Raw genomic sequence first — 56,695 nt, forward strand, 5'->3', positions numbered from 1 at the left:
GAGCCCCGCTTCGTGGCCGCCCGGTCGTCTTCCTTCTCGCGGTGGAGGGGTGGGTGTCAAGGGTGAAGCGAAGCGGAATCGGCGCAGCCGACGCGCAGCGCAGCGGAGCGCCCTTTACGCCCGGCCCGGAACCGCCAACCTCGGGACAACCGGGCGGCCCCGGTGCCAATCAAAGCCACAGGTCCACAGAAATTGACCGGGATTTCTCGTGCCCAATTGCACTCCTCCGGAGGTCTTTCCGCTTCATAGAGTGGTGATCACAACGCAGCGAACGCCGCTGCCGAGCCGAAGAGGACACCGCCATGAGCAGCAAGAACACCGACTTCTCCGCCCTCCTCACCCGCGCATCGGACGCCGAGACCTCCGCCGATCCGAGCAGCGTGATGACCCTCCTTGCCGAGGCGGACGGGCCGGAGGGCGGGTTCACCGCGTATCGCTCAACGTTCGCCGAAGGTGCCGTCGGTGCTCCCGCGCACCTCCACACCAAGGCCACGGAGCTGTTCTTCGTGATCAGTGGCTCCCTCCAGGTTCTCGTGGGCGAGGAGATCACCGTCCTGAACGCCGGTGACTTCCTCGCCGTGCCGCCGCACACCCCGCACGCCTTCGCCGCCGCCCCGGGCTGCACCGCGGACGTCCTGTTCGTCTTCACGCCCGGCATGGCCCGCTTCGACTACCTGCGCCTGCTCGGCAGCGTCATGCGCGGCGAGACCGACCCGAAGAAGATCGCTGAGTCCTCCGAGCGCTACGACAACCACTACGTCGACAGCCCCGTCTGGCGAGACGCCCTCGCCGCCTCGTGAGCGCACCTCGCCTCGGAATGTGGACGTGGTTTGCGTACAGCAGTGAAACCGCTCCACAATCCTGACGTGGTCTACTACCTTGGACGAGGCAGTCCAGGTGAGTGGACTGGCCGAGGCTGGAGAAGTGGAAGGGTTGGCTGTGGACGCGTCGAGGAGTGGTCAGGAGGCGGCAACCGGCGGTCGGTGGGGTGCCCTCGGGCCCGTCGGTCTTGTGCTCGCGGGCGGCGTCTCCGTCCAGTTCGGCGGCGCCATCGCCGTGAGCGTGATGCCCAAGGCGGGAGCCCTCGGCATCGTGACCCTGCGGCTCGCCTTTGCCGCTCTGGTGCTGATGATCGTCTGCCGGCCCCGGCTGCGCGGGCACTCGCGTGCCGACTGGGGGACCGTCGTCGCCTTCGGTGTGGCCATGGCCGGGATGAATGGGCTCTTCTATCAGTCCGTTGCCCGGATTCCCATGGGGCCCGCCGTCACCCTTGAAGTGCTCGGACCGCTCGCCCTGTCCGTCTTCGCCTCCCGGCGCGCGGTGAATGTGGTTTGGGCCGGGCTCGCGTTGTGTGGGGTTTTCTTGTTGGGGGGCGGGGGTGGCTTCAGTTCGCTTGACCCCGTTGGTGTTGCGTACGCGCTTGGCGCCGGTGCCATGTGGGCCACGTACATCGTCTTCAGCGCGCGTACCGGGCGGCGCTTTCCGCAGGCCGACGGGCTCGCCCTCGCCATGGTCGTCGCCGCCGTGCTCTTCATGCCGCTTGGGTTTGTTGAGTCGGGGGACAAGCTCATTCAGCCGGAAGTGCTCGGGCTTGGTGCTGCCGTTGCCGTGATGTCTTCCGTGCTGCCCTACACCCTGGAACTGCTCGCCCTGCGGCGGCTTCCCGCCTCCACCTTCGCGATCATGATGAGTCTGGAACCGGCCATCGCCGCCGTCGCCGGATTCCTCGTCCTGAACCAGGCCCTCTCCGTGCACGAGGCCCTCGCGATCTCGCTGGTCATCGCCGCCAGCATGGGCGCCGTCCGCACCCAGGTCGGGCGCAGGTCGGCCCGTGGCGGGGGTGTCGTCGCCGGGGGTGTCCCGGAGACGGGACCTGTCCCCGAGCCCGCCCCCGAGCCCGCCATGAGCGCCGTCGCCGAACCCCTCCCGGAGTCGTCCGGAAAGTAATGCAAGCACGCTTGCTTGTTTCTCCTGGCGCTGCCATGCTCCGGGGCACTTCCCCAAGCTCTCAACTTCGTTCGAGCAGGGGAGACCCCATTCGTGCCCCGAGGGGAGCGCCCCGTGTCCGAAGCTGTGCCCGTACTCGACGATCTGCGCAGTGAGAGTGAGGAACTCGACCAGCTGGTAGAGGGGTTGGGGGATGAGCGGTGGGCGCTCGCCACGCCCGCCGCCGGCTGGACCGTCGCCCATCAGATCGCCCATCTCGCCTGGACCGACCGGGCCGCGCTCGTGGCAGTGACTGATCCTGATGCCTTCGGGAAGTTCGTCGAGGAAGCCCTTGCCGCTCCCGGCTCGTTCGTCGACGACGGGGCCGAGGAAGGGGCCGCTCTGCCGCCCGCCGAGCTGCTCGCGCGGTGGCGGGCGGGGCGTGCGGAGCTCCTGGCGGCCCTGCGCGCCGCCCCTCGCGGCACCCGCTTTCCCTGGTACGGGCCGCCCATGTCCGCCACCTCCATGGCGACCGCGCGGCTGATGGAGACCTGGGCCCATGGGCAGGATGTCGCCGACGCGCTCGGCGTCCGGCGGACCCCCACCGACCGGCTGCGGCATGTGGCCCATATCGGGGTGCGGGCCCGTGACTTCTCCTTCGGCGTGCATGGGCTGAGTGCGCCCGGTGAGGCCTTCCGGGTTGAACTCGTTCTTCCCTCCGGTGAGTTGTGGGTTCAGGGGCCTGAGGGTGCCGAGCAGCGCGTCACCGGGCCCGCTCTCGACTTCTGTCTGCTCGTCACCCAGCGCGCCCATCGGGACGATCTCTCCGTACGCGCCGAAGGCCCCGACGCCGAGCGGTGGCTCGATGTCGCGCAGGCCTTCGCGGGGCCCGCCGGACCGGGACGCCCGGCGACGGGAGCCACCCCGTGAGCCGCCGCGTCCTGCGCGTCGGAAACGCCTCAGGGTTCTACGGCGACCGCTTCGACGCCATGCGCGAGATGCTCACCGGCGGCCCGCTCGACGTCCTCACCGGCGACTATCTCGCCGAGCTGACCATGCTGATCCTCGGGCGCGACCGGCTCAAGGACCCGTCGCGGGGGTACGCGAAGACCTTCCTGCGGCAGCTGGAGGAGTGCCTGGGGCTCGCCAAGGAGCGGGGCGTCCGGATCGTCGCCAATGCCGGTGGGCTCAATCCGGCCGGACTCGCCGATGCCGTAAGGGAGTTGGCCGGTCGGATCGGGGTCGAGACGGACGTCGCGTACGTCGAAGGGGATGATCTCGGCGGCCGCTTCCCCGGCGCGCTCACCGCCAACGCCTACCTCGGTGGCGCCGGAATCGCCGAGTGTCTGAGGGCAGGGGCCGATGTCGTCGTCACGGGGCGCGTGACCGACGCCGCGCTCGTCACGGGGCCCGCCGCCGCGCACTTCGGATGGGCGCCGGACGACTACGACCGGCTCGCGGGAGCCGTCGTCGCCGGGCACATCCTCGAGTGCGGGACGCAGGCCACCGGCGGCAACTACGCCTTCTTCAACCAAAGGCCGGGGCAGCTGCGCCGGCCCGGATTCCCCCTCGCCGAGATCCACGAGGACGGGTCGAGCGTCATCACCAAGCACGACGGCACCGGAGGCCTCGTCGACGTCGGAACGGTCACCGCGCAGCTCCTGTACGAGACGTCCGGCGCCCGGTACGCCGGACCCGACGTCACCGCCCGGCTCGACACGGTCACCCTCACGCAGGAGGGGCCGGACCGCGTCCGCGTCGGCGGGGTGCGCGGCGAGGCGCCGCCCCCGGCCCTCAAGGTCGGCCTGAACCGGCTCGGCGGCTTCCGCAACGAAGTCGTCTTCGTCCTCACCGGGCTCGACATCGAGGAGAAGGCCGCCCTCGTGCGCGCGCAGATCGAGGACGCGCTCGGGGGCGCCAAAAACGCGCCCGCGGAGGTGCGTTGGGATCTGGTGCGCACCGACAGGGCCGACGCCCCCACCGAGGAGACCGCGAGCGCCCTGCTGCGGCTCGTCGTGCGGGACCCGCAGCAGGAGCCCGTCGGCCGCACCCTGAGCGGCGCCGCGATCGAACTGGCCCTCGGCAGCTACCCCGGATTCCACGTGACGGCACCCCCGGGCAAGGGCGCCCCCTACGGAGTCTTCGAAGCCGCGTACGTCGAGCGGGGCGAGGTCGGGCACGTGGCGGTGTTCCCGGACGGGGAGCGGTTCTCCGTGCCGCAGGGTGCCGAGACCCGCGTACTCGAAGAGCTCGACACACCACCGCTGCCCGAACGCCTGCCGCAAGGCCCCACCCGCCGCGCCCCCATCGGCCTCGTCGCCGGCGCCCGCAGCGGCGACAAGGGCGGTGACGCGAATGTCGGCGTCTGGGTGCGGACGGACGAGGCGTGGCGGTGGCTCGCCCACGAACTGACCGAGGAGCGCTTCCGTGAACTCCTCCCGGAGACCGCCGACTTGACCGTCGTACGCCATGTCCTGCCGAATCTGCGCGCGCTGAACTTCGTCGTCACCGGGATCCTCGGCGAGGGAGTCGCCTCGCAGGCCCGCTTCGATCCGCAGGCCAAGGGCCTGGGCGAGTGGCTGCGCGCCCGCCACGTCGACATACCGGAGGCCCTGCTGTGAGCCCGGAGGTACTGCTGTGACCGTCCTAGCGTCCGCGCTCGACCCCGCGAGCCCCGAGTACGCCGAACACCGCGAGGCCATGCTCGCCAAGCTCGACGAGCTCGGCAGTGAACAGGCCAAGGCCCTGGAGGGCGGTGGCGAGAAGTACGTCCAACGGCACCGCAAGCGCGGCAAGTTGTTGGCGAGGGAGCGGATCGAGCTGCTTCTCGACCCCGATACGCCGTTCCTTGAGCTGTCCCCACTGGCCGCCTGGGGGAGCGACTATCCCGTCGGCGCCTCGATGGTCACCGGCATCGGCGTCGTCGAGGGCGTGGAGTGCCTGATTACCGCCAACGACCCGACCGTACGCGGCGGGGCGAGCAATCCGTGGACGTTGAAGAAGGCCTTCCGGGCTCATGAGATCGGGCACGCCAATCGGCTGCCGTCGATCCATCTCGTCGAGTCGGGGGGTGCCGATCTGCCGTCCCAGAAGGAGATCTTCATCCCGGGGGGTGCGATGTTCAAGCACCTCACCCAGTCGTCCGCCGCCGGAATCCCCACCGTGGCCGTCGTGTTCGGCAACTCGACCGCGGGCGGCGCGTACGTACCGGGCATGAGCGATCACGTGATCATGGTCAAGGAGCGGGCCAAGGTCTTCCTTGGCGGGCCGCCGCTGGTGAAGATGGCCACCGGCGAGGAGAGCGACGACGAGTCGCTCGGCGGCGCCGAGATGCACGCCCGCACCTCCGGCCTCGCGGACTATCTCGCCGAGGACGAGCGGGACGCGCTGCGGCAGGCCCGGCGGGTCGTCAAGCGGCTCAACTGGCGCAAGGCGTACGCCGATCCGGTCGCCGTCGTGGAGCCGCCGAAGTACGACGAGGACGAGCTGCTCGGCATCGTGCCCGGCGATCTGAAGGTGCCCTTCGATCCGCGCGAGGTCATCGCCCGCATCGTCGACGGCTCCGACTTCGATGAGTTCAAGCCGTTGTACGGGGCCAGTCTCACGACCGGGTGGGCCCAGCTGCACGGCTATCCCATCGGCATCCTCGCCAACGCGCAGGGCGTTCTTTTCAGCGAGGAGTCCCAAAAGGCCGCCCAGTTCATCCAGTTGGCGAACCAGCGCGACATTCCGCTGCTCTTCCTGCACAACACCACCGGCTACATGGTCGGCAAGGAGTACGAGCAGGGCGGCATCATCAAGCACGGCGCCATGATGATCAACGCCGTCTCGAACTCGCGCGTCCCGCATCTGTCCGTCCTCATGGGGGCGAGTTACGGGGCCGGGCACTACGGCATGTGCGGGCGGGCCTACGACCCGCGCTTCCTCTTCGCCTGGCCCAGCGCCAAGTCCGCCGTCATGGGGCCGCAGCAGCTGGCAGGGGTCCTGTCGATCGTGGCCCGCGCCTCCGCGACCGCCAAGGGGCAGCCCTACGACGACGACGCGGACGCCGCGCTGCGCGCCATGGTGGAGCAGCAGATCGAGTCGGAGTCCCTGCCGATGTTCCTCTCGGGGCGGCTCTACGACGACGGGGTCATCGACCCCCGCGACACCCGCACCGTCCTCGGCCTCTGCCTTTCCGCGATCCACACCGCCCCCTACGAGGGTGCGCGTGGCGGCTTCGGCGTCTTCCGGATGTGAGGAACTCCCCGTGATTACTTCCCTGTTGGTCGCCAACCGCGGCGAGATCGCCTGCCGCGTCTTCCGTACCTGCCGCGACCTCGGCATCGCGACCGTCGCGGTGTACTCCGACGCCGACGCGGACGCCCTGCACGTCCGCGAGGCCGACTCCGCCGTACGCCTGCCGGGCTCGGTGCCCGCGGACACCTATCTGCGCGGCGAACTGATCGTGAAGGCCGCGCAGACGGCGGGCGCGGACGCCGTCCACCCCGGCTACGGCTTCCTCTCCGAGAACGCGGACTTCGCGCGCGCCGTGCTGGATGCGGGGCTCGTCTGGATCGGGCCGCCCCCCGAGTCCATCGAGGCCATGGCGTCCAAGACGCGGGCCAAGGAGCTGATGGGCATCGCGTCGCTCGACTCGGTCACCGAGGCCGACCTTCCGGTGCTGGTGAAGGCGGCGGCGGGCGGCGGTGGGCGCGGCATGCGCGTCGTACGTGAACTGGCCGCCCTGGAAGTTGAGTTGGTGGCCGCCCGCGCGGAGGCCGCGAGCGCCTTCGGGGACGGTGAGGTCTTCGTCGAGCCGTACGTCGAGGGCGGCCGGCACGTCGAGGTGCAGATCATGGCCGACGCGTACGACACCGTGTGGGCGCTCGGCACCCGCGACTGCACCCTGCAGCGCAGGCACCAGAAGGTCATCGAGGAGTCCCCGGCGCCCGGCCTCGGGGACGGTCTCGTCGAGACGCTGCACGAGCAGGCCGTGCGGGCGGCGCGCGTGACCGGGTATCGCGGGGCGGGCACGGTCGAGTTCCTCGTAGCGGGCGACAAGGCGCACTTCCTGGAGATGAACACCCGCCTTCAGGTCGAACATCCCGTGACCGAGGCGGTGTTCGGGATCGATCTCGTCGCGCTGCAGATCCGGGTCGCGGAGGGCGATGCGCTGGAGGGCGAGCCGCCGACCGCGCGCGGCCACGCCGTCGAGGCCCGTTTCTACGCCGAGGACCCGGCCGCCGCATGGGCCCCGCAGACCGGCACCCTGCACCGCATCGACGTGCCCGGCGTGCGCCTCGACACCGGGTACGCGGACGGCGACACGATCGGTGTGCATTACGACCCGATGCTGGCCAAGGCCATCGCGTACGCCCCCACGCGTGCCCAGGCCGTGCGCAAGCTGGCGGGCGCCCTGGAGCGGGCCACCGTCCACGGCCCGGTCACCAACCGGGAGTTGCTCGTCCGCTCCCTGCGGCACCCGGAGTTCACCGAGGCCCGCATGGACACCGGCTTCTACGACCGGTACGTCACCGAACTCGCCACCGCCGCACCCGACCCCCATGCCCCGCTGGCCGCCGCGCTCGCCGACGCGCACGGCCGCTCGCGGTTCGGCGGCTGGCGCAACCTCGCGTCGCAGCCCCAGATCAAACGCTTCCGCAGCGAGCCGGACGGCACCGAGCACGAGGTCAGTTACCGGCACACGCGGGGCGGGTTCACCGCCGACGGGGTGCGGGTCGTGTCCGTGGCCCGCGATCTCGTCGTACTCGAAGTGCACGGCGTACGACGGCAGTTCACGGTCACGTGGTACGGCGACGACCGGGTGTACGTCGGCGGGGTCGCCCTCACGCCGCTGCCGCTGCTCCCCGAACCCACCGCCCGGCAGGAGCCCGGCTCCCTGCTCGCCCCGATGCCCGGCACCGTCGTGCGCCTGGCGGAGGGACTCGCCGAGGGGGCGACGGTGGCCGCCGGGCAGCCCCTCATCTGGCTGGAGGCCATGAAGATGGAGCACCGCATCTCCGCCCCCGCCTCCGGCACGCTCACCGCCCTGCACGCCGAGCCCGGCCGCCAGGTCGAGGTCGGCGCGCTGCTCGCAGTCGTAGACGTAGACGCAGTCGTAGACGTCGAAGCCGCCGTTGCCGCCGTACAGGAGGAGCAATCCGTATGAGCACCGTCCTCGAAACCGAAGAGCACAAGGATCTGCGCGCCGCAGTCGCCGCCCTCGGCAAGCGCTACGGCCGCGCGTACATGAACGGCGTCGTCAAGGCGGAAGGCCACCCCGACGAACTGTGGGCCGACGCCGCCAAGCTCGGCTACCTGGGCGTGAACCTGCCCGAGGAGTACGGCGGAGGAGGCGGCGGCATAGCCGAACTCTCGATAGTCCTGGAGGAGTTGGGCGCGGCGGGCTGCCCGCTGCTCATGATGGTCGTCTCGCCCGCGATCTGCGGAACCGTCATCGCCCGCTTCGGCACCGACGAGCAGAAGCGGGCCTGGCTGCCGGGCCTGGCCGACGGCAGCCGCACCATGGCGTTCGGCATCACCGAGCCCGACGCGGGCTCCAACTCCCACCGCATCACGACGACCGCGCGCAAGGACGAAGCGACCGGCGACTGGCTGCTCACCGGCCGCAAGGTGTTCATCTCCGGTGTCGACATCGCCGACGCGACGCTCATCGTGGGCCGCACGGAAGACGCCAAGACGGGCAGTCTCAAGCCCTGCCTCTTCATCGTGCCGCGCGAGACGGAGGGCTTCCAGCGGCGGCAGATCGAGATGGAACTCCAGGCACCGGAGAAGCAGTTCGAGCTGGTCCTCGACGACGTACGCCTCCCGGCGGACGCGCTGGTGGGCGACGAGGACGCGGGGCTCCTTCAGCTCTTCGCGGGCCTCAACCCCGAGCGGATCATGACGGCGGCGTTCTCGATCGGCATGGCTCGCTTCGCGCTCGGCCGCGCCGTCGAGTACGCCAAGGAACGCAGCGTGTGGAAGAGCCCGATCGGCGCCCACCAGGCGATCGCGCATCCGCTCTCCCAGTGCCACATCGACATCGAGCTGGCCCGCCTGATGATGCAGAAGGCCGCCCGGCTCTACGACGAGGGCGACGACATGGGCGCGGGCGAGGCGGCCAACATGGCGAAGCTGGCGGCCGCCGACGCCTGTGTGAAGACCGTCGACCAGGCGGTGCACACGCTGGGCGGCAACGGCCTGACGAAGGAGTTCGGCCTCGCCTCGCTGATCGTGGCGTCACGGGTGGCGCGGATCGCCCCGGTGAGCCGGGAGATGATCCTCAACTACGTGTCGCACCAGACGCTGGGGCTTCCGAAGTCGTACTGATCCCGAGCCCTCCCTGAAGCCTCAACTCCCGGAGTTCTCATGAGTGTTGTGTACGCGCCCCCGGAGCGCGGCATCGTCACCCTCACCCTGGACGCGCCCGCCAACCGCAACGCGCTCTCCGCGGGCCTTGTGGCCGGGCTCGCGGAGGCCATCGGCGACTGCGGCAAGGACCCCGGCGTACGCGGGATCGTCCTCACCCACACCGGGTCGACGTTCTGCTCGGGCGCCGACCTGCGGGAGCCACCGGACCCGGCCGCCTTCGTGGCGCTCCTCCGGCAGATCGTGGAGCTGCCGAAGCCGGTGGTGGCGCGGGTGGACGGGCATGTACGGGCCGGTGGGCTCGGCCTGCTCGGGGTGTGCGACCTGGGGGTCGCGGGCCCGGGGGCGTCGTTCGCGCTCACGGAGGTACGGATCGGGGTCGCCCCGGCGGTGATCTCGATCCCCCTCCTGCCGCGCCTCGACCCGAGCGCCGCGTCGCGCTACTTCCTCACGGGGGAGCGGTTCGACGCGGCGGAGGCGGCGCGGATCGGTCTGCTGACGGCGGCGGGCGATGGCGTGGACGCCGAGCTCGCTCCGCTCCTGGACGGGTTGCGGGAAGCGGCGCCGCAGGCCCTGGCCGAGACGAAGAAGCTGCTCACGGCTAGGGTGCTCGACGCATTCGACCACCAATCGGACGCCCTCATCGCCCTGTCCGCGCGGCTCTTCGGCTCCGCCGAGGCACGGGAGGGGATGGCGGCGTTCCTGGAACGACGGGAGCGCCCATGGGTGTTGTGACCGCGGCGGACCGCTCGCCGAAGCAGGACCGCAGCCGGGCGACGCGGCAGCGTCTCCTGGAGGCCGCCGTGTCCTGTCTGGCCGAGCACGGCTGGGCGGGGTCGACGGTGTCCGTGGTCGCCGAACGGGCCGGGGTCTCGCGGGGCGCGGCGCAGCACCACTTCCCCACGCGGGAGGATCTGTTCACGGCGGCGGTGGAGTACGTGGCCGAGCAGCGCTCGACGGCTCTGCGGTCGGTGTCGGCGCAGGACAGGGCGGCCGTGGTCGCTGCCCTCGTGGACCTCTACACGGGGCCGCTGTTCCGGGCCGCGCTGCACCTGTGGGTGGCGGCGTCGAACGAGCCGCAGCTGGGGTCCCGGGTCACGGAGCTGGAGGCCCGGGTGGGCCGCGAGACGCACCGCATCGCGGTGGAGCTCCTTGGCGCGGACGAGTCGCGCCCCGGCGTCCGGGAGACGGTCCAGGGGCTCCTGGACATGGCGCGAGGCCTGGGCCTCGCGAACCTCCTGACGGACGACGGGGCGCGGAGGGAGCGGGTGGTGGGGGAGTGGGCGCGCCTGCTGGACGCTGCGCTGGGCTAGGGCGGGCTCAAGACCGCCGCTTCGCGGCGGATTCTTTCCCGCCCTCCCCCAAGCTCTTAATGAGCAGGGGGGACCCCCTTCCCGATTGCCCGGCAGCCTCAGCGCGCGATGTCCCCGTACCCCTCGATCTCCCGGGGATTCCGCGAACCAGGGCCCACGTACCGGGCCGACGGCCGGACCAGCCGCCCCGTCCGCTTCTGCTCAAGGATGTGCGCCGACCACCCGGCGGTCCGCGCGCACGTGAACATGGACGTGAACATGTGCGCCGGCACCTCGGCGAAGTCGAGGACGATCGCGGCCCAGAACTCGACGTTCGTGGCGAGGACCCGGTCCGGGCGGCGGGCGTGCAGCTCGTCGAGCGCCGCCTTCTCCAGCGCCTCCGCCACCTCGAAGCGAGGAGCGCCCAGCTCACGGGCCGTACGGCGAAGGACCCGCGCCCGCGGGTCCTCGGCCCGGTACACCCGGTGCCCGAAGCCCATCAGCCGCTCGCCCTTGTCCAGCGCCTGCTTCACGTACGCGACCGCGTCGCCCGTCCGCTCGATCTCCTCGATCATGCCGAGGACACGGGAGGGAGCCCCGCCGTGCAGGGGCCCGGACATCGCGCCCACGGCCCCCGAAAGCGCCGCCGCCACATCCGCGCCCGTCGACGCGATGACCCGCGCCGTGAACGTGGACGCGTTCATGCCGTGCTCGGCGGCCGACGTCCAGTACGCGTCGACGGCCTGGACGTGCTTGGGGTCGGGCTCGCCGCGCCACCGCTTCATGAAGCGCTCGACGACCGTGTCCGCCTTGTCGATCTCCCGCTGCGGCACCATCGGCAGGCCCTGCCCGCGGGCGGACTGGGCGACGTACGAGAGCGCCATGACGGCGGCCCGCGCCAGGTCGTCGCGGGCTTCCTGCTCGCTGATGTCCAGGAGCGGCTTCAGGCCCCACACGGGGGCGAGCATCGCGAGGGCCGACTGGACGTCCACGCGGATGTCGCCGGAGTGCACGGGGATGGGGAACGGCTCGGCGGGCGGCAGGCCGGGGTTGAAGGCGCCGTCGACGAGCAGGCCCCAGACGTTGCCGAACGAGACGTGACCGACCAGATCCTCGATGTCGACGCCGCGATAGCGAAGCGCGCCGCCCTCCTTGTCGGGTTCGGCGATCTCCGTCTCGAACGCGATGACTCCCTCAAGTCCGGGTACGAAGTCGGACATCAGGCGGCTCCTCGTGATGTGTACGACAGATGGTGGTGACAGACAGCTCGTGACCATGTGTCAGAAGGGGATGCTGCCGCTCCGGTTACGTGGTCCGTCGACTCGCGGTCCGGATCGGTCACCCCGGTGATGCCCCGTGCGGCTGGTGGTCACCCAACCGAGACGGCAGCGGAACGATATCCCTTGGTGCCACCCTTGGCGATGGATAGCGGCACTCAGTGCCACACGTCACCTCTACGTGGTGACCGTCGGCCCGTCGGGTGACCCTTCGTATACGGCAAGATGACCGCGTGACCGATCGAGCCGCCGCCTCCTCTGCCCCAGCCTCGCCGTCAGCCGCCGCACACGCTCCCCGGACGGCCGCGCCCGATCCCGCGGCCCTCCGTGCCCAGTACGGCGCCGACGGGCTCCTGGAGGCGGAGCTGCCCGGAACGCCGATGGAGCAGTTCGCGATCTGGTTCGCGCAGGCGCTCGCCGCGGCCGAGGCGGGCGTCCTTCACGAGCCGAACGCCATGGTCGTGTCGACGGCGGACGCCGACGGCCGCCCCAGCTCCCGCACGGTCCTCATGAAGGGCTACGACCGGCACGGCTTCGTCTTCTTCACCAACTACGACTCCCGCAAGGCCCGCGAGCTCGCCGCCAACCCGAACGTCGCGCTGCTCTTCCCGTGGCACCCGGTGGCCCGCCAGATCATCGTCACGGGCACGGCGGAGCGCGTCGGCCGCGAGGAGACGGTCGCGTACTTCCGCAGCCGCCCGCACGGCTCCCAGCTCGGCGCCTGGGCCAGCGCCCAGTCCTCGGTGATCGCGGGCCGCGAGGAACTCGACCGCGCGTACACCGATCTGGCGGCGCGCTACCCGGAGGGCGAACAGGTCCCCGCGCCCCCGCACTGGGGCGGCTTCCGCGTGGAGCCGCAGACGGTGGAGTTCTGGCAGGGCAGGGCGAACCGGCTGCACGACCGGCTGCGCTATGTGCGGACGGAGGCCGATCCGGGTTCCGCGGCGGGCTGGACGCTGGAGCGCCTCAGCCCGTGAGAGCGGCCGTCCAAGATCGCCCGCGCGAATCAGCCCGTCCGGCGTTTGAGGACCGGGGGCACGGGGGCGGAGCCCCCGAGCCAGCACCCCAGCTGCGGGGCGCGAACTACCCGGTAAGGACCCCGTCCAGAAACGGCTCGATCGCCTCGCGCCAGGCCTCCGGCTGGTCGTAGTGGACGAGGTGGCCGGCGTCCGCCACCTCCGCGTACGCGCCGCGCGGCAGCACGCGGACCATTTCCTGGGACTCGGCGCGGCCCAGCTCGCCGTCCAGGCCGCGGACGACGAGGGCGGGGCACTGGACCTGGGCGAGGTCCTCCCAGTGGGCGTCGTGCACCCACGTCTCGCGGGACTTCAGCATCTGGTCGCGGTCGAAGACGGGGCGCCAGCCGTCGGGGCCCTCGGTCATCACCTCGGCGAAGAACTCGCCGCGGGAGGGGTTGGGCCGCTCCACCCAGGGGTCGTCCTCGCCGAACCATTTCCGTACGTCGGCGAGGGTCGCGAAGGGCACGGGCCAGGCCTTGAACCAGTCCTCCCATTCGCGCTGCGACGCGGCACCCAGGGCGGACGCCCGCATGTCGCAGATGATCAGGGCCCGGACGAGATCGGGGCGCCGCGCGGCGAGCTGCCAGGCGGTGAGCGCTCCCATGGAGTGGCCGATGAGAACGGCGGGGGCGAGGCCGAGCTGGACGAGCGCGGCCTCGGCGTCGTCCACGTAGGCCTCGCGGGTGAAGGGGCCCTCGGGGGGCTTCTCGCTCTGCCCGTGCGCGCGCTGGTCGAGTGCGACCGCGCGGTGCCGCTCGGAGAGCCAGCGGGCGGTGCCCGCCCAGTGCGATGCGCGGCCCATCAGGCCGTGCAGTAACAGCACACCGCCCGGCGGCCCGTCGGCCTCCCTGGTTTTGGGAGGATCGGCGAACTCCCAGGCGGCCAGGCGCACGCCACCCGCGCCCGTCACGTCGATGCGCCGCACCATGATTCCTGGCACCCCCCTTGAATCCTCTCGGGCTGAACGCCTGGTTCTGTCACGCACCCCCGCACGCTATCGAACTCCCTTTCGAAAGCGGGCGGATCGCCGGCAACACCCCTCGTTTGAGTGACCGCACTCAAGGATTGGCCGCCGCAGCCGAGGGGAGATCTTCAACGGGAGGCGGGCCGCTCGGGGAAATCGGTCCGAAGGGGATGACCCTGGGAGCTCGGGGCTCCGGGTCAGAACAGGGGAGGACAGGCCCCGGCGCTCAAGGGCGCCGGGGCCCTCTGCTTCTCCGCGGCGTGCGGGCACGCCATCTCCGTGACGTGCGCGCACGACCCGCGTGCGGCCCCGCACGCCACCTCGCTCGTGCTCACCAGACGGGCACATCCTTCTGCCCCCTCCCACGCCCGTGACGGCCAGACCCGGTGCCGACACGGTCAAGAGCCCTCAGGTCATATGCCTCTCGCGACAGCCTCGCACGCAAAACGTCCGGCCGCTGCGATTCCGCACACTGAATCTTGGACCCCAGAGGATCCAGGAGTCTTCACAACTGCCCAATACTTACCGGTAGTTGACGCACGTTTCCCCCAACGGGAGACGGAATCCGCCGAAAGCCGACGTGGACGGCCGATGACGACGGCCGATGGCGAAGGCGGCCAAGGCCTCAGCGCTTGGCGACGAACACGTGCGACGCGACCTCCGCGGCCAGCTCGGCGGCCTCGCCGCTGCTGCCCACAAGGACCCCGCCCGCGGACTCCGTCACGCTCACCACGGAGCCGGGCTGGACGCCCGCACGCCGCAGTGTGTACATCAGCTGCGCGTCCGTCTGGATCGGCTCACCGATCCGGCGGACCACGACCGTCTTGCCCTCGGTGCCCGGGTCGAGGTCGACCAGCGAGACCATGCCCTCGTCGAGGAACGGATCGGCGCCGTCCTTCTCGCCCAGCTCCTCAAGGCCCGGGATCGGGTTCCCGTACGGAGACTCGGTGGGGTGGCGCAGGAGCTCCAGGACACGGCGCTCCACCGCCTCGCTCATCACATGCTCCCAGCGACACGCCTCCGCGTGGACCTGCTCCCACTCCAGGCCGATCACGTCGACAAGGAGGCACTCGGCGAGCCGGTGCTTGCGCATCACGCGGGTGGCGAGCCTGCGGCCCTCCTCGGTCAGCTCCAGGTGACGGTCGCTGGCGACGGCCACCAGGCCGTCACGCTCCATGCGCGCGACCGTCTGGCTCACCGTCGGCCCGCTCTGGTCTAGCCGCTCGGCGATCCGGGCGCGCATGGGGACCACACCTTCCTCCTCCAGCTCGAGGATGGTGCGCAAATACATCTCAGTGGTGTCAATCAGCCCCGACATGGGTGCCCCTCAGATCTCGCTCGTGCGGCCGGCCCTGCCCTCAATTCTGACGCATACCGCTGACAACCGGGCTGCGCCGGGGAAAACCCGGTACAGGCGGTCTTGACGGGGGTGCCCGGGCCGTATTGACAGGGCACTGGTCCAGACCGCAACGTGATCCGCGGCACGCAGGACGGACAGACGTACAGGGCATGCATACGTACAGCACATTCGTACCCGGAAAGGTTCCTCGGCGCATGGGCTCCAAGAGCGAGAGCAAGCTGGCCGGTCAGTACATCGACGCCGCCATCGGACTGCTCGGCCGGGTCCGCGACGAAGAGGGCGGGAACGTCGAGGCGGCGGGCACGCTGCTGGCCGACGCCGTCGAGGCGGGCGGCAGGCTCTTCGCCTTCGGCGCCGGGCACTCCTCGCTCGCCGCGCAGGACGTCGTCTACCGCGCGGGCGGCCTCGCCCTGATGAACCTCCTCGCCGTCCCCGGCGTCGTCGGCATCGACGTCATGCCCGCCACGCTCGGCTCCGCCCTGGAGCGCGTGGACGGCCTCGCGGGCGCCGTCCTCGACTCCTCGCCGGCCCGCCCCGGCGACGTACTCGTGATCATCTCGCTCTCCGGGCGGAACTCGCTGCCCGTGGAGATGGCGATGAACGCGCGTGCCCTTGGCCTGAAGGTCATCGGCGTGACGTCGGTGGCGTACGCGGCGGAGACGAAGTCGCGGCATGTTTCCGGGACCTTCCTCAAGGACCACTGTGACGTCGTGATCGACTCGAAGATTGCGCTCGGTGACGCGGAGCTGAGTCTCGACTCCGTCGATGCGCCTTTTGGGCCCGCCTCCAGCGTGGTCACCAACGCGATCATGCAGGCCATGATGGCCACTGCCGTTGAGGCTTTGGCCGCTCGTGGGGTTCAGCCTCCGTTGCTTCGGTCCGGGAATGTGGACGGTGGGCATGACTGGAACGGCAGGGTCTTTGAGGAGTACGGAGACCGGATTTTCTATCGGAGGTGAGCGGCTGCGGGTGCATCGTGGTTGCTCGCGCAGTTCCCCGCGCCCCTAAAAAGGGGCGCCTAGCGCCCCGGCGGGAATCGGACCTGCACCGTAAGGCCTCCGCCTGCCCCGTTCGCCTTTGCCGTTACCTCCGCCCCGTGTGCCCGTGCGATCGCTGCCACGATCGACAGGCCTAGTCCCGCGCCCTCCCCTCTCGCATGCGTACGTTCCCGCAGGCGCCGGAAAGGCTCGAAGAGGTGGGGGACGGTCTCGGGTGGGACCTCGGGGCCCGTGTTGGTCACCTCGATGCCCTCGGGGCCCGTGCGCAGGTCGACGCGGCCGCCCTTCACGTTGTGGGACACGGCGTTCGCCACCAGGTTGTGCACCAGGCGGTCCAGCAGCACCCCGTCGCCCTGCACGGTCAGCGGCTCGGCGTGCACCGACACGGTCACCTCGCGTTCCGCCGCCCGGCCCGCAAGGCCCTCCGCGACCGCGTCGGCCAGCACGTCAAGGGCGATCGGCTCCCGGCGTTCAAGGCCCTGCTCGGATGTGGCGAGCAGCAGAAGTCCCTCGATGAGGTGCTCGCTGTCGTCGGCCACCGAGATCAGTTTCGTACGGATCTTCGTGACCTGTTCCGCGTCCGGCGCACCGGCCAGGCCGATCTCCGCGGCGGCCCGCTGCACGGCGAGCGGGGTGCGCAGCTCGTGCGCGGCGTTGGCCGCGAACCGCTGCTGGGCGCCGACCAGCTGCTCTATCCGGCCGAGCATCTCGTCGAAGGTGTCGGCCAGCTGCTTCAGCTCGCCGGGCGGGGCGTCGAGCGCGATCCGTTCGTGCAGGTTCTCGCCGGACAGCCGGCGAGCGGTGCCGGTGATCACGGCCACGGGGCGAAGCACCCGGCCCGCCATCCACCAGGCGAGCAGGATGGACAGCGCGGCGTACACGAACAGGACGATCACCGAGACGGTCAGCAGTCGGCTGAGGGCGGCCTGCTCGGCGACATCGCTGATCTTTGTGACGGCGAGGCCCTGGGTGACCTCGGTGGGCAGGCGTTTGGTGGGGGCGGCGGACGCGGCGGGGCTCGGTGGCCGCCAGGGCGGGCCGATCGTGCGCGCGGGGACTGCGGTGGTGACGGCGGCGGTGATGGAGGAGTAGAGCCCCTGCCGGACCAGGAAGTAGACGAGCCCGGTGAGCAGGGCTCCGGCGAGGACGAGCATGCCGCCGTAGAGGGCGGTGAGCCGGGCGCGTTCGCTGCTCATGCGGAGCGGGGGCGGCGTACCGAAGCGTCCTGCGCCGAGCCCTTTCACGCCGACCAGCCCGCGATCCGGTAGCCGGCACCCGGCACCGTCTCCACCACCGGCGGATTGCCCAGCTTCGTGCGCAGTTTGGACAGCGTGACCCGGACCGCGTTCGTGCGGTAGCTGGTGTCCTCCTCCCAGACCTGTTCGATCAGGTCCTCGCCGCTGACCACCGCGCCCTCCGCCCGCAGCAGCGCCTCAAGGACCGCGAACTCCTTGCGGGAGAGGGCCAGGTGGCGCCCGTCGCGGCTTGCCTGGCGGCGGGCCGTGTCCAGGACCAGGCCCGCGCGTTCGATGACCGGCGGCAGCGCGGGGCGCGTGCGGCGGCCGAGCGCCAGGACGCGGGCCAGCAGCTCGTCGTACGCGAACGGCTTGGTCAGATAGTCGTCGGCGCCGAGCCCGAGGCCCGCGACCCGGTCCCGGACCGTGGCCGACGCCGTCAGCATCAGGACCCGGGTGAGCAGCCGCTGCCTGACCACCCTGCGGCACACCTCGTCACCGTGCAGGCCCGGCAGGTCCCGGTCCAGGACGACGACGTCGTACTCGCCGAGCTGGAGCTTGCGCAGGGCGGTCAGGCCGTCGGACGCGACATCGACCGCGAGCGCGTCGCGGCGCAGCCCGTCGGCGATCATCTCGGCCAGGAATTCCTCGTCCTCCACCAGCAGTACACGCATCCGCACTGTGTACCTGAAGTGCACCTTTCGCCGATGTAAGCGTCTGCGTTGAGAGAAACGAAACCCCGCCCCGGGCCAGCCTGTGCGCGTCGACGACACGACCAGTGAGGGGACAGCCATGAGGACTCGTACGCGATCGGTGGCCATCGCATCAGGGATCGCCGCACTCGCCCTGTTCACCGGGGCCTGCTCGCAGGATTCGGGCGACGGCGGCAAGGACTCCGGGAGCAACGCCGACGGCGGAAAGGGCAAGCAGGCCGACGCAGCCTTCAAGGAGCGCGAGTGCCTGCGCAAGCACGGCCTCAAGGTGCCCGAGCCCAAGCCCGGCGAGGACAGCCGCGGGATCACCATCGGCGGCGATCTGAGCAAGGAGAAGATGCAGGCCGCCATGAAGGAGTGCACCGGCAAGGGCGGCGGCGCGGGCGGCGGATCGGTCTCGCAGGCCGACAAGGACAAGATGCTCAAGTACGCCCGCTGCATGCGCGAGAACGGCTACAACATGCCGGACCCCAAGTTCGACGGCGGCGCCATGCAGGCCCAGCCCATGCCCAAGGGCGCCGAGGCCAAGAAGATGGAGAAGGCCGCCAAGGCGTGCAAGGACATCGTCGCGTGAGGCGCCGCACCGCCGTCGTCGCCACCGTCGTGGCCCTGCTCGCGATCACCGGCGGCGGGATCGCCGTCACCGCGCTCGCCGACGCGAAGAACGGCAAGGACGGCTCCGTACGCCAGGACGCCGGACTGCCACCCGCCACCGCCCCCGTCGAGCGCGGCGACCTCAGCAGCGGCACGCAGACCGACGGCACCCTCGGCTACGCCAAGGAACGCAAGGTCAACGCGGGCGCCACCGGCATCCTCACCTGGACCACGGGCACCGGCTCGACGATCCGGCGCGACGGCCGCCTGTACGAGGTCAACGGCGTCCCGGTGCGGCTCATGTACGGCACCGAGCCCATGTACCGCACGCTGAAGACCGGCGACGAGGGCGACGACGTACGACAGCTGGAAGAGAATCTGCGGGCGCTCGGCCACGGGGCGGGCCTCGCCGTCGACGACATGTACACGGAAGGCACCGCGGCCGCCGTCAAGCAGTGGCAGAAGGCGCACGACCGCAAGCAGACGGGGCGGGTCGGCCCGGACCAGATCGCCTTCTCGCCCGGAGCCGTCCGTGTGAAGTCCGCCGAGTCGGCCGTCGGCGACCAGGTCGCCCCGGGGAAGCCGGTGCTCGCCACGACCGGCTCCGAACGGGTCGTACGTTTCGACCTCGACGTCGCCGAGGGAAAGCTCGCCAAGGCGGGCACGAGGGTCACCGTGGACCTGCCGGACGGCTCGACGGTCAAGGGCCGGGTCGCGTCCGTCGGCAGGACCGCGAAGCCGGGCGACGACCCGGCCGACAAGACCCCGAAGATCCCGGTGACGGTCTCCTTCGACGACCCGGGGAAGGTCGACGGATTCGACCAGTCCCCGGTGACGGTGAACCTCACCGGCGAGACCCGCAAGGACGTGCTCTCCGTCCCCGTCAACGCGCTCCTCGCGCTGCCCGGCGGCGGCTACGGCGTCCAGGTCGTCGAGCACGGCCGCGCCCGCCAGGTGAAGGTCGAGCTCGGCATGTTCGGGCAGGGGCGCGTCGAGGTGAGCGGCGGCGGGCTGCGCGAGGGCGCGAAGGTCGGGGTGCCCAAGATATGAGCGCCGTCGTGGAGTTGGCCGGTGTCACCAAGGAGTATCCGGGCGGTGTCGCGGCCCTGCGCGGAGTGGACCTGACGGTGGAAGAGGGCGAACTCCTCGCCATCGTCGGCCCGTCCGGGTCCGGCAAGTCGACGCTGCTGCACATCGTCGGGACGCTCGACCGCCCGACGCAGGGCTCGGTGGCCATCGCCGGGCACGACGTGGCGGCCCTCACCGACCGCAGCCTCTCGGCGCTGCGCGCGCGGCACATCGGGTTCGTCTTCCAGGCGTTCCACCTGGTGCCGGGGGTCAGCGCGCGGGACAACGTGGCGGAGGGCCTGCTGTACTCCGGGCTCCCGCGCGCCGAACGCCGCCGCCGGGCGGCCGACGCGCTGGAGCGGGTCGGCCTCGCGGACCGCATGAGACACCGGCCGCACGAACTCTCCGGCGGCCAGAAGCAGCGCGTCGCCATCGCACGGGCCGTGGTCGGCGCACCGGACCTGCTGCTCGCGGACGAGCCGACCGGCGCGCTGGACTCGGCGTCCGGCGAGGCGGTCATGGAGCTCCTGCACGACCTCAACGCGGAGGGCGCGACGATCGCCGTCATCACCCACGACACGGAGATCGCCCGGCGGCTGCCGCGGCAGGTGCGGATCAGGGACGGGCGGGTCGTGGCGGATGCGCGGGCAGCGGAGGTGTCCGTCTGATGACTTCGCTTGATACGTCACGCAAGAAGCTGCGAGCCGCGCGGCTCGGCCCCGTCGATGTCCTGCACGTCGGCTCGGCGGGACTGCGCAGCCGCCCGGTCCGGGTCGTCCTGTCCGCGCTCGGCATCGCGATCGGCATAGCCACGATGATCGCGGTGGTAGGAATCTCATCATCGAGCAAGGCCCAACTCATGGAAGAACTCGACGAGTTGGGTACGAACATGCTGGTCGCGTCGCCGGGGGAGCCGCTGTTCTCGGGCGAGAAGGTGGTGCTGCCGCGCGACGCGGCGGGCCGGGTCTCGCGCGTCGAGGGAGTGGAGGACGTGGGCGCGACCGGCGACCTCGACCGCTCCGTACGACGCAGCGAGAAGATCCCCGAGGACGAGACCGGCGGCATCTCCGTCAAGGCGGCGACCGAGGGTCTGCTGGAGGTGCTGCGCGGCGAGATGGCGCACGGCACCTGGTTCAACGCGGCCAACAGCCGCTATCCGTCGCTGGTCCTCGGCCATGTCGCGGCGCAGCGCCTCGGCATCACGGAACCGGGCACCCAAGTGTGGCTCGACGACCGCTACTTCACCGTCATCGGCATCCTCGACCCGCTGCCGCTGGCCCCCGAGATCGAACGCTCGGCGCTCGTGGGATGGAACGCGGCGAAGTCCGAATTCGCCTTCGACGGCCGCCCCACCTCGGTGTACGAGCGCTCGACCGACGCGGCGGTCGGGGAGGTCCGCGGGCTGCTCGCGGCGTCGATCGACCCGGAGAACCCGCGGAACGTACAGGTCACGGACCCGTCATCGGCGCTGAAGGCGAAGGCGGCGACGGAGGGCGCGTTCTCCACGCTGCTGCTCGGGCTCGGCGGGATCGCCCTGCTGGTCGGGGGTGTCGGAGTCGCCAACACCATGATCATCTCAGTCCTGGAGCGGCGATACGAGATAGGCCTCCGCCGCTCGATGGGCGCGACGAAGGGGCAGATCCGGATCCAGTTCGTGACGGAGTCCCTGATGCTGTCGGGCCTGGGCGGTGTCGCGGGAATCGCCCTGGGCGCGGCGGCGACGGCAGCGTACGCGGCATCCGGCGGCCTGCCGTGGGTGATCCCCCTGTGGGCGGTGACGGGCGGCTTCGCGGCAACGCTGGCGATCGGCACGGTGGCGGGCCTGTACCCGGCGGTGCGGGCGGCGCGCCTTTCGCCGACGCTGGCGCTGCATGCGGGGTAAACGGGTGGGTGGGCGGGAGAGATCCGCCGCGAAGCGGCGGCCTTGAAAACCCGCCCACCCACAGAACCCCGGACGGCGCGGCTAACCGCCCAGCACTCCCGCCAGGTCAAGCGAAGCCGCAACCCTCGCCGAGACGCTCTCCGCGTACGCCGCGTCCGCCCGCTCGAACTGCGTACGGCTCGCACCCCGCAGAAACGTCACCACGCCCAACGTCCGCCCCCGGCTGCGCAGCACCGTGCACAGCGCGTGCACGGAGTCCTCCGGCCACTGCCTGGCCGCGGCCCACTCCCGGGCCCGCTCGGGAGCCGCCGCGCCCGCACTGGCGCGTACGGAACCCGCCCGCTCGACACACTGCGGCGCCGGATGCCCCTCCAGATACCGCACCGGAAGGCCCGCCTTCGCCACGGGAAGGCACGGCCCCGGCGCCCCCGCGGGCGTCGCAGCCGCCCGCACGAGCCGCACCGGCTCGTCCCCGGAGTCCCCCGCCACCAGATCGATCAGCGCGTGATCGGCGAACCCGGCGAGCGCGAAGTCCAGCTGGACGGTCGCCGCCTCCGTCGGATCCTCGCACTCGGCAGCAGCCCGCGCCGCCCGGTGCAACTGCTGCGAACGGAACCGCAGTTGAGCCGCCTCCTGCTCGGTCTGCTTGGCCTCCGTGACGTCCTGGAAAAGCCACCCCACACCCAGCGGAACCGGCTCCTCCGCCAACGGCGACGCCAACCGCAGAAAACCACTGCGCCAGCACCGCCGCTCCGGCTCACCGCTCTCCGAGGCCCGCACGGACACCCACATCTCGGCGGGAGCCGGCGGCGCCCCCTCGGCAAGCACATGCGAGAGCGCGCTCTCCAACTCCTCGACGCCCTGCCCCAGCAGATCACCGAGCGGCCGCCCGAGCACCGCCGTACGCCCCATGCCAAGGGCCCGCGCCGCATGCTCATTGACGACAGCGGGCCGCAGATCGGCATCAACGAGAACAACCCCCCACGAGGCGTTCTCGAACAAGGCCTCGCTCAGGGCGATGGACCGCTCCAGATCGATCTGCGCGTGCACCTCGCTGAAGGCGCAGTACACCCCCGCCGGCTTCCCGTCCCCGCCCCGCACGGCAGCCGACTGCGTCCGCACGAGCACCCGCCCGCCGTCCTTGGTCAGCAGCGCGAACTCGTGCACCTGCCGCCCAGGAGCCTCCATGGCGGAGAGCAGCCGCGCCTCGACCTCCTCGGCATCGGCCGTCCGCACCGCCCACCCCGCGAACCCCCGCCGCCCGACGGCCTCCGCCGCCGACCACCCGAGTATCCGCTCGGCCTCACGGTTCCAGTGGGTCACCACCCCGTCGGCATCGAACGCGCACAACGCGGCGTCCATCCCGTCGAGCAAAGCCGCAAGCAATTCCGCCCCACCCGGTTCGGGCTCCTCTGGCCCCAACTCATCGGTGGTCCCGCTACGCCGGGAAGCACTCACCTGGCACCCCCTGCAGGCCGTGTCCTCATGAGCTGCATGTTCTGCGAGTTCTGCGTATACCGCACGTCAGATCATTGAACTCGAACGTGACGCAGCCCACAGGCGGTTCCCGGAAGTTGGGCGAAATCGTTGCTCCATAAAAAGCGGTTGTGTGACGGACGGGGCGGTTCCTAGGGTGGCACGTACACACGAAGGGAGGTGGTTCGGCCGATGTATGGAAACCGGACGCGTGAGGTGACTGCGGGCTAGTGGCCCGTCGTCGCAACTCGAATTCGGCGCCGGACCAGCACGTGTGATGTGCGTGCAGCCGGCCCAATCCCAAGCAGTCACCCGACCCGCGAGCCGCCGGTACGTCCGGCCGGCTTTCCGCCGTTGCGTACGGCGGGAACCACGGCTCGCGGGTTGTCCGCGTTCCGGAGACGCTCAGGTCAGCCCTTGCTGACCGCGAGGAGGATCTCCGGGAGGCGGCGCGCCACCCTCGGGGCGGCGAGACGCAGGCCGCAGTAGGTGATCAGCGCGCCGTACGCGCCGCCGAGCGGCAGCAGTACCCAGGACCAGTCGGCACCGCCCGCCACATGCAGCCAGATGGTGAAGGCGAGGACCGGGGCGCACAGCAGGGCCGCCGCGACCATCCCGCCGAAGATCGAGATCCAGGCAAGTCCTGCCTGGCCGGGGGCCACGTTCTTGTAGCCCTCCTGCGGGATCGAGTACGGGAAGCGGGCCGATGACCAGGCGCCCGTCGCCAGCATCGCGCCGAGCAGCGCGAGCGAGAGGCCGAGGCCTTCCGGCAGCACGGGCCAGTCGCCGAGCACGGCGGCCGTGATGACGGTGACCAGCGTCGCGTACGGGAGGGTGATCACCAGTAGGGCGAGGGCCCTGCCGCGCAGTTCGACGTACGCGTCGTGTGCGGAGGAGATCGTCATCGCGACCATCCAGAACGCCGAGGTGTCCTGGCCGAACTGGTTGTACATGAGGACGCCGAGCATCCCCGCCGCGAAGCACGCGAAGTAGATCGAGCCGGTGCCCTGCAGGGCGTTGAAGAGCGGCACGATCAGGCCGATGGCCAGGGATGTCACCCAGGCGGCCTTCGTCTTCGGGTCGCGCCACACATAGCGCAGGCTGCGCTCCATGACGGTGCCGGTGCGCCCGGCGGGCAGCAGCCGTCCCAGGCCGTGCGTGGAGCGTTCCTTCGTGGGTTCCGCCGCGGCGAGCGTGGAGCCGTCGGGGGTCGTCATCAGGCGGGTGAGGCTGCGCTGCCAGAGGGCGAGGAGGCCGGCCAGCGCGGCGCAGCTCAGGGCGAGTTGGGCGACCCCGACGGCATACGACCCCTCACTCACCGAGTCGACCGCGCCGATCGCCGACGCGGGCGGGATCCAGCGCACCACGTCCCTGGCCGGATCGAGCTGTGAGAGCCCGGACGAACCGAGCCGCTGCGCCCCGAAGTTGACGACCTGCGCGCCGACCGCGATGACGAGACCGCTCAGTACGGCGAGGTCGCGGCCCTTGCGGCTGGTCAGCAGGCGGATGTTGGCGGCGGCGACGGTCCGGGCGAGGGCGACGCAGATCAGCACGGTGAGTGCGATGGCGAGGATGCCGGTGACGAGGGCGGCGGCGCCGTGCGCGAGCGAGACGACCGAGCCGAGCGCCAGGCAGAGCGTGAAGAGCGGCCCGATGCCGACGAGGGACGCCACGAGCAGCGCGCGCACCAGCGGCCGTGGCCGCAGCGGCAGCATCACCAGACGGGTCGGGTCGAGCGTCTCGTCGCCGCTGGGGAAGAACAGCGGGAACACCGCCCAGCCGAGCGCGAGGATCGCGGTGAGCAGGATGGAGACGGTGGCGGCGTGTTCGTTGCCGCGCAGCGCGATGAGGCCGAGGAGCTGCAGCGCCGCCATGAGGAGCGCGGCCACGACGGAGGCGATGTAGGCGGCCTTGCGGCCCGACGACTGGTGCAGGCCGTTGCGCAGGAGGGAGAGCTTCAGTCGTACGAAGACGGGTGTGATGGAGGGCGCGGGGGCGACCGCCGCTTCGGCGGGGCTCATCGGGTGCCGCCGCCGAGCCAGTCGAGGTGCGAGCCAGCGTCACGGCCGTTGGCCCCGACCAGCTCCAGGAACGCTTCCTGGAGGGAGAGCGCCGTGCCGCGCACCTCGGCGAGGGTGCCCTGCGCGCGGATGCGTCCGGCCGCCATCACGGCGACCCAGTCGCAGAGCGACTCGACGAGCTCCATGACGTGCGAGGAGAAGACGACGGTGGCCCCGGACGCGGTGTAGCGCTCGAGCACGCCGCGGATGGTCTGGGCGGACACGGGGTCGACGCCCTCGAACGGCTCGTCGAGGAAGAGGACTTCAGGGTTGTGCAGCAGGGCCGCGGCGAGGCCGATCTTCTTCCGCATGCCGGTGGAGTAGTCGACGACGAGTTTGTGCTGGGCGCCGGCGAGGTCGAGTACGTCCAGGAGCTGGGTCGCGCGCTTGTCGACCTCTTCGCCGGGCAGTCCGCGCAATCTTCCCGTGTACGCGAGGAGTTCGCGCCCCGAGAGCCGCTCGAAGAGGCGCAGGCCTTCCGGGAGGACGCCGATGCGGGCCTTGACCTCGACGGGGTCGGTCCACACGTCGTGGCCGACCACCTCGACCGTGCCCTGGTCGGGGCGGAGAAGGCCGGTCACCATCGAGAGGGTGGTGGTCTTCCCCGCGCCGTTCGGTCCTACGAGGCCGATGAATTTGCCCGCGGGGAGGGTGAGGTCGATCCCGGCAACCGCGATCTGCTGCCCGAAGGCCTTCCAGAGCCCTTGCACCCTTACCGCCGCCGGTGCCTCGCTCACCCTGTCCGCCCTTCGTCGCCGTCGCGTCGCCGTTTCCGCACGATACGTCGGGAGGCGGTTCTTTTCCCCTACCCCGCCCCTTCCCGAGAACCCGGCTCCGCCGGGCAATCGGGTGGGTGGGCGGGAAAGAATCCGCCGCGAAGCGGCGGTCTTGAGCGGGGTCTGGGGCGGAGCCCCAGGTGCGGCGCCGCACCCGCAGGGGCGCGCTACCGCCGCGCCTCGCGCCCGCACGCGTACGCCAGAGGCGAGATGATCTCCTCCGCGTCGGGGAGCCACCGGTTCGCCGCGGTCGGGCGGCAGGCCCACTGCACCGCGCCGGTCGCGCCGAACCGCGTGGGCGGCGCCGCGACGTACGTGCCCTCGCCCAGCGCGTCCAGGTCGATCGCGGCCGGCGGCCAGCCCAACTTGCGTACCAGGTCAGGCACCTTCACCGCCGCACCGGGGAGGACGAAGAACTGCATCCGGCGGTCCGGCGTGCAGGTCACGGGACCGAGCGTCAGTTCCATCCGCTCCATGCGCGCGAGCGCGAGGAACCCCGCCGTCTCCGGCACGTCGATCGCGTCGAACGTACGGCCCGTCGGCAGCAGGATCGACGACTTCGGCTGCTTGGACCAGAGCCGCCTGGCGACCGTCGCGCTGCCCGTCGCCTGCGTCGCCCAGTCCTCGCGCGCCGGGTGCGATCCGGGCTGTGTGCACGCGCCGTCACCGCACGAGCAGACTTCGGTGCCTTCGACGGACTCCAGCCACGTCCCGGGGAACACGTCCCAGTGGCGCTCTTCCGCATATCGCACGGCCGTGTCCAGCAAGGCTTCTCCGCGCTGCTTCGGGATGTGCGCGGCTGACGTGACTCCCAAGGTCTCTTCCACGAAGTTCTCAACTCCGCCCGCCACCTACGGTTACGGCCCCGCCGTGCGCCGGGGCGGAGCATCGATCCTGCATCCGGGGCGCATGGGTGCACGGGCGGGGGCGCGCATGGGGAATGGGTTCCATGTGCGGGTAGCCAGGTCTGGGGCGCTCTGAAGAAGCCCAGTTACCGACTTATGGTCCGTTTGTGGTGCATCTTCCGTTTGCCCCCAGGGCATTGATCATCTGGGTGGCCGAATTTCGGCCCTCGTACCAGTGATCCAACATGCGCATCAGGGGGTACGCCATGGCCGCAAGGCCGCTCGTCGCGCGGCAGCCCAACGAAAGGCTGCAGGCACTCATTCAGGAAGCGGGTTGCTCGAACGCGGGCCTGGCCCGCAGGGTCAACATGTGCGGCGCGGAGCACGGTCTCGATCTGCGCTACGACAAGACGTCCGTCGCCCGGTGGCTGCGCGGGCAGCAGCCGCGCGGCCGGGCGCCCGGCATCATCGCCGAGGCCCTGGGCCGCAAGCTGGGCCGTACGGTCACGATCGACGAGATCGGCATGGCGAACGGCAAGAACCTCGCGTCGGGCGTGGGTCTGCAGTTCTCGCCGACCGTTCTCGGCGCCATCGAGCAGGTGTGTGAACTGTGGCGCAGTGACGTCGGGCGGCGCGATTTCCTCTCCGGGTCGTCCGTCGCCGCCTCCGCGCTTGTCGAGCCGAGCCGCGACTGGCTGATCTCGTCGCCGGACGCGCAGGTCGGGCGGTTGGCGGGGCCGCGGGTCGGGATCTCCGACGTGGCGGCGGTGCGGGCGATGACGGAGGCGCTGACGCAGCTTGACCACCAGTACGGCAGCGGGCATGTGCGGCCGGTCGTCGTGCACTACCTGAACAGTGTGGTGTCGGGGCTGTTGGCGGGTTCCTATCGGGAGGCCGTGGGGCGTGAACTGTTCGCCGCCGTCGCGCGGTTGACGGAGCTCGCCGGATACATGGCCGTCGACACGGGGCAGCCGGGGCTCGCCCAGCGCTACTACATCCAGGCGCTGCGGCTCGCACAGGCGGCGGGGGACCGGGGGTACGGCGGGTATGTACTGGCCGCGTCCATGAGTCATCTCGCGGCCCAGCTCGGAAATCCGCGGGAGATCGCGCAGTTGGCGCGGGCGGCCCAGGAGGGGACGCGCGGGCGGGTCACCCCGCGCGCGGAGGCCATGTTCTACGCCGCCGAGGCGCGGGGGCACGCGCTGCTGGGGGACGGGCGGTCGACGCAGGCCGTGGCGGGCCGGGCGGTCGAGGCGATGGACCGCGCGGCGGGGGAGGCCGGCTCGGGCGATGACCCGGTGTGGATCCGGCACTTCGACCACGCGTATCTCGCCGATGAACTGGCGCACTGTCACCGGGACTTGGGGCAGGCGGACGCGGCGGCGCGCAGTGCGGAGGAGTCCCTCGCGGGGCACCCCGAGACGCGGGCGCGGCGCCGGGCGATCGGGCTCGTCCTGCTCGCCACGGCGCAGGTGCAGCGGCGGGACGTCGAGCAGGCGTGTCATACGGGCCTGAAGGCGGTGGAACTGCTCGGCACGCTGCGGTCGAACCGTGGCGCGGAGTATCTGGAGGACTTCAAGGACCGGCTCGATCCGTTCCGTGACGAGCCGGTGGTGCGGGAGTTCGGGGCGCGGGTGGACATCCAGGCCGCGTGAAGCTTTTGTGGCGTACGCCAGGGCCGGGTGAATGCCACCCGGCCCTGGCCCCTCCTCACCGTGAACGGCCAACTCCGGTATGCGATCGATCCTTCGCCGAACCGTAATCAGCGTCTTGAGGTGAGGTTTTGTTACTCCCGTGATCGTGGCGGAGGCGGGGGTTTGAGCTGCGTGGCAGACGGCTGTGGCGACCCGGTAGCGTGAGCCGACGGTTCCGTAGGTCCCCCATTCGTAGGAGTCCCGGTGACGCAGCAGAGCGGACAGGGCGCCGCTTCCTCCGATCCGCATTCCGCGGACCGGCACGCGCACGAAGGCATCGTGCTGCCTGCCGACGGGAGCGAGCCCCTGATGCCCGGCACCGCCGGTGACCATGTGGCGCCCACCGGCGGCAGCCCCTGGGGCCAGCCGTGGGGCCCCGCCCCCGCGGACCCGCCGGGCGCCGGCCAGGCCTGGGGCTCGGCCCCCGACCAGCCGCAGACCTACGGCGCGGGCACCCCGCTGCCGCCCGAGGGCACACAGCCCCAGCAGGGCGCCGCACAGCCTTACGGCACGCAGCCCGCGGACGCCTCGTACGGCGGCCAGGCGCCGACCCCTTCTTATGACGGCCAGGCACCGGCTCCTTTGTACGGTGGCCAGGCGTCGGCCCCGTCGCATGGCGGCCAGGCGTCGGCCCCTTCATACGGTGGCCAGGCACCGGCTCCTTCGTACGGCGGCCAGCCGTCGGCCCCGTCGCATGGCGGCCAGGCACCGGCTCCTTCGCACGGTGGCCAGGCGTCGGCCCCTTCGCACGGTGGGCAGCCGCAGGACGCTTCTTACGGCGGGCAGGCTCCGGGTGCTCCGTACGCGGGGCAGCCTCAGGGTGGCCAGCAGGCGGGGCAGCACGCGGGGCAGCCTCGCGGTGGCCAGCACGCGGGGCAGTCCGACGGCGGGGCCTATGGGGCGCAGCCCTCGGGCGGCGCGCACGCCGGGCAGCCTGCGGGTGGCATGCACGCGGGACAGCCCGCCGATGCCGCGTACCCGGGGCAGCAGGGACAGCACGCCCAGCACGGACAGCCCGCCATGCCTGGGCAGTCGGGACAATTCGCCCCTGGTGCGCAGTCGGGCCAGCTCCCGTCCGGTGCGCAGCCGGGCCAGCTCCCGTCGGCTGCTCAGGGCGGTCAGCTTCCGCCCGCCGCTCAAGGCGGCCAGCTGCCGCCCGCCGTTCAGCCGGGGCAGCTGCCTCCGGTCGCCGCGGCCGGTCAGCTGCCTGCTGTCGGTGGGGCCGGTTCCGCGCCGCTGCCGCCGGCCGCCGGGGACGCCGACGCAACGCAGTACATACCGGCGATGCCCGGTGCCGGTGCCGGCGCCGATGAAGGTGCCACCCAGTACATACCGCCCGTGGCGCCGGGGGCCCTGCCCCCCGAGGCTCCCGCGGGCGACGGGACGCAGGTCCTGCGGCGGGTCTCCAACCCCGCCGCGCCCATGCCCCCGGCCGCCGCGGGACCGCTGCCGGGTGCCATGCCGGGCGCCGCCCCCGACGCGGACAGCGAGCCCACGCAGTACATCGCCCCCGTCCCCGCCGCACCCGGCGCCGCCCCCTTCGGGATCCGCCCCGGAGCTCCGGGGGACCGGCAGCCGCCCGCCGAGTTCGACAGTCTCTTCCGTACGGAGCAGCCGGAGCCCGAAGGCCCCGCCTCCACTCAGCAGATGCCCCGCTTCGAGCACCCGCAGCCGCCGCAGCCCGCCGGGCACGGCACCGGCGGCGACGGCGGGGGACGTGCCGCGCGCCGTGCCGCCGCGGCCGCTCCCGCCCGCGGGGGCCGCACCGGTTCGAAGGCGCCGCTGTTCGCCGCCGTGGGTGTCGCCATCGCGGTGCTCGGCGTCGGCGCCGGCGCGATGCTCAGCGGCGGAGGCGGTGACGAGGACAAGGACGACCCCAAGACCGTCTCGGAGTCCGCGCCCGCCGAGGAGAAGCCCTCGCCGTCCGTCGACCCGGCCAAGGAGCAGGCCGTCGCCCTGGACAAGCTCCTCGCCGACAGCAACAACAGCCGTGACTCGGTGATCGCCGCCGTACGCAATGTCGGCAAGTGCACGAACCTCGCCCAGTCGGCCACCGATCTGCGCAACGCGGCCAAGCAGCGCAACGGCCTGGTCACGCGCCTGGCCGGGCTCTCCGTGGACAAGCTGCCCGCCAACGCCCAGCTGACCACCGCGCTCAACAAGGCGTGGAAGGCGTCCGCGTCCGCCGACAACCACTACGCGGCGTGGGCAGGACAGGTCGCCGGCAAGCACGGCTGCAAGAAGGGCCACGCCCGCTCGACGCCGCACGCGGTCGCCGCGAACAAGGCGAGCGGCGAGGCGACCACGAACAAGCAGCAGGCGGCCGCGCTGTGGAACAAGATCGCCGAGAAGTACGGCCTCACCACCCGCGACAAGTCGCAGCTCTAGTGGGCCTACCGGACCCCCTCCAGGGTCTTGGAGACGTTCACGAAGCCCTTGCGCGCAGGGATCAGACGGCCGTCCCGTACGACCTGGAACGTGATGTCGGCGTTGACCAGGCGCGGGAAGTCGCTCGCCGCGAGCATGTCCTTGAAGCGCCAGCTCAGGGTGGGCGTCAGGCCGCCGGTCTTCACCTGCAGTCCCTTGTCGAGGGCCCGGCGCAGGGAGCGGGACGAGACCTCGTCGCCGTCGAGCGACTCGACGACCTGCTTCAGGACGGTGTAGGCGATCCACGTGGTCTGCACGCCCGCGTCCGCCGGGTCGACCCGGTTGTCGCCGAAGGCCTGCTGCCGGATGACCTCGCGCATCTCGTCCCAGCGGGGATCGCTGGCCGCCGGGTACCAGCCGGTGACGTAGGCGCCTTCGTACGGTCCTTCAGCGCCGCCCGTGCGGTCGATGAGGGACTGGTCGACGCTGCCGAGCACGGAGGAGATCTTCGCGGTCGGGTACGCGTCCTCGGTGCGCCGGTAGGAGTCGTAGAACGTGTCCGTGCGGGCGCCGAGCGCGGCCGTCACACAGCCGCCGGTGCCCGCGCGGGTCAGCGCCTGCTCGGCCTGCGAGGTGAAGTCGGTGCCGTCCTCGGGGGCCCGGATGTCCGCGGCGGGCTTGCGGCGGCCCTCGGCGAGGCCCGCGTCGAGGAGCTTGGGGAGGTCGTCGCCGGCGATCGTGTCGGGGCGTACGAGGGAGACGCGCTCGCAGCGGGCGGCGAGCTGCCGGCCGTTGCCCGCCATCAGGGCCGGTTCGCCGCCGTTGACCGGGTACGACAGGGGGCTGCTGAACTCCTCGTCGGTGACGCCGTAGCCGCCGATGTAGGGGATGCCGGCGACTTCGAGGGGGGAGAGGAAGGACTGGCCGTGCTGGCTGTAGGAGCCGACGACGGCGGCGACCTTCTTGGCGACCGCCTCGCGGGCGCAGTCGGCGGCGCCGACCGGGTCGTTGTGGTCGTTGCAGGTGATGACCTTGAGCGTGCGGCCGTCGAGGCCGCCGTGCGAGTTGACCCAGCGGGCGTAGGCCTTGGCCATGGCGGGGATGCCGGGCTTGTTGGTCGCCTTGGTGTTCTCGGGGGCCCAGGTCATGACGGTGACGGGCTCGTCCCTGGATCCCCCCGTGGATCCAGGGATGACCCCGCAGCCGGTTGTCAGGGACGCACACGCCACCACCAGGGCGGCCGCGGTGAGCGCTGTGGACTTGGAGGGGCGAGGGAGCAAGGTGCGTCGCGAGACGGGCATGTGCAATCACGATTCCGCCGCTCCGCCAACCAAGGAGTGACGTTTCCCCAACGCATGGTGACAAGAAGGTGAATGACAGGGGCCGATTCGGCCGCCCGAAGGGGGAACGTACGATCGATGACCGTGCAAGGTTCGGAGAAGTCTTCCCGTCGCGGCAGTCGCTCAAGCACCATGGGCGGCATGCCAACGAACGACATGCCGTGGTGGCGCTGGCGCAGCAACGTGCGCTCGGCGCTGCACATGCTCTCCGACCCGGAGTTCCAGCGTGAGTGCTGGCTCGCGGGCCGTGAGGAGTACGGGGACGTGACCGATGCCGTGTACCGGCTGGTCGAGGACACGTGGCTGGACAACTGGTCCGCCGAGAAGTACGTGGGGACGATCTTCCGGGACGCGGAGGAGGCGGCGCTGGTCGATGCGGCGGTCCTTCGGGTGCTGCGGATCATGCACGAGGTGGGGCCGGATGCGTTGGTGTCCGCCTATCTCGATCATCCGGGGTGGCCGGAGGCTGTTCGCGCTGCGCGCGAGGCGCATGTCGCTCTCGCTGTGAGTGACGGGGAGAGCCCCGATGAAGTCCCCCGGACGCTTGAGGTGCTGCGGATTTTGACTCGGTCCGCCTGAGGGTTTTGCGCCTGCTGGTGCGTCGTGGCTGGTCGCGCAGTTCCCCGCGCCCCTTCGGGGCCCACAGCAGTGTCGGCGTGTGGGAACCTTGGGCGCATGAATCAGAAGGCCCCCGCCACCGCTGAGCAGTACGTCCTCAACATCTCTTGCCCCGACAAGCAGGGCATCGTGCACGCCGTGTCGAGTTATCTCTTCATGACCGGGTGCAACATCGAGGACAGTCAGCAGTTCGGCGATCACGACACCGGGCTCTTCTTCATGCGCGTCCACTTCTCGGCGGAGGCGCCGGTGACCGTGGAGAAGCTGCGGGCCAGCTTCGCCGCGATCGGTGACTCCTTCCAGATGGACTGGCAGCTGAACCGCGCCGACGAGAAGATGCGGGTCGTGCTGCTGGTCTCCAAGTTCGGGCACTGCCTGAACGACCTGCTGTTCCGCTCCCGGATCGGCGCGCTGCCCGTGGAGATCGCGGCGGTCGTCTCGAACCACACGGACTTCGCCGAGCTGGTCGCCTCGTACGACATCCCCTTCCACCACATCCCGGTGACGAAGGACAACAAGCCGCAGGCCGAGGCGCAGCTCCTGGAGCTCGTGCGGTCGGAGAACATCGAGCTCGTCGTCCTCGCCCGCTATATGCAGGTGCTCTCGGACGACCTCTGCAAGCAGCTCAGCGGCCGGATCATCAACATCCACCACTCGTTCCTGCCGAGCTTCAAGGGCGCAAAGCCGTACCACCAGGCGCACGCGCGCGGTGTGAAGCTGATCGGTGCCACCGCGCACTATGTGACGGCGGATCTCGACGAGGGCCCGATCATCGAGCAGGAGGTCGAGCGCGTCGGGCACGACGTGACGCCCGACCAGCTCGTCGCGATCGGCCGTGACGTGGAGTGCCAGGCGCTTGCGCGGGCCGTGAAGTGGCATGCGGAGCGGCGGATTCTGTTGAACGGCCGCCGGACGGTTGTGTTCGCCTGATTCGACTGCGGGCCGTCGGGGCATTCCTGTCCCCCGCTTCGCGGCGGATCTTTCCCGCCCACCCACCCCTTCCCGCTGCTCACATCCGGCTCAGCGAAGCCGCCGCGAACAGTACGTCCCTGATCGCCTGGCGGTCGCCGTTCTGCCCCGCGGCCGCTTCCTCCGGTGAGACATGGCCCGCGGCCAGGCGGCAGAACTCGACGCCGTCCAGGGCGACGTGGGCCACCTCGTGGTCAGCGGAGGCGTCGGCGGCGGGGGAGTCCAGCGGGATGAACCACTCGCCGCCGCCCATGCCCTCGACCTCAAGGCGCAGGCTGCGGCCGGGCGCGCCCGCGGCCACCAGACCGCGCGGCGGTGGCGCGAGGCCGGAGCGGCGGCGGTCGGCGAGGGTGCCGGGGAGCAGCCGGGCGGCGAGGTCGATCATGCGGTGCAGATGGCGCGGGGACGGCGGTTCGTAGGGGTAGTCCACCGCGTCCGCGATGTCGCCCGCGTGGATCCAGCACTCGAAGGCGCGGTCCACCATCGAGTCGCGCAGCGGCAGCTCGGGGCGGCGGCCCGTGGCGTCCGGTGCGCCGTACGCGACGGCGAGGCCGCCCGAGCCGTCCCGTGAGCCGGGGCTCTGGGAGGACCCCGCGGTGAAGGACACCGTGCGGATCAGTTCGTGGCTCTGGTCGCGCCAGGGGCCGCGCACCGCGCGCGTGGGCGGGAAGTACGAGGCGCGCCAGTACGCCTCTGTGCGCTGGGTCGGGTTTGCCGGTACCGGAGCGCCCGCGTTCAGCGGGTCGTCGAGGCCGAGGGCGGCGGCGACCAGGCCGTCCACGGCCAAGAGGTGCGCGATCACCCCGGCGACCGTCGTCTTGCGGCTGACCGGGCCGTCCCCGTCGAACCACCGCAGGCGCACCGGGGCGTGCCACTCCGAGTCGCCGATGTCCCGCAGGAGGGCGTCGAGCCTGGCCGTCTCCGCGTCGTACGGAATGGCCCACTCCGGCACCGGGATGCGCGGCGGGCGGCGGCCGAGGCAGCTCTCGATGACGCGGCCCCGCAGGCCGGGGTCGAGGTCGAGGCTCTCCTCTTGGTGCAGCAGCCCGACCGCGTCGCGCAGCCGCAGGGCCTCTTCCGCGCAGGGGCCGCAGTCGCCCAGGTGCTCCTCGACGGCGATCGCTTCCTCGGGGGAGCAGGCGGCGAGCGCCCATGCGCCGAGGAGCGACTTCAGGACGCGGTGGTCGAGGGCCAGCGGAGGCTCGGGCAAGGGGTGTCCGGTGTCCTCTATGGAGGTGCGGGGCAGCGGTATCCGCGGCGGATGTGCGGGGCGCCGGTGACTGTCGCCGTCGCTCCTGCCATCTCCGGTGCCGCCGCCGGAGCCTGGGCCGCCGCCGGAGCCTGTGCCGCAGCCGGACCGATCTCCGGAGCCGCCTCCGGCCCCGACGCCTGAGCCCCTTCCGGACCCGGTGCCTGAGCCGCCTCCGGCCCCGGCACTTGAGCCGCCGCCCGCGCCGATGCCGTGTCCGGTCTCGGTGCCGTCCGGCTCCTCGTACGGTTCCTGCCCGCCGGGCCCGTTCACAGCGCTCTCCCGTAACCGGGAGGCGCCCCTGGCGCGGGGTCCCTCTCGGTGGCCTGGGCGCCCGTGTCGTTGGCGGTGGAGAGCAGCTGCAGGCCAAGGCGGAGGCGGCGGCGCGCCTCGTCCTCCGTGACGCCGAGGTCGGCGGCCGTCTGGCGGTAGTCGCGCCGCTGGAAGTAGGCGAGCTCCAGGGCGGCGCGCAGCGGGGCGGGCATGGCCGTGACGATGTAGTCGGCGCGGGCGGCAGCGGAGGCCCGGCGCACCTTGCGCTCCAGGTCCTCCGTGGTGCCCTCGCCGCCGCGGGCGAGGGCGGCGGACTCGGTCTGGCGAAGGCGCCGGACGGCCCGCTCGTGGGTGAGCTTGGCGACCCAGGAGCGCAGGGGGCCCTGCTTGGGGTCGTACGCGTCGGGGTTCTCCCAGATGTGGGCGAAGACCTCGCGGGTGATCCGGTCGGCGGCCTGCTCGTCGCCGAGCACGCGGTGGGCCAGGCCGTGCACGAGCGAGGCGAAGCGGTCGTACAGCTCCCCGAGCGCGGCGGCCTCGCCGTGCGCCAGTCGCTGCTGCATGCGGCGGTCCCAGCGACGTGGCGCGTCCTTCGCCATGCGGCCCCCTCTGCGCTGCCGTGCTCTGCCCTTGCCGTCCTCTGCCCTCGGCTCGCCGGATTCGTCCCGTCGAAACCTTCCATCGAATGTAGTCGCCGTCACCGACAACGGGCTTCCCTTTACGGCAAAGTACGCGCCCGCCCGGCCTCGGATGATAGGGACCGGCGTCCCTGGTGTTTCATGGAGGAGAGGCGGGGCAGCCGCGACGTAGGAAGCGTAGGGACAGCTTCCGGATCTTCGGGCGAGCGACGAGCAGACGCGATCGACGAGCAGCGAGAGGCGTGCGTGTGACGCTGAAGGTGGCCGTGGACGAGCAGGGCGGCTGGGCCGTGCTGCGGGTGTCCGGCGAGATGGACCTGGTGACGTCGCCCGTGCTGCGCCAGCGCGTGCACGACGCGGTCGCCGACGGCCGCCGGAGCCTGGTCCTCGATCTCTCCGAGGTCCTCTTCTGCGACTCCAGCGGCGTCGGCGTACTGATCGCGACGCGCCGCCTCTTCCGCTCCTGTCAGGGCCGGCTGCGCCTGATACTGCCCGCGCACGGCGCGGAGGACGGCTCGCACGTGAACCGGGTCCTCGCGGCCCTGGGCGTACGCCGCCTCTTCGAGGTCTTCCCGGACGTAACGGCGGCGGTCGACGACGGAGCGCCACCGCTCTCGGCGTAGCGCCCCGAAGGGGCGCGGGGCTGTGACATGTGCGGCTCCGCCGCGTGGGCGCGACCAGCCACGACGGACCCGCAGGCAAAAGACCGCTCTACCTACGGAGGACTCAGCAGTCGCCGAGGTCGCCGTCGATCTTGTTGTAGTAGCGCGTGCCGCCGTAGTAGATCTTCAGGCCGCAGACGCCGTGCCACTTGCCGCCGGTGAACTTGTGGCTCTTGTCGCGGCCGATCTTGTAGTAGCCGGAGTCGCTGCCGGCCTGGTGGACGTTGACGCTGATGTTGCCGCTACAGCGGTTGTACACCCGGAGGATCTGGTCGCTGCCCGAGACGGTGATCTTGTGCTTGGCGCACCCCAGACGGGTGTCGGCCGCGCCCGCCGAGGGGGCGCTCGCGAGCGTCATCGCCATTCCGGCGGTCAGGGCCCCGACAATCAGTTTCGTACGCATGGCTCTCCATTGGTCGTGCCGGGCCCGGAGCGGTGGGGAGGTGGTCGTTCGGTCAATCGCTCGGGTCCCGGCGGGAGTTGAGGATCATGCTCACAGGGCGGCCCAACAATTCCCCAACACACCGCACACAGCGGTGGGACGCGTTTGCGCGTAACCTTCGGCTTCCTGACGCCGGGCGGTTGCCGAACACGTACGCTCGCTGCCAGAGACACCCAGGGAACCCCCTGTGCACACGCACCCAACCGCAGAAGTGAGGCGGCCCGAACACCATGGACAGTGCCGAGTACGAGCGTAAGATCGCGGCCCGTTTCGCCACGTTCGATCAGGACGGCAACGGCTACATCTCCCGTGAGGACTTCAGCACGGCGGCTGTCGCCCTGCTCACCGAGTTCGGCGCGACAGCGCGTTCCGAGAAGGGCCAGGCCCTCTACATCGGGGCCGAGGCCTTCTGGCAGGGCATGGCCGGCATCGCCGACCGTGACGGTGACCAGCGGATCACCAAGCACGAGTTCGTGGGCGGCGCGGTGAAGCGCCTGCGCGACAACCCCGCCCGGTTCGCCGAGATCGCACGGCCGTTCCTCGACGCCATGATCGCCGTGGCGGACGCCGACGCCGACGGCGCGGTCACCCCGCAGGAGGTCGGTCGCGCCCTGAAGGCACTCGGCGTCCAGGCGGACATCGCCGAGACGGCGGGCACCGCGCTCGACGCGGACGCGGACGGCAAGGTCTCGGAGGCGGAGATCGTCGCGGCGTTCGCGGCGTACTTCACGGTGCCCGAGTAACTCACTCCTCCGCGAACCGCTCGCGCAGCTTGTACTTGAGCACCTTCCGCAGGGTCTCGTTGCGGGGCAGGGCCTCCACGGTCTCCAGCTGTTCCGGCAGCTTGTACGTGGACAGGCCCTCCCCGCGCAGATACGTCACCACGGAGTCCAGCGACAGGGCGTCATGTGCGCCCGTCCGCTGCTCGATCACCGCGCAGACCCGCTCGCCCCGCTCGGGGTCCGGGAGGCCGATGACGGCCGCGTCGTTCACGGCCGGATGCCGGTGAAGGAGATCCTCGATCTCCTTCGCCGAGATGTTCTCGCCCTTGCGGATGATGATGTCCTTGGCCCGGCCGGTCAGGACCAGATGTCCGGTCGGCTTCACGTGCCCCAGGTCCCCGGTGATCAGGAAGCCGTCCGCGTCGAAGACCTCCGCGCTCTGCCGCGGGTCCAAGTACCCCTGGCAGACGGCCTCCCCGCGCAGCCGCACCTCGCCGTCGACCCCGGCGGGCACCTCCTTGCCCTCGGCGTCCGTGACCCGGATCTCCATCCCCTCCGGGGGGAGTCCCTCCGTCGTGGCGAGGTTCTCCGGAGTGTCGTCCGGAGCGCCCATCGTGATCATCGGTACTTCGGTCATGCCGTAGCCATGGGTGAGCTGGCACCCCATCTCGCGTACGACCGCGTGATAGATCTCCGGCGGCTTCGGCGCCCCGCCGCCCGCGAGGAGGCGCAGGGTGGGGATGACCTTCTCGCCCGCCGGGAGCCCCCGCTGCTCGGCGAGGAACATCGAGTAGAACGCGGTCGACCCGCCCGCCACGGTCACGCCGTGCCGCCGGTAGCCGTCGAGTGCGTCCGGCAGCGCGAACTGCTCGAACATGACCGCCGGGAAGCCGTACAGCAGGAGCATCACCGTGTAGTCGGGCCCGGCGATGTGCGCGAAGGGGAACGCCATCGAGCCGATGTCCGACACCTTCAGATGCAGGGCGTGGGCCAGGCAGGAGCCGCCCGCGATCAGTGAACGGTCGGTGTGCAGCACGCCCTTGGGGTCGGACGTGGTGCCCGATGTCCAGTAGATCCAGCGTACGGATGTGCCGTCGGCGGGCGGGGGAGGCAGCACGGACGGATCGGCGTCGGGCAGATCGTCGTACGCGTACGCCTCGAAGACGCCCCGCGCGCCGAGCCGCCCCGCCATCTCCGTGTGGTCGAAGCCCCGCCACACCCCGGGCACGGCGAAGAACTCGGCCTTCGACTCGCGCAGCGCGAAGCCGACCTCGCGGTCGCGGTAGAAGGGGATGACCGGCGACTGCACGGCGCCGATGCGGGCCAGCGCGAAGGACAGCAGGGCGGTCTCGATGCGGGTCGGCAGCTGCCAGGCGACCACCGTGCCGGGGCGCACGCCCATCTCGTACAGGCCCGCGGCCACGCGCTCGCACCGGGCCCGCAGCTGGCCGAAGGTGAGTGTGCGGTCGTCGGCGGGATCGGCGGCGGCCTGGACGAGGACCGGGGCGTCGGGGGTGAGCGCGGCGCGGCGTTCGATGAGCTCCCAGAGGGTGCGGGATGCGCCGAGCGCGTGGGCGGTCTCGTTCTCTGAAGCGCTCGAGGTGTTCGAGGTACTCATGCGGTGCGATCCCCTCGTGGCCGGAACCGAAGCTGCGCCTAACTGACGGGCAGTCAGATCGTGCGGAGAGCGTAAGGCTCACCGCCTTGTCGGTCCAGGGGTGCGGGGCTAGCCTGCTATCTGACGGGTCATCAGATCACCCGGAGTGGCCGGAGGGATGACCGGAGGCGCCTTGAAAGGCAGGACACCATGACCGAGCTTCCCCGGATCGTCAGCGTCGACGACCATGTGATCGAACCCGCGCATCTCTTCGAGACCTGGCTGCCCGCCAAATACCGTGACCGCGGCCCCAGGCCCCTCACGGCGGGCATCGGCGAACTCGCCTACGTGGCGGGCAAGTACCAGATCACGATGGACCCGGACGGGCCGCCCACCGATTGGTGGATCTACGAAGACCTCAAGTTCCCGTACAAGCGCAACATCGCGGCGGTCGGCTTCGACCGCGACGACATGACCCTGGAAGGCATCACGCGCGCGGAGATGCGGCGCGGCTGCTGGGACCCCGTCGAACGCCTCAAGGACATGGACCTCAACCACGTCGAGGCGTCCCTCTGCTTCCCCACCTTCCCGCGGTTCTGCGGTCAGACCTTCGCCGAGGCGCACGACAAGGAGGTCGCCCTGGCCTGCGTGCGCGCGTACAACGACTGGATGGTCGAGGAGTGGTGCGGCGACAGCGGCGGCCGCCTGATCCCGCTCTGCATCATCCCGCTCTGGGACATCGACCTCGCCGTCGCCGAGATCAAGCGGAACGCGGCGCGGGGGGTGCGGGCGGTCACCTTCTCCGAGATCCCGACCTATCTGGGGCTGCCCTCCATCCACTCCGGCTACTGGGACCCGTTCTTCGCGATCTGCCAGGAGACCGGCACGGTCGTCAACATGCACATCGGGTCCAGCTCCCAGATGCCCGCCGCGTCTCCGGACGCCCCGCCCGCCGTGCAGGCCGCGCTGTCCTTCAACAACGCGATGGCCTCGATGATGGACTTCCTCTTCAGCGGCGTGCTCGTGAACTTCCCGCAGCTCAAACTGGCGTACAGCGAGGGCCAGATGGGCTGGATCCCGTACGCCCTCGAACGCGCCGACGACGTATGGGAGGAGCACCGCGCCTGGGGCGGCGTCCGCGATCTGATCCCCGAGCCGCCGTCGACGTACTACTACCGCCAGATGTTCTGCTGCTTCTTCCGCGACAAGCACGGCGTCGCGTCCCTTGACGTGGTCGGCCGCGACAACGCGACCTTCGAGACCGACTACCCGCACGTCGACTCGACCTTCCCCAACACCAAGGAAGTCGCCCTCGACCACGTCAAGGGGCTCGACGACGAGACGATCTACAAGCTGATGCGGGGCAACGCGATCCGCATGCTGGGCCTGGACCTGGACAAGTAGGCGGGGCCGGCGTGGATCTCACGTACACGGAGGAGGAAGAGGACTTCCGGGCGCGGCTGCGCGCATGGCTCGCCCGGACGCTCCCCGAACTGCCGCCGCGCCCCGACCCGCTGGACTGGCCGGGGCGGCGCGCGTACGACATGGGGTGGCAGCGCAGGCTGTACGACGCCGGGTACGCGGGCCTGCACTGGCCCGTCGACGCGGGCGGGCAGGGTGCGACCCCGACACAGCATCTGATCTTCCTGGAGGAGACGGAGAAGGCGGGCGCTCCCTACGTAGGCGCGAATTTCGTGGGCCTGCTGCACGCGGGCCCGACCATCGCATCCGAGGGCACGCCCGAACAGCGGGCGCGCTGGCTGCCGCCGGTCCTGCGCGGCGACGAGGTGTGGTGCCAGGGCTTCAGCGAGCCGGACGCCGGATCGGACCTCGCGTCGCTGCGCACGCGCGCGTGGCGGGACGGAGACGACTACGTGGTGAGCGGGTCCAAGATCTGGACCTCGCACGCGGAGGTCGCCGACTGGTGCGAGCTCCTCGTGCGTACGACACCGGTGAGCGAGGCCGTGCCGAAGCACCGCGGCATCTCCTGGCTCGCGATGCCGATGGACGCCCCCGGGATCACCGTCCGCCCGCTGCGCACGCTCGCCGGCTCCACGGAGTTCGCCGAGATGTTCCTCGACGAGGTGCGGGTGCCGGTCGCCAACCGGGTCGGCGCGGAGAACGACGGCTGGCGCATGACGATGGTGACGCTGTCCTACGAGCGCGGGACGGCCTTCGTGGGGGAGGTCGTCGCCTGCCGCCGCGTCCTGGGCGAGCTTGCCCGCGAGGCCCGCAAGAACGGGCGCTGGGACGACGCGGTGCTGCGGCGCAGGCTTGGCAGGCTGAGCGCCGAGTTCGGGGCGCTGTGGCGGCTCACCCAGTGGAACGTGAGCGAGTCGCAGCGGTCGGGGGGTGTGCCGGGGGTGGGGGGTTCGGTTTTCAAACTGCGGTACTCGCATGCGCGGCAGGAGCTGTACGACGCCGCCGGGGAGGTCCTTGGGGTGGGCTCGTTGGACCTGGACCACGAGTGGACCCTGGACCGGCTCTCGTCCCTCTCGTACACGATCGCCGCCGGGACCTCGCAGATCCAGCAGAACATCGTGGCCGAGCGGATACTCGGCCTCCCCAAGGGGCGGTGAGGGAGCGTATGGATTTCCAACTCACTGAGGATCAGCGGGCGTTGCGGGGTGGGGTACGGGATCTCCTCGAGGGGCGGTTCGATGTGCGGGCCGCGTTGGACGAGGGCTCTTCTCTGGACCGGGGTTTGTGGAAGGAGCTGGGGGACGCCGGGTTCTTCTCGCTGATGGTGCCGGAGGCGGATGGCGGGGTCGGACTGGGGCTTCCTGAGGCGGTGTTGGCCTTTGAGGAGGCGGGGCGGGTGTTGCTGACGGGGCCGCTGGTGGGGACGTTCCTCGCCGCGGGGGCCTTGCAGGGGGCTGCGTCGGGGGAGGCGGTGGTCACTTGCTCCTTTGGTTCGCTGGTCCCTTGGCTGGACGAAGCGGATGTTGTCCTGGGCAGCGGCGTGGAAGGTGCTGTTCCGTTTCGTTCGCTGGATCCCCTTACGCCGCTTCATCGGTTGCCCGGCAGTGGGGGTCTTGCCCACCCTTCCCCAAGCTCTCGGCTTCGCTCGAGCAGGGGAGACCCCACTCGCCCTGCGGGACGCCTGCCCAAAGCAAGGGCGGGGGCGGGCGACCGGGATTTGGCGGATTTGCTCGTCGCCGCCGAGCAGCTCGGGTCTGCTGGGAAGACGCTGGAGATGGCTGTCCGGTATGCCCGGGAACGTACCCAATTTGGGCAGGCCATTGGGGGGTTCCAGGCCGTGAAGCATCTGTGTGCGCAGATGCTCGTCCGTACCGAGGTCGCGCGCGGTGCCGTCTACGCCGCGGCCGTCACCGGTGACGTACTGGAGATCGCCGGGGCCAAGCTGCTCGCCGACGAGGCGGCGGTGCGCAACGCGCGGGACTGTCTGCAGGTGCACGGCGGGATGGGGTTCACCTGGGAGGCGGACGTGCATCTGCATCTCAAGCGGGCCTGGGTGCGGGCGGGCCTCGGCCGGTCGGCGGCTCAGGCGGAGGAGGAGCTGGCCGCGGCGCTGTGAAGGGCGGGCCAGATGTGACGCTGTGCGTTCGGTGTGACGCCGCGTGTGAACTGTGGTGCCACCGTGGGGAGAGTGATCGACTTGTGAAGTCTGTGAAGCGGGGGGAAGCTACAGAGCGTCGATATCGGGTTGTGTCCTAGGCGTGACTCGTCACGGCACGGAGTCGGGCTTCCGCTCCGGTACCTTGTGTGGGATGCGAATGGTTCTGAGGCCGAGCCATGCCGGTGCTGCCCCTGAGGCGGCTCCGGGCCCGGCGTTGCGCGCCGCTCGCAGCGCAGGAAGGCGCCTCGCGCCCGCCTGTTCGACCCCCGGCAGCACGCGTCGCACAGTATGCCGCACGCGTACTCCTTCGCGCTGGAATATGCCCGAAGCGCTTGTTGGGGTGACTGAACGTCAACCATGCTGTCTCTCAAGGGGATCACGTTCCGTGACCCTGTGGAGTCGCGAGGCGATGTGTCCGCCGGTTCGGATGGTGTGAGCGGTGCAGGTGCTTCAAGTTCAGCTGGAGGTCAGGCCTGACCCCGCAGAGGTGGGGCGGGCCCGCAGGTGGGCGCGTTCGCGGCTCGCCGGTTCCGGCATAGGAGTCGATGAGCCACTGGCCGAGACGCTGATCCTGCTTATCTCGGAGCTCGTCACCAACGCCGTTGTGCACACGGGCTGTCCGGCCGTGCTGCGCATGGTGCTCCCCGACGCCCCGGACGTCGCCGAAGAGGCCGCGGGGCAGGGCGCGGGGACCGTCAGGGTCGAGGTCGCCGACGCCAGCGCCCGCCCGCCGCGGCCGCGCCACGCGGACGGCGAGGAGACCAACGGCCGGGGCCTCGAACTCGTCGACGGTCTCGCGGACCGCTGGGGCTGGCAGCCCGAAGGCGCCGGCAAGAGCATCTGGTGCGAGGTGGACCGGTGCGAGCAGGGAGTCGGCGCGGTGGCGTTCGACGGCACGACCTATGGCGACGTGGCGTACGAGGCTGTCTGAGCCGGTGTGTACGAGGCCGTCCGAGTCCTCCGTGCGAGGCCGTCTGGGTTTCCGGGCCTTGCGTGCGAGGCCGTCTGAGCTTCCGGCGGGCGCCCCTGGCCCCGTGCCGGGCTCCTGTATGCGCCGTCGCGTGCCACGATGCGCGGCCGTGCGCGGTCGGTACAAAAGCGGCATAATTCATTAATCACCGGACGGGTGTTGACGTACCGTGTCCGATTGATCACGCTTATGTGCAGCGATTCGCCGCGAGGGGACGCCGAGGGACGGTGGTGTGTGTGGCCCGGACCTTGGCGAGACGTGGGTCGCCATTCGGCGTCAGTCCCTTCGGGGCCGAAAGACAGGGCTTGTTCGCCGGAGCCGGATGGCGGCGCGTGCGGCAACGCGCTCGGGGCGGGAGCCGGGGCGCCGCCATCCGAAGGCTCATTACGGGAGGCCCATTACGGGGTTCGCGGCACGGCCGCCCCCCCCCGGCGGACCTCACAGCACCGCGACCGGCGCCACCGGCGACCCCGTACCGCCGATGAACGGCTCGGGCATCGCGGAGAGCAGGAAGCTGTAGCGGGAAACTTCTGCACAGGCTGTGGACAACTTTTCCAGATTCCAGTTCTGGCCCTGGAGCATCCCCATCTCGACGAGGTCGAGCGCGTGCACCGGCAGCCACAGATTCTCGATCTCGGGCGGGAAGATCTCGAAGGTGAGGGTGTCGTTGGCGACCGCCGCGACATCGCGCGCGTGGAACCACTCCGGGGTGCGGACCGAGAGGCCCGGCGACGGATAGCCGTACGCGTGCTTGTCGCCCGCCAGATAGACCTGGACCTGCCCCGTGCGTACGAGGACGATGTCGCCGGCGCGGACCGTGACGCCCCCGAACTCCTCGGCCTCTGCCAGGTCTTCGGGCGTGACCGCGTGATCGCCCGGCAGTCGGTCGACGCCCTTGACGCGCGCGACGTCGAGCAGTACGCCGCGCGAGACGAGGTGCGGCACCTTGTCGATGCCGCTGAACCGGGCGCGGGTGTGCGGGGTGATGGAGTCGGCGGGGCGGCCGTTGTAGATCTTCCCCGAGTGCGACACGTGGGTGAGGGCGTCCCAGTGGGTGGCCGTCTGCAGGCTCATCGTGACGACGTCGTCGCTGGTGGCGACCGTGCCGGGGCCGAACAGCTCCTGGTTGATCTGCGTCATGGAGTGGAGGGGGTTGACCCGGCCTTGGATCAGGCCCGACTGCACGCCGTCCTCCTTGAGGGGGAGCGCGAGCGGGACGCGGTGGCCGGTGCGGACGGTGGCGGCAGCCTCGCGTACGACCTGGTCGGTGATCAGGTTGAGGGTGCCGATCTCGTCGTCGGAGCCCCAACGGCCCCAGTTGTTCACGCGCTTGGCTATGTCGTGGAACTCGGGCGGCAGCGACATGAGTCCTCCCCGGGGCTTGTCTTTCGGTATCTGACGGGTCATAGAATCTAACGGTCCGTCAGAAACCGCGGGAAGGGGCCGGACGTGGGGAACTTCTTGGCAGGCAAGGTGGTGGCCGTCACCGGCGCCGGGCGCGGCATCGGCAGGGCCGTCGCGCTCGCCGCGGCGGCCGAGGGGGCGCGGGTCGTCGTCAACGACTACGGCGTCTCGATGGAGGGCGGCGAACCGACCAGCGAGATAGCCGATGCCGTGGTCAAGGAGATCCAGGCCGCGGGCGGGGAGGCCGTCGCCGTCGCCGATGACGTGTCGACCATGGCGGGCGGCCAGCGGATCGTCGACGTCGCGCTCGCGCAGTACGGGCGCATCGACGGTGTCGTGTGCGTGGCCGGGATCCTGCGCGAGCGGATGCTCTTCAACATGTCCGAGGAGGAGTGGGACCCGGTGGTCGCCACGCACCTGAAGGGCACGTTCACCGTCTTCAGGGCCGCGTCGGCAGTCATGCGCAAGCAGGGTGGCGGCACGCTGATCGGGTTCACCAGCGGCAACCATCAGGGGTCTGTCGCGCAGGCCAATTACAGCGCGGCCAAGGGCGGGATCATCTCGCTGGTGCGCAGTGCGGCGCTGGGGCTCAACAAGTACGGGGTGACCGCCAACGCCGTTGCCCCTGTTGCCCGTACGCGGATGTCGGCGAACGTACCGATGGAGCTGAAGGAGATCGGGGAGCCGGAGGACGTGGCCGCGCTTGTCACCTATCTGCTGAGCGACCGGGCGCGGCAGGAGAAGATCACCGGGCAGGTCTATACGGTCGCGGGGCCGAAGATCGCGGTGTGGGCGCAGCCGCGGGAGCTGCGGGCCGGGTACGTGGAGGGCGGCTGGACGCCCGAGAAGATCGCCGACTTCCTGCCGGGGACGGTGGGTGTCGACCCGATGCCGATGCTGGCGCAGCTTGAGGCCATGGCGAAGGCGGCGGCGGCCAAGGACCGGCCCAACGCGGGGCCTGGCGCGGCGCCCGGTGCGCGGCCGGGCGCGTAGGCGGGCCGGGGGCGTGGACTTCGGGTTCGGCGTCGAGGACGAGGAGTTCCGGGCGGAGGCGCGGGCATGGCTCGCCGAGCGTCTCGTGGGCGACTACGCCGGTGCGGTGGGGCGTGGCGGGCCGGGGAGTGAGCACGAGGGGGGTGCCGAACGCCGGTCTTGGGAGCGGGAGTTGGGGCGGGGCGGTTGGATAGGGCTTGGGTGGGATTCGGACTCGGGCTCGGTCGCGTACGGGAACCGGCGGGCGACGCTGACCCAGCAGGTCGTCTGGGCCGAGGAGTACGCGCGCGTGCGGGCACCCGGGCGGTACGGGCACATCGGCGAGAACCTGCTCGCGCCGACGCTCCTCGCCTACGGCACGCAGGAGCAGCGGGACGAATTCCTGCCGGGCATCGCGCGCGGGGAGGTCCTGTGGTGCCAGGGGTACAGCGAGCCCGGTGCGGGGTCCGATCTGGCGGGGGTGCGGACTTCCGCGGTGCTGGATGCCGGGCAGGAGGTGTACCGCGTCAGCGGGCAGAAGATCTGGACCTCGCTCGCGCATGAGGCCGACTGGTGTTTTGTGCTGGCTCGGACCGAGGCCGGGTCTCGGGGGCATGCGGGACTTTCGTTCCTGCTCGTACCGATGGATCAGCCGGGGCGGATCGAGGTGCGGCCCATCCGGCAGTTGACCGGGACCAGCGAGTTCAACGAGGTGTTCTTCGACGGGGCGGTCGCCAGCGCCTCGCATGTGGTGGGCGGTGTCGGGAATGGGTGGCGGGTGGCGATGGGGCTGCTCGGGTTCGAGCGGGGTGTCTCGACGCTGGTCCAACAGATCGGATTTGCACAGGAGTTGGCGGGGGTCGTGCGGTGCGCTCTTGATTCGGGGGCCGCTGTGTCCGATCCCGTGCTGCGGGACCGGCTGGTGCGGCAGTGGGCCGAGCTGCGGGTCATGCGGTGGAACGCGCTGAGTACGTTGGGGAGTTCGGGGGGTTCGGGAAGTTCGGGCGGTTCTGGCGGTGACTCGGGGGCGCCGAGCGTGGCCAAGTTGCTGTGGGGTCGGTGGCATCAGCGGCTCGGGGAGCTGGCCATGGGGGTGCGGGGGGCTGCCGCGGCCGTGGGGCCGGGGGACTGGAGCGAGGAGTCCCCGTACGAACTCGACGCTCTGCAACGGCTCTTCCTCTTCACGCGGGCCGACACGATCTACGGCGGCTCGGACGAGATTCAGCGGAACATCATCGCCGAGCGGGTGCTCGGTCTGCCGAGGGAGGCTCGATGAGGGGTGTCGTTTTCGACGGGCGGAAGGTCGACGTCGTCGATGACCTGGAGATACGTGATCCGGGGCCGGGGGAGGTGCTGGTCGCCGTCGCGGCGGCGGGGCTCTGCCACAGCGATCTGTCGGTGATCGACGGGACGATTCCGTTTCCCGTGCCGGTGGTGCTCGGGCACGAGGGCGCGGGAGTGGTGGAGGCCGTGGGCGCGGGGGTGACGCATGTCGCCGCCGGAGACCACGTCGCGCTCTCGACCATCGCGAGCTGCGGCGCCTGCGCCGAGTGCAACCGGGGGCGGCCGACCATGTGCCGCAAGGCGATCGGGATGCCTGACCGGCCGTTCTCGCGGGGCGGTGAGCCGCTGTACCAGTTCGCGGCGAACTCCGCGTTCGCGGAACGGACGCTCGTCAAGGCCGTGCAGGCGGTGAAGATCCCGGAGAGCATTCCGCTGACGTCCGCCGCGTTGATCGGGTGCGGGGTGGTGACCGGGGTCGGCGCCGCGCTGAACCGCGCGAAGGTCGACCGCGGGGACAGCGTGGTCGTCATCGGGACGGGCGGCATCGGGCTCAATGTGCTGCAGGGGGCGCGGATCGCGGGGGCCACGAAGATCGTCGCGGTGGACTCGAACCCGGGGAAGGAAGCGGTGGCCCGGCAGTTCGGGGCGACGCACTTCCTGGAGTCGGTGGAGGGGGTGAAGTCGATCCTGCCGAACGGGGCCGATCACGCCTTTGAGTGCGTGGGCCGGGTGGAGTTGATCCGGGCGGCCATTGATCTGCTGGACCGGCATGGGCAGGCGGTGCTGCTGGGCGTGCCGGCGGCCACGGCTGAGGCGTCGTTCACCGTCTCGTCCCTGTTCCTGGACAAGTCGATCCTGGGCTGCCGCTATGGCTCGGCGCGCCCGCAGCGGGACTTCGCGCTGTACGCGGAGCTGTACGGGGAGGGGCGTCTGCTGCTGGACGAGCTGGTGACGGCGACGTACCCCGTGGAGGACTTCGCGAAGGCGGCGGGGGATGCGGAGGCGGGGAGGGTGGCGAGGGGCGTCTTGACGTTCTGAGGGGGCTGGCCGGGGGCCTGGGGTGGCCTGCGGCCCCGGGGCTCGTGACGCGGCGCTCCGTCCCACCGCTTCGCGGCGGATCTTTCCCGCCCACCCGCCCGATTGCCCTGTGGGTCAATTGGGCGGGTGGGTACGGCTTGTTCGTGTGGCGCGGCTTCTCTGTCCCGCCGCTTCGCGGCGGATCCTCCCCGCCCACCCACCCGATTGCCCCGCGGGGTAATCGGGTGGGTGGGCGGGAGAGGCTTGTGCGTGGGGGGAAGCGCTGCGGGGTGATCGGGCGGGTGGTGGGAGAAGCGCGTTCGGCCAGCTTTGTGCTGCGGGTGGAAGAGGCCCGTTCTGGCGCCCCTGCGCTGAGGGTGGCGAGGGGCTGTGCCTGCGCCCCTGCGCTGCGGGGCGGAAGAAGGCTGTGCCTGCAGCCCTGCACCGCCGGGTAATTCAGGGGCGGCACCCCCCGGCGGGAGCCTAACTTCGGGGGATGAGTTATCGCGATGTGGCGACCCGGCCCGTAGCCGCGTGGGGCCTCGTGGCCGTGGGGGCCAGGATGCCCGTGGCCATGGCCCCGCTCGCCCTGGTGTTTCTGGTGCGGGAGCGCCCCGGCGGCTACACCCTGGGGGCGGTGCTCGCGGCGGCGTACGTCGTGGGCGAGATCGCCGGAGCACCGCTGCTCGGGATGCGGATGCGCGCCGAGCGGGCCAGGCCCCAGCTCGCGGCGGGGCTGGCCGTGGGCGCGCTCGCCTTCGGTGCGCTGGGGGTGTTGCCCCAGGCCCACCCCGTGGTGCTCGGCGCTGCCGCCTTCCTGGCAGGCGCCGCCCCCGCCGCCGCCCCGGGCGGCCTGCGCGCCCTGCTCACCAGCCTCGTGCCCGAACACGCCGCCGCCCAGGCGCTGTCCGCCGAGTCGGTGCTCACGTTCAGCGTGTGGGCCGTCTCGCCCGCCGCCGTCACGGGCCTCGCGCTCGGCGTCGCGCCGCAGCTGCCGCTGGTGCTCGCCGCCGTGCTCATGGCCTCCTCCGTGGCCGGCCTGTGGATGCTGCCGGCCGGCTGGCGGTCCGACGAGAACGACCGGGGCGGCGAGTCCATGGTGCGGATCATGGTCCGGGCCTGGCCGGTGTATGTGACGGGTGCCGCCAGTCTCTCGCTGCTCGCCCTCGCCGAACTGGTGCTCCCGGCGCTGCTTGAGCAGCGCGGCATCGAGGTCGGCTGGGCGGGCCCCCTGCTCGCCGGGCTCGCGATCGGTTCGGCCGTCGGGTCGGTGGTGTACGGGCTGCGCAGCTGGCCGGGGCGGCTGCGCACCCAGAGCATGGTGCTGATGTTCGCGGTCTCCGGAGTCGTCGCCGTCGTCGCGCTGATGCCGAGCACCGGACTGATCGCCGCGGGCCTGGCCGTCGCGGGACTGCTGCAGGCCGGCGCGATGCTGACCCGGAACCTGACCCTGCGCGAGGTCCTGCCGCCGAGCGCGCTCGCCGCCGGCTACTCGGTCATGTACGCGGCCGTAGGCGCCGGTTACGCGGCCAGCGGCTCCCTCGCGGGCGGCCTGCTCACCGTCGTCGCACCGTCGACCGCCATCCTCGCCGGGGTCGGCCTCACCCTCGTACTGACGGTGGTGGGCGTGCTCGGCGAGGTCAAGCCGGCACCGTCCGGCGGGGGCCGGCCGTCACCGTCCGGCGACGCGGACGGCGGTCCGGAACGTGCGCCGGTACGCGGTGGGGGTGACACCGAGAGCCGCCTGTAGGTGCTGCCGCATCGACTGGGGCGTTCCGAAGCCCGCCTCCCGGGCCACCTGGTCGACCGACAGATCGCTCGACTCAAGGAGGTGCCGCGCCCGCTCCACGCGCTGCTGGGTCAGCCACTGGCCGGGGCTGACGCCCACCTCCTCGCGGAAGCGGCGCGTGAAGGTGCGTACGGACATCGACTCCTGGTCGGCCATGTCGCGCAGCTGGATCGGTTCGTGCAGATGGCCGAGCGCCCAGCCGCGGGCCGTGGTGGTGGTCGCCAACTGGGGCTCGGGGACGGGGCGTTGGATGTACTGCGCCTGGCCGCCGTCCCGGTGCGGCGGCACCACCGTGCGGCGCGCCACCTCGTTGGCCACCGCCGAGCCGTGGTCGCCGCGTACGACATGGAGGCAGAGGTCGACACCCGCCGCCACGCCCGCCGATGTGAGTACGTCGCCGTCGTCGATGAACAGGACGTCGGCGTCGACGGTGATCTTGGGGAAGAGCCGCTGGAAGTGTTCGGCCGACGACCAGTGCGTGGTGGCCCTGCGGCCGTCGAGGTAGCCCGCCGCCGCGAGGACGTACCCGCCCGTGCAGATGGCGACCAGGCGGGTGCCGGGCCTGATGTGGGCGAGGGCGGCGGCGAGTTCGCCGGTCAGACGGCCCTCTTCGTAGACGGGACCCAGCTCGTACGACGCCGGGACCACGACGGTGTCGGCGGTGGCGAGGGCCTCGGGGCCGTTCTCGACGAGGATGGCGAAGTCCGCGTCGGTGTGGACCGGGCCCGGCGGGCGGATCGAGGCGGTGATCACCTCGTACAGGCGCTCGCCCGCGCTGTCTCTCGTACGCCCGAAGATCCGTTGCGGAATGCCCAGTTCGAAGGGGATCACGCCGTCCAGGGCCAGCACGACGACGCGGTGCCGGGGCGTGCTGGGTGCGCTGGTCGCTGAGGCCATGGCCCGATTCTAGCGAAGGCTGTCCTTCGGGCCACTCGATCGTGATCGACGGCGGCCCGATGCTGATGGGCGTGGCACAGACAGACCTGAACGAGACGACCGGGCCGGCCTCGAAGGCTCCGCGGCCCCGCCGCATCCACCGCGCCTGGTTCGTCGCCGCCGTCACCTTCGTGACGATCATCGGCGCCGCGGCCTTCCGGTCCCTTCCGGGGCTGCTCATCGGCCCGCTGCACCAGGAGTTCCACTGGTCGCGCGGCACGATCGGGCTCGCGGTCTCCATCAATCTCGCGCTGTACGGGCTCACCGCGCCGTTCGCCGCCGCGCTGATGGACCGGTTCGGCATCCGCAAGGTCGTCGCCGTCGCGCTCGTCGTGATCGCGCTCGGGTCGGGCCTGACGGTCTGGATGGACTCCGCCTGGCAGCTGCTGCTGTGCTGGGGGCTGCTCGTCGGCCTCGGGTCCGGTTCGATGGCGCTCGCCTTCGCCGCAACCGTCACCAACCGGTGGTTCACCACGCGCAAGGGCCTGGTCACCGGCATCCTCACGGCCGCATCCGCCTCCGGCCAACTGATCTTCCTGCCGCTGCTCTCCTGGATCGTCGACCGGCACGACTGGCGTCCTGCCGCGGTGACGGTGTCGCTCGCCGCCTTCGCGGTGGTCCCCTTCGTCTGGCTGCTGCTTCGCGACCACCCGGCCGACGTGGGCCTGAAGCCCTATGGCTCCCAGGAGTTCGTGGAGAAGCCGCCACCGGTCACGGGGGCCGCGCGGCGCGCGGTCACGGTGCTCTTCAAGGCGGCACGCACCGGACCCTTCTGGCTGCTAGCCGGCACCTTCGCGATCTGCGGCGCCTCGACGAACGGCCTGGTCCAGACGCACTTCGTGCCCGCCGCGCACGACCACGGCATGCCGGTCACGGCCGCCGCGTCGCTGCTCGCCGTCATCGGGGTCTTCGACGTGATCGGGACGATCGCCTCCGGCTGGTTCACCGACCGGTTCGACGCGCGCCGGCTGCTCGCCGTGTACTACGCGCTGCGCGGCATCTCGCTGCTCTTCCTGCCGATGCTGCTCGCGCCGTCCGTGCGGCCCCCGATGATCTTCTTCATCGTCTTCTACGGCCTCGACTGGGTGGCGACGGTGCCGCCGACCCTGGCGCTCTGCCGCGAGCAGTACGGCGACGACAGCGCGATCGTCTTCGGGTGGGTGCTCGCATCGCACCAGGTGGGCGCCGCGGTGGTGGCCTTCGCTGGCGGTGTCGCGCGGGACGCCTTCGGGTCGTACGACGTCGTCTGGTACGCATCGGGCGCGCTGTGCGCGGCGGCCGCGCTGATGGCCCTGGTGATCCGGCGGCGGGGCGAGGGCGCGGGGGTGCGGCCCGCTCTCACATAGGTCTCACGGAGGGAGTGGCGATCCGGCCCGCTCTCACGGAGGGAGTGGCGATCCGACCCGCTCTCACGTAGCGAAGCGGCCGAACCTGCCCCGGTGGAAGAGCAGTGGCTCCCCCGCGTCGGCGGCTCCGAGCGCCTCCACCTTGCCGACCACGATCAGGTGGTCGCCGCCGGTGTGCACGGCCTGGATCGTGCAGTCGATCCAGGCCGGTGCGCCGGTCAGCCGGGGCGAGCCGGTGACCGGCGCCGCCTCGTGCTCCACTCCCGCGAACTTGTCGGCGCCGCTGACCGCGAAGCCGCGGCACAGCTCGCCCTGGTCGGCACCCAGGACGTTCACGCAGAAGACGCCCGCGCGGGCGATGCGGGGCCACGTCGTCGACGTACGCGCGACCATGAACGAGACGAGCGGCGGGTCGAGGGAGAGCGAGGAGAAGGACTGGCAGGCGAATCCGGCCGGGCCCGGTTCGCCTTCCGATGCCGGTGCCGTGACAACGGTCACGCCGGTGGCGAAGTTCCCGAGCACACGCCGGAATTCGCCCGGATCGAGCGGAGCCCGCTCGTCGTCGCCGACGGCCCGCAGCTGCGGGCGCGGCAAGGCCTCGACCGGCCCGGTGGTGGTCGATGCCCCGACCGACCTGAGGTATCGGACGGCGGTGGCCGCCATCCCAGCGTGTCCCATCACATCAGCCATTGAAGCTGACGGACCGTCAGATGGGAAGGGTGTGGAGGGTACTGCCTGAGCGCCGTCGGGGGCGGCGTATCTTCAGCCCCATGACGTGGGGGAACGTGCGGGACGCCTGGGACAACGAGCACGTGACGGCCGCCGCCGCGGCGGGCGCCGCGCAGCTTCCGGCGGCTGCGGTGGTGGCCTATGTGGTGTCCTTCAGTAACGACGGCTACGGGACGGAGGGCTACGGCGGGGCCTTCGGGCTCGCCTGCCTCATGCTGTTCCTGCCCCTGCTCCTCCCGCTCTTCGGCCTGGTGCACGCGTGCGTGCAGACGATTCCGGGTCTCGTGCTCGGACGGGCGGTGGCCCGCAGGATGCGACGCGGCCCGCAGTGGGCCTGGACCCTGGCCGGTCAGCTGGTGCCGGGCGCGGGGTGGGGGCTCCTCTTCGCCGCCTTCGGCGGCGCGTTCGCCGAGATCACACTGTGGGCGGCGGGAAGCGGAGTGCTGCCCGCGCTGGCCGTCGCCTACTGGGCGAGGTACCCCGGGCGCGGGCTCGAAGGGGCACGGCGGCGCAGGATCTGGGTGCGGTCCGCGCTTGCCTCTGTGGGACTGTTCGTGGCCTCCCTGGGGCTGGCTTTCGTGGCCACCGCCACGGGCGTCATCAAGGAGTACGAGCCGCCACAGCTCAGCCCCGAGCAGGTCGCCGGGGTGTGGCGCCACGAGGACGGCGGCAAGGCGGTCCTGCGGCTGCGGGCGGACAGGCGGGTGGACCTCGCCCCGAATCCGTACGAGGACACGGCCATGGACGACATGGTCGACCCTCTGGACGCCGCCGAAGCCTCGCGCTGTGAGGTCACCGGCACCTGGACGATCGACGTCGACGTGGACGACCGGCGGCCCGTGGTCGCCATCGAGACGGACGGCTGCGACGGCAGGCAGGCCTGGACGATCGGCGGCACGGAGGACGACCCGGAGCTGTTCGTGGTGCTCGGCGACATGGACGCGCCCGAGGTCGAGATCCTGGTCAAGGACTGACCCAAGGACCGAACTGGGCTACACCGCTTCGAGGATCCAGCGCTGTGTGGCCCGCCCGTTCCATTCGACCAGCAGGATTTCAGGCCCGTCGTCGCCGCCCGAGAGGTCGAAGACATCCCCTGAGCGCGGACTGCGGACGCGGACGGTGCCCTCGTCGACGTACTCGATGATCCACGGCGTCGGAGCGGCACGGGAGCCGAGCCGGGGCGGGATGAGCCGGGAGGCGCGCTGTCCTACGTAGACGTCGCCGACCTTGCTCTTGATCGTGTACGCGTTGTCGTCGCCCGCCTCGGTCGGGTCGTCGCCGTGGAAGGCGGTGACCTCCCACTGCTGGGCGGCCAGCTTGCTGGCGATGGCGCCGACGACCGGCACGTTCGGGCCGAGGTCGGCGTCGACGAGCTCCATGTAGAGACCGCTGGCGTCGTTCCTGAAGAGATAGACGCCGTCGGGCAGGCTTCCGGCCATGTGCCCTCCTAGGTCGGGTCTTCTGCCCTCAACATAGGAGGCTGCGCGCGGGCGTCAACGCCCTTCGTACGACGGGGTGCGCCGTTCGACGAAACTGGCCACGCCCTCGTTGGCGTCCGCGGTCGTCATGTTGATCTCCTGCGCGGCGGCCTCCGCGGCGAAGGCGGTCGCGCGGTCGGATTCGAGGGCGGCGTTGACCAGTTGCTTGGTCATGGCGATGGCTCGGGTCGGCCCTGTGGCGAGGCGTTCGGCCCAGGCGCGGGCCGTCTTCTCCAGCTCGTCCGCCGCTACGACGCGATTGACGAGGCCGAGCCGTTCGGCGTCCGCGGCGGGCAGCGCGTCCCCGAAGAACATCAGCTCCTTCGCCCGCTGCGGCCCGACGAGCCGTGGCAGCAGATAGGCGCCGCCGCCGTCCGGCACGAGTCCGCGCCGCACGAACACCTCGATGAACCTGGCCTGTTCGGCGGCGATGACCAGGTCGCAGGCGAACGCGAGATGCGCGCCGATCCCGGCCGCGGTGCCGTTGACCGCGGCGATCACCGGCTTCTCGCAGTCGAGGACGGCCGCGATGAGCCGCTGGGCGCCGAGCCTGATGGTGCGGGCCACGTCGCCGGGAACCCGCTCGCCGCCGCTCGGCGCACCCCGCAGATCGGCCCCGGCGCAGAAGCCCTTGCCGGTGGCGGTGAGCACGACGGCGCGGACGGCGGGGTCGGCGGAGGCGTCGGCGAGCAGAGAGATGACGCGTTCGCGCTGGTCCCAGGTGACGGCGTTCATGGCTTCGGGCCGGTTGAGGGTGATCCACGAGACGCCGTTGTCAGTGGCGTGGAGTACCAATGAGTCGAGGGAGATTTCGGGGGAGGAAGTCATGGGGAAGCGGTTCCGTTCGTTGATGGCGCGCTGCGGGGTGATCGAGTGGGTGGGCGGGAAAGGATCGCCGCGAAGCGGCGCCTTGAAACACGGCTCACCGGCAGACGGCCAAGGCATCAAGCGCGACGGCTCCCTGCCCCCGCGGCAGAACCATCAGCGGATTGATGTCCAACTCGGCCATCTCATCCCCCAGTTCAAGCGCCATCCGCTGAACCCGCAGCACGACCTCGACGAGCGCGTCGACGTCAGCGGGCGGCGCTCCTCGAACCCCGTCCAGCAAAGCCCGCCCCCGCAACTCGGAAAGCATCGCGGAGGCCTGGGCCTCCCCAAAGGGCGGGACCCGCACGGCCACGTCCCGCAGGACTTCGACAAGCACCCCACCAAGCCCCACGGTCACGGTCGGGCCGAACAGCTCGTCCTGGGTCACGCCGACCACCATCTCGACGCCCCGCTCCACCATCTGGCAGACCAGTACGCCGTCAAGGGCGATCCCCTCGTAGCGCGCGATGTCGGTCAGCTCCCGATAGGCGTCCCGCACCTGGCTGGCCGAGGTCAGCCCGACCTTCACCAGGCCGAGTTCGCTCTTGTGGGCGAGCCGCGCGCCAGAGGCCTTCATCACCACCGGGTAGCCGACGAGCCCCGCCGCCCGCACGGCCGCCGCCGCGCTGGTCACCAGCTGCTCGCGCGGTACGCGAATCCCGTACGCGCGCAGCAGCTGCTTCGCCGCGTGCTCGCTCAGCTGTTGGCCCGGCCGCATCAGGGCCTGGGCCTTGCGGAAGGACGGCGACGCGGTGCGGGGCGCTTCGGCGAAGGGGGAGCGGTAGCCGGCCGTGAAGCGGTGGTGGTCGAGATAGGCGCGCACCGCCGTGATGCAGTTGGCGAAGGTGCGGAAGGTGGCGACGCGCGAGGAGCCGAGCAGCGTCGTGCGGTAGGCCTCCTCGGTGCCGACGGGC

The 56,695-nt window shown here is 71.2% G+C and carries 51 protein-coding genes (1 of these 51 cut by a window edge); 31 read left to right on the top strand and 20 right to left on the bottom strand.

Annotated features, from left to right (window positions below):
* The first annotated feature begins 302 nt into the window (after positions 1-302).
* From AB0G47_RS38020 to AB0G47_RS38060, 9 genes are all read left to right on the top strand, one after another.
* On the top strand, positions 303-800 hold the full coding sequence (locus AB0G47_RS38020; RefSeq protein WP_360779760.1) for a cupin domain-containing protein: 498 nt from the start codon (positions 303-305) through the stop codon (positions 798-800).
* A gap of 139 nt (positions 801-939) precedes the next feature.
* Entirely contained in the window at positions 940-1,947 is a 1,008-nt protein-coding gene (locus AB0G47_RS38025) for a DMT family transporter (RefSeq protein WP_360779763.1), read from the top strand.
* Positions 1,948-2,061: 114 nt separating this feature from the next.
* Positions 2,062-2,856, top strand: coding sequence for a TIGR03084 family metal-binding protein (locus AB0G47_RS38030; protein ID WP_360779766.1), 795 nt, complete (start codon positions 2,062-2,064; stop codon positions 2,854-2,856).
* Positions 2,853-4,547, top strand: a complete 1,695-nt coding sequence (locus AB0G47_RS38035; protein ID WP_360779768.1) for an acyclic terpene utilization AtuA family protein — start codon at positions 2,853-2,855, stop codon at positions 4,545-4,547. The genes AB0G47_RS38030 and AB0G47_RS38035 overlap by 4 nt, the downstream gene beginning before the upstream one ends.
* Before the next feature lie 16 nt (positions 4,548-4,563).
* Positions 4,564-6,165: a carboxyl transferase domain-containing protein gene (locus AB0G47_RS38040; RefSeq protein WP_360779771.1), complete on the top strand. Its 1,602-nt coding sequence runs from the start codon at positions 4,564-4,566 to the stop codon at positions 6,163-6,165.
* Positions 6,166-6,175: 10 nt separating this feature from the next.
* Entirely contained in the window at positions 6,176-8,077 is a 1,902-nt protein-coding gene (locus AB0G47_RS38045) for a biotin carboxylase N-terminal domain-containing protein (RefSeq protein ID WP_360779773.1), read from the top strand.
* Positions 8,074-9,240 carry an acyl-CoA dehydrogenase family protein gene (locus AB0G47_RS38050; RefSeq protein WP_360779776.1) on the top strand — a complete coding sequence of 389 codons (1,167 nt, stop codon included), beginning with the start codon at positions 8,074-8,076 and terminating at the stop codon, positions 9,238-9,240. The genes AB0G47_RS38045 and AB0G47_RS38050 overlap by 4 nt, the downstream gene beginning before the upstream one ends.
* A gap of 39 nt (positions 9,241-9,279) precedes the next feature.
* Complete coding sequence (locus tag AB0G47_RS38055; RefSeq protein WP_360779779.1) at positions 9,280-10,014, top strand: enoyl-CoA hydratase family protein; 735 nt, start codon at positions 9,280-9,282, stop codon at positions 10,012-10,014.
* Complete coding sequence (locus tag AB0G47_RS38060; RefSeq protein ID WP_360779781.1) at positions 10,002-10,592, top strand: TetR/AcrR family transcriptional regulator; 591 nt, start codon at positions 10,002-10,004, stop codon at positions 10,590-10,592. The genes AB0G47_RS38055 and AB0G47_RS38060 overlap by 13 nt, the downstream gene beginning before the upstream one ends.
* Before the next feature lie 98 nt (positions 10,593-10,690).
* Here AB0G47_RS38060 and AB0G47_RS38065 read toward each other — a convergent pair whose 3' ends face one another.
* Entirely contained in the window at positions 10,691-11,791 is a 1,101-nt protein-coding gene (locus tag AB0G47_RS38065) for a citrate synthase 2 (RefSeq protein ID WP_360779784.1), read from the bottom strand.
* Positions 11,792-12,081: 290 nt separating this feature from the next.
* Here AB0G47_RS38065 and pdxH point away from each other — a divergent pair, with 290 nt between their 5' ends.
* The gene (gene pdxH / locus AB0G47_RS38070; protein ID WP_360779787.1) at positions 12,082-12,825 is read left to right on the top strand and encodes a pyridoxamine 5'-phosphate oxidase; all 744 of its coding nucleotides are present in this window, start codon (positions 12,082-12,084) and stop codon (positions 12,823-12,825) included.
* Between the two features lie 106 nt (positions 12,826-12,931).
* On the opposite strand, the gene AB0G47_RS38075 is transcribed toward pdxH, so the two are convergent.
* Positions 12,932-13,795, bottom strand: a complete 864-nt coding sequence (locus AB0G47_RS38075; RefSeq protein WP_360780000.1) for an alpha/beta hydrolase — start codon at positions 13,793-13,795, stop codon at positions 12,932-12,934.
* Between the two features lie 661 nt (positions 13,796-14,456).
* Positions 14,457-15,149, bottom strand: coding sequence for a metal-dependent transcriptional regulator (locus AB0G47_RS38080; RefSeq protein WP_360779790.1), 693 nt, complete (start codon positions 15,147-15,149; stop codon positions 14,457-14,459).
* Positions 15,150-15,385: 236 nt separating this feature from the next.
* On the opposite strand from AB0G47_RS38080, the gene AB0G47_RS38085 reads away from it, so the two are divergent.
* Positions 15,386-16,150, top strand: coding sequence for an SIS domain-containing protein (locus tag AB0G47_RS38085; protein ID WP_360779793.1), 765 nt, complete (start codon positions 15,386-15,388; stop codon positions 16,148-16,150).
* A gap of 59 nt (positions 16,151-16,209) precedes the next feature.
* Here AB0G47_RS38085 and AB0G47_RS38090 read toward each other — a convergent pair whose 3' ends face one another.
* Together AB0G47_RS38090 and AB0G47_RS38095 are read right to left on the bottom strand one after the other, a co-directional pair.
* Complete coding sequence (locus AB0G47_RS38090; protein WP_360779795.1) at positions 16,210-17,385, bottom strand: ATP-binding protein; 1,176 nt, start codon at positions 17,383-17,385, stop codon at positions 16,210-16,212.
* Positions 17,386-17,429: 44 nt separating this feature from the next.
* Positions 17,430-18,098 (bottom strand): response regulator transcription factor, encoded by a 669-nt coding sequence (locus AB0G47_RS38095; RefSeq protein ID WP_360779798.1) that lies wholly within the window; start codon positions 18,096-18,098, stop codon positions 17,430-17,432.
* Positions 18,099-18,216: 118 nt separating this feature from the next.
* On the opposite strand from AB0G47_RS38095, the gene AB0G47_RS38100 reads away from it, so the two are divergent.
* From AB0G47_RS38100 to AB0G47_RS38115, 4 genes are read left to right on the top strand one after another with little or no spacing between them, the layout of a single operon-like run.
* Positions 18,217-18,711, top strand: a complete 495-nt coding sequence (locus tag AB0G47_RS38100) for a hypothetical protein (RefSeq protein WP_360779800.1) — start codon at positions 18,217-18,219, stop codon at positions 18,709-18,711.
* Positions 18,708-19,781 carry a peptidoglycan-binding protein gene (locus AB0G47_RS38105; protein WP_360779803.1) on the top strand — a complete coding sequence of 358 codons (1,074 nt, stop codon included), beginning with the start codon at positions 18,708-18,710 and terminating at the stop codon, positions 19,779-19,781. The genes AB0G47_RS38100 and AB0G47_RS38105 overlap by 4 nt, the downstream gene beginning before the upstream one ends.
* Positions 19,778-20,467 (top strand): ABC transporter ATP-binding protein, encoded by a 690-nt coding sequence (locus tag AB0G47_RS38110; RefSeq protein ID WP_360779806.1) that lies wholly within the window; start codon positions 19,778-19,780, stop codon positions 20,465-20,467. Before AB0G47_RS38105 ends, AB0G47_RS38110 begins: the two co-directional genes overlap by 4 nt.
* On the top strand, positions 20,467-21,681 hold the full coding sequence (locus AB0G47_RS38115; protein WP_360779809.1) for an ABC transporter permease: 1,215 nt from the start codon (positions 20,467-20,469) through the stop codon (positions 21,679-21,681). Before AB0G47_RS38110 ends, AB0G47_RS38115 begins: the two co-directional genes overlap by 1 nt.
* 81 nt (positions 21,682-21,762) lie before the next feature.
* Here AB0G47_RS38115 and AB0G47_RS38120 read toward each other — a convergent pair whose 3' ends face one another.
* The 4 genes from AB0G47_RS38120 to AB0G47_RS38135 form a co-directional block, all read right to left on the bottom strand.
* The gene (locus tag AB0G47_RS38120; protein WP_360779812.1) at positions 21,763-23,139 is read right to left on the bottom strand and encodes a PAS domain-containing protein; all 1,377 of its coding nucleotides are present in this window, start codon (positions 23,137-23,139) and stop codon (positions 21,763-21,765) included.
* Positions 23,140-23,567: 428 nt separating this feature from the next.
* Positions 23,568-25,178 carry a transporter gene (locus tag AB0G47_RS38125; protein WP_360779815.1) on the bottom strand — a complete coding sequence of 537 codons (1,611 nt, stop codon included), beginning with the start codon at positions 25,176-25,178 and terminating at the stop codon, positions 23,568-23,570.
* A complete protein-coding gene (locus AB0G47_RS38130) occupies positions 25,175-25,954 on the bottom strand; it encodes an ABC transporter ATP-binding protein (protein ID WP_360779818.1) in 780 nt (259 codons plus the stop codon). The genes AB0G47_RS38125 and AB0G47_RS38130 overlap by 4 nt, the downstream gene beginning before the upstream one ends.
* A 206-nt stretch (positions 25,955-26,160) precedes the next feature.
* Positions 26,161-26,820 carry a bifunctional DNA primase/polymerase gene (locus AB0G47_RS38135; protein ID WP_266865344.1) on the bottom strand — a complete coding sequence of 220 codons (660 nt, stop codon included), beginning with the start codon at positions 26,818-26,820 and terminating at the stop codon, positions 26,161-26,163.
* Positions 26,821-27,104: 284 nt separating this feature from the next.
* Here AB0G47_RS38135 and AB0G47_RS38140 point away from each other — a divergent pair, with 284 nt between their 5' ends.
* Both AB0G47_RS38140 and AB0G47_RS38145 read left to right on the top strand, forming a co-directional pair.
* Entirely contained in the window at positions 27,105-28,493 is a 1,389-nt protein-coding gene (locus tag AB0G47_RS38140; protein WP_360779822.1) for a transcriptional regulator, read from the top strand.
* Between the two features lie 243 nt (positions 28,494-28,736).
* Entirely contained in the window at positions 28,737-30,920 is a 2,184-nt protein-coding gene (locus AB0G47_RS38145) for a hypothetical protein (protein ID WP_360779825.1), read from the top strand.
* Between the two features lie 5 nt (positions 30,921-30,925).
* Here AB0G47_RS38145 and AB0G47_RS38150 read toward each other — a convergent pair whose 3' ends face one another.
* Complete coding sequence (locus AB0G47_RS38150; RefSeq protein ID WP_360779828.1) at positions 30,926-32,047, bottom strand: ABC transporter substrate-binding protein; 1,122 nt, start codon at positions 32,045-32,047, stop codon at positions 30,926-30,928.
* A 270-nt stretch (positions 32,048-32,317) separates the two neighbouring features.
* On the opposite strand from AB0G47_RS38150, the gene AB0G47_RS38155 reads away from it, so the two are divergent.
* Both AB0G47_RS38155 and purU read left to right on the top strand, forming a co-directional pair.
* The gene (locus AB0G47_RS38155) at positions 32,318-32,818 is read left to right on the top strand and encodes a hypothetical protein (protein ID WP_360779831.1); all 501 of its coding nucleotides are present in this window, start codon (positions 32,318-32,320) and stop codon (positions 32,816-32,818) included.
* 96 nt (positions 32,819-32,914) lie between these two features.
* A complete protein-coding gene (gene purU / locus AB0G47_RS38160; RefSeq protein WP_360779834.1) occupies positions 32,915-33,787 on the top strand; it encodes a formyltetrahydrofolate deformylase in 873 nt (290 codons plus the stop codon).
* A gap of 79 nt (positions 33,788-33,866) precedes the next feature.
* Here the strand turns inward: purU and AB0G47_RS38165 are convergent, their stop codons facing one another.
* Both AB0G47_RS38165 and AB0G47_RS38170 read right to left on the bottom strand, forming a co-directional pair.
* The gene (locus AB0G47_RS38165) at positions 33,867-35,348 is read right to left on the bottom strand and encodes a zf-HC2 domain-containing protein (RefSeq protein ID WP_360779837.1); all 1,482 of its coding nucleotides are present in this window, start codon (positions 35,346-35,348) and stop codon (positions 33,867-33,869) included.
* Entirely contained in the window at positions 35,345-35,947 is a 603-nt protein-coding gene (locus tag AB0G47_RS38170) for a sigma-70 family RNA polymerase sigma factor (RefSeq protein ID WP_360779840.1), read from the bottom strand. Before AB0G47_RS38170 ends, AB0G47_RS38165 begins: the two co-directional genes overlap by 4 nt.
* Before the next feature lie 287 nt (positions 35,948-36,234).
* Between AB0G47_RS38170 and AB0G47_RS38175 the strand changes: the two genes are divergently transcribed.
* Positions 36,235-36,609, top strand: a complete 375-nt coding sequence (locus tag AB0G47_RS38175; protein ID WP_360780003.1) for an STAS domain-containing protein — start codon at positions 36,235-36,237, stop codon at positions 36,607-36,609.
* A 103-nt stretch (positions 36,610-36,712) separates the two neighbouring features.
* On the opposite strand, the gene AB0G47_RS38180 is transcribed toward AB0G47_RS38175, so the two are convergent.
* The gene (locus tag AB0G47_RS38180; protein WP_360779842.1) at positions 36,713-37,051 is read right to left on the bottom strand and encodes a hypothetical protein; all 339 of its coding nucleotides are present in this window, start codon (positions 37,049-37,051) and stop codon (positions 36,713-36,715) included.
* 269 nt (positions 37,052-37,320) lie between these two features.
* On the opposite strand from AB0G47_RS38180, the gene AB0G47_RS38185 reads away from it, so the two are divergent.
* On the top strand, positions 37,321-37,833 hold the full coding sequence (locus tag AB0G47_RS38185; protein ID WP_360779844.1) for an EF-hand domain-containing protein: 513 nt from the start codon (positions 37,321-37,323) through the stop codon (positions 37,831-37,833).
* 1 nt (position 37,834) lies between these two features.
* Here the strand turns inward: AB0G47_RS38185 and AB0G47_RS38190 are convergent, their stop codons facing one another.
* Positions 37,835-39,430, bottom strand: a complete 1,596-nt coding sequence (locus AB0G47_RS38190; protein ID WP_360779847.1) for an AMP-binding protein — start codon at positions 39,428-39,430, stop codon at positions 37,835-37,837.
* 189 nt (positions 39,431-39,619) lie between these two features.
* Here AB0G47_RS38190 and AB0G47_RS38195 point away from each other — a divergent pair, with 189 nt between their 5' ends.
* The 4 genes from AB0G47_RS38195 (at position 39,620) to AB0G47_RS38210 (ending at position 43,920) form a co-directional block, all read left to right on the top strand.
* Positions 39,620-40,813: an amidohydrolase family protein gene (locus AB0G47_RS38195; RefSeq protein ID WP_360779850.1), complete on the top strand. Its 1,194-nt coding sequence runs from the start codon at positions 39,620-39,622 to the stop codon at positions 40,811-40,813.
* Between the two features lie 11 nt (positions 40,814-40,824).
* Complete coding sequence (locus tag AB0G47_RS38200; RefSeq protein ID WP_360779853.1) at positions 40,825-41,988, top strand: acyl-CoA dehydrogenase family protein; 1,164 nt, start codon at positions 40,825-40,827, stop codon at positions 41,986-41,988.
* Between the two features lie 8 nt (positions 41,989-41,996).
* Positions 41,997-42,947 carry an acyl-CoA dehydrogenase family protein gene (locus tag AB0G47_RS38205; protein ID WP_360779855.1) on the top strand — a complete coding sequence of 317 codons (951 nt, stop codon included), beginning with the start codon at positions 41,997-41,999 and terminating at the stop codon, positions 42,945-42,947.
* Between the two features lie 481 nt (positions 42,948-43,428).
* Positions 43,429-43,920 carry an ATP-binding protein gene (locus tag AB0G47_RS38210; RefSeq protein WP_360779858.1) on the top strand — a complete coding sequence of 164 codons (492 nt, stop codon included), beginning with the start codon at positions 43,429-43,431 and terminating at the stop codon, positions 43,918-43,920.
* A gap of 477 nt (positions 43,921-44,397) precedes the next feature.
* Here AB0G47_RS38210 and AB0G47_RS38215 read toward each other — a convergent pair whose 3' ends face one another.
* Positions 44,398-45,324 carry a cyclase family protein gene (locus tag AB0G47_RS38215; protein WP_360779861.1) on the bottom strand — a complete coding sequence of 309 codons (927 nt, stop codon included), beginning with the start codon at positions 45,322-45,324 and terminating at the stop codon, positions 44,398-44,400.
* 84 nt (positions 45,325-45,408) lie between these two features.
* Here AB0G47_RS38215 and AB0G47_RS38220 point away from each other — a divergent pair, with 84 nt between their 5' ends.
* From AB0G47_RS38220 to AB0G47_RS38235, 4 genes are all read left to right on the top strand, one after another.
* Positions 45,409-46,356, top strand: coding sequence for an SDR family oxidoreductase (locus AB0G47_RS38220; protein WP_360779862.1), 948 nt, complete (start codon positions 45,409-45,411; stop codon positions 46,354-46,356).
* Between the two features lie 13 nt (positions 46,357-46,369).
* Positions 46,370-47,611, top strand: coding sequence for an acyl-CoA dehydrogenase family protein (locus tag AB0G47_RS38225; protein WP_360779865.1), 1,242 nt, complete (start codon positions 46,370-46,372; stop codon positions 47,609-47,611).
* Positions 47,608-48,657 carry a Zn-dependent alcohol dehydrogenase gene (locus AB0G47_RS38230; protein ID WP_266865379.1) on the top strand — a complete coding sequence of 350 codons (1,050 nt, stop codon included), beginning with the start codon at positions 47,608-47,610 and terminating at the stop codon, positions 48,655-48,657. The genes AB0G47_RS38225 and AB0G47_RS38230 overlap by 4 nt, the downstream gene beginning before the upstream one ends.
* Before the next feature lie 475 nt (positions 48,658-49,132).
* A complete protein-coding gene (locus AB0G47_RS38235) occupies positions 49,133-50,386 on the top strand; it encodes an MFS transporter (RefSeq protein WP_360779868.1) in 1,254 nt (417 codons plus the stop codon).
* Here the strand turns inward: AB0G47_RS38235 and AB0G47_RS38240 are convergent.
* Complete coding sequence (locus AB0G47_RS38240) at positions 50,309-51,322, bottom strand: helix-turn-helix domain-containing protein (RefSeq protein ID WP_360779871.1); 1,014 nt, start codon at positions 51,320-51,322, stop codon at positions 50,309-50,311. The genes AB0G47_RS38235 and AB0G47_RS38240 overlap by 78 nt on opposite strands.
* Before the next feature lie 71 nt (positions 51,323-51,393).
* Between AB0G47_RS38240 and AB0G47_RS38245 the strand changes: the two genes are divergently transcribed.
* Positions 51,394-52,707, top strand: coding sequence for an MFS transporter (locus AB0G47_RS38245; RefSeq protein ID WP_360779874.1), 1,314 nt, complete (start codon positions 51,394-51,396; stop codon positions 52,705-52,707).
* A 63-nt stretch (positions 52,708-52,770) separates the two neighbouring features.
* Here AB0G47_RS38245 and AB0G47_RS38250 read toward each other — a convergent pair whose 3' ends face one another.
* The gene (locus AB0G47_RS38250; RefSeq protein WP_360779877.1) at positions 52,771-53,385 is read right to left on the bottom strand and encodes a flavin reductase family protein; all 615 of its coding nucleotides are present in this window, start codon (positions 53,383-53,385) and stop codon (positions 52,771-52,773) included.
* A 92-nt stretch (positions 53,386-53,477) separates the two neighbouring features.
* Between AB0G47_RS38250 and AB0G47_RS38255 the strand changes: the two genes are divergently transcribed.
* The gene (locus AB0G47_RS38255) at positions 53,478-54,410 is read left to right on the top strand and encodes a hypothetical protein (protein ID WP_360779880.1); all 933 of its coding nucleotides are present in this window, start codon (positions 53,478-53,480) and stop codon (positions 54,408-54,410) included.
* An 18-nt stretch (positions 54,411-54,428) separates the two neighbouring features.
* On the opposite strand, the gene AB0G47_RS38260 is transcribed toward AB0G47_RS38255, so the two are convergent.
* From AB0G47_RS38260 to AB0G47_RS38270, 3 genes are all read right to left on the bottom strand, one after another.
* Positions 54,429-54,875 (bottom strand): RICIN domain-containing protein, encoded by a 447-nt coding sequence (locus AB0G47_RS38260; protein WP_360779882.1) that lies wholly within the window; start codon positions 54,873-54,875, stop codon positions 54,429-54,431.
* A 54-nt stretch (positions 54,876-54,929) separates the two neighbouring features.
* Positions 54,930-55,742, bottom strand: a complete 813-nt coding sequence (locus AB0G47_RS38265) for an enoyl-CoA hydratase-related protein (RefSeq protein ID WP_360779885.1) — start codon at positions 55,740-55,742, stop codon at positions 54,930-54,932.
* 94 nt (positions 55,743-55,836) lie between these two features.
* On the bottom strand, positions 55,837-56,695 hold the 3' end of the coding sequence (locus AB0G47_RS38270; RefSeq protein ID WP_360779888.1) for an acetate--CoA ligase family protein. It continues 1,367 nt past the right edge of the window; 859 of the gene's 2,226 nt are visible here — the last part of the coding sequence; the start codon falls outside the window, past its right edge; it ends in the stop codon at positions 55,837-55,839.

This window comes from Streptomyces sp. NPDC021622 (assembly GCF_040640795.1).
In the GTDB taxonomy this organism is placed as follows: Bacteria; Actinomycetota; Actinomycetes; order Streptomycetales; family Streptomycetaceae; genus Streptomyces.

Coding starts and splice junctions, on each gene's coding strand:
- AB0G47_RS38150 (WP_360779828.1), bottom strand. CDS start 32,047: ATGACCTGGGCCCCCGAGAACACCAAGGCGACCAACAAGCCCGGCATC.
- AB0G47_RS38110 (WP_360779806.1), top strand. CDS start 19,778: ATGAGCGCCGTCGTGGAGTTGGCCGGTGTCACCAAGGAGTATCCGGGC.
- AB0G47_RS38055 (WP_360779779.1), top strand. CDS start 9,280: ATGAGTGTTGTGTACGCGCCCCCGGAGCGCGGCATCGTCACCCTCACC.
- purU (WP_360779834.1), top strand. CDS start 32,915: ATGAATCAGAAGGCCCCCGCCACCGCTGAGCAGTACGTCCTCAACATC.
- AB0G47_RS38195 (WP_360779850.1), top strand. CDS start 39,620: ATGACCGAGCTTCCCCGGATCGTCAGCGTCGACGACCATGTGATCGAA.
- AB0G47_RS38080 (WP_360779790.1), bottom strand. CDS start 15,149: ATGTCGGGGCTGATTGACACCACTGAGATGTATTTGCGCACCATCCTC.
- AB0G47_RS38250 (WP_360779877.1), bottom strand. CDS start 53,385: ATGGGACACGCTGGGATGGCGGCCACCGCCGTCCGATACCTCAGGTCG.
- AB0G47_RS38205 (WP_360779855.1), top strand. CDS start 41,997: ATGGATTTCCAACTCACTGAGGATCAGCGGGCGTTGCGGGGTGGGGTA.
- AB0G47_RS38190 (WP_360779847.1), bottom strand. CDS start 39,430: ATGAGTACCTCGAACACCTCGAGCGCTTCAGAGAACGAGACCGCCCAC.
- AB0G47_RS38065 (WP_360779784.1), bottom strand. CDS start 11,791: ATGTCCGACTTCGTACCCGGACTTGAGGGAGTCATCGCGTTCGAGACG.
- AB0G47_RS38100 (WP_360779800.1), top strand. CDS start 18,217: ATGAGGACTCGTACGCGATCGGTGGCCATCGCATCAGGGATCGCCGCA.
- AB0G47_RS38230 (WP_266865379.1), top strand. CDS start 47,608: ATGAGGGGTGTCGTTTTCGACGGGCGGAAGGTCGACGTCGTCGATGAC.
- AB0G47_RS38255 (WP_360779880.1), top strand. CDS start 53,478: ATGACGTGGGGGAACGTGCGGGACGCCTGGGACAACGAGCACGTGACG.
- AB0G47_RS38095 (WP_360779798.1), bottom strand. CDS start 18,098: ATGCGTGTACTGCTGGTGGAGGACGAGGAATTCCTGGCCGAGATGATC.
- AB0G47_RS38260 (WP_360779882.1), bottom strand. CDS start 54,875: ATGGCCGGAAGCCTGCCCGACGGCGTCTATCTCTTCAGGAACGACGCC.
- AB0G47_RS38170 (WP_360779840.1), bottom strand. CDS start 35,947: ATGGCGAAGGACGCGCCACGTCGCTGGGACCGCCGCATGCAGCAGCGA.
- AB0G47_RS38125 (WP_360779815.1), bottom strand. CDS start 25,178: ATGAGCCCCGCCGAAGCGGCGGTCGCCCCCGCGCCCTCCATCACACCC.
- AB0G47_RS38235 (WP_360779868.1), top strand. CDS start 49,133: ATGAGTTATCGCGATGTGGCGACCCGGCCCGTAGCCGCGTGGGGCCTC.
- AB0G47_RS38265 (WP_360779885.1), bottom strand. CDS start 55,742: ATGACTTCCTCCCCCGAAATCTCCCTCGACTCATTGGTACTCCACGCC.
- AB0G47_RS38155 (WP_360779831.1), top strand. CDS start 32,318: ATGACCGTGCAAGGTTCGGAGAAGTCTTCCCGTCGCGGCAGTCGCTCA.
- AB0G47_RS38050 (WP_360779776.1), top strand. CDS start 8,074: ATGAGCACCGTCCTCGAAACCGAAGAGCACAAGGATCTGCGCGCCGCA.
- AB0G47_RS38140 (WP_360779822.1), top strand. CDS start 27,105: ATGGCCGCAAGGCCGCTCGTCGCGCGGCAGCCCAACGAAAGGCTGCAG.
- AB0G47_RS38240 (WP_360779871.1), bottom strand. CDS start 51,322: ATGGCCTCAGCGACCAGCGCACCCAGCACGCCCCGGCACCGCGTCGTC.
- AB0G47_RS38115 (WP_360779809.1), top strand. CDS start 20,467: ATGACTTCGCTTGATACGTCACGCAAGAAGCTGCGAGCCGCGCGGCTC.
- AB0G47_RS38075 (WP_360780000.1), bottom strand. CDS start 13,795: ATGGTGCGGCGCATCGACGTGACGGGCGCGGGTGGCGTGCGCCTGGCC.
- AB0G47_RS38085 (WP_360779793.1), top strand. CDS start 15,386: ATGGGCTCCAAGAGCGAGAGCAAGCTGGCCGGTCAGTACATCGACGCC.
- AB0G47_RS38185 (WP_360779844.1), top strand. CDS start 37,321: ATGGACAGTGCCGAGTACGAGCGTAAGATCGCGGCCCGTTTCGCCACG.
- AB0G47_RS38090 (WP_360779795.1), bottom strand. CDS start 17,385: ATGAGCAGCGAACGCGCCCGGCTCACCGCCCTCTACGGCGGCATGCTC.
- AB0G47_RS38215 (WP_360779861.1), bottom strand. CDS start 45,324: ATGTCGCTGCCGCCCGAGTTCCACGACATAGCCAAGCGCGTGAACAAC.
- AB0G47_RS38180 (WP_360779842.1), bottom strand. CDS start 37,051: ATGCGTACGAAACTGATTGTCGGGGCCCTGACCGCCGGAATGGCGATG.
- AB0G47_RS38020 (WP_360779760.1), top strand. CDS start 303: ATGAGCAGCAAGAACACCGACTTCTCCGCCCTCCTCACCCGCGCATCG.
- AB0G47_RS38060 (WP_360779781.1), top strand. CDS start 10,002: ATGGGTGTTGTGACCGCGGCGGACCGCTCGCCGAAGCAGGACCGCAGC.